This is a genomic window from Arenibacter troitsensis (genome assembly GCF_900177645.1).
Lineage (GTDB): Bacteria > Bacteroidota > Bacteroidia > Flavobacteriales > Flavobacteriaceae > Arenibacter > Arenibacter troitsensis.
In genome coordinates this window covers 57,672-115,342 of sequence record NZ_FXAO01000004.1, presented here as the reverse complement: position 1 = coordinate 115,342, position 57,671 = coordinate 57,672, and the positions used below count along the sequence as shown (strand labels likewise).

Sequence of the window (57,671 nt, the reverse complement as noted above, 5' to 3'; positions counted from 1 at the left end):
CCATCACCATATCAAACAAGCGGGTCCTTAGATATCTTTCCGTATTGACCATATATTTTTCGTCCCGCTTAATTTTATCGATCATGTCCCAAGTACTTTCAATTTTATTGGCATAAGCAAAACTTCCCAACTCCCCATGGCCGTCGCCCACCTGTTCTTCCAAAATGTACAGTTCATCCCCAAATTCGCCATTAAATTCCTCTAATGCTGCTTGTTTTGGGATATAGTATAATTTGGGGTTGGTATGGTAGAGATCCAACGCATCGGAGAGGGTTCCTACCGTAAGAAGACCATAGGGCAAGGCACCGGTATAAAAATCCATTAAGAGCTTTTCAGTGTAGGTATCCTTAAATTCCCCAATGACATATTTATCCTTAAACGCCATGGCCTGTAGGTAGACCTCGGCACTTTTTTTAACGGCCCTCATTACATATTCCTTGCCATTTTTATCGGACAATCTCAGGGATTTGGATTGGTTTCCCCCGCCTTTGCGTACCGGTTTTACACCTCCAAATAACGTATCCAACCTAAGGGTAGGTGCACTTACTTCCATGGCGTAGTACTTCCTATACCTATCGCCCCAAACACTTTTAAAAAATTTACTTTTTTCAATGTCTTCCTTGGAGTAAACAGTGGCCTTTACTTCCTTTGGAAAATCATTGTCGCCTAACTCGAAATTCTGGTTTCTGTCCGCAGGCAGTACCTGGGTAGAAAAAAGAAGGTCGGGATCATTATTTTTTCCAACCCCATAATATCTTACCTCGGAGGAACCATCCTTGTAAACCTTTAACGCTGCAAATCCCATTTTTCCTGTGGAGAATTTGGAACCGCTCAGCAATCTTGTGGCTCCTTCCTTGGCCCCGGAACCACTAACGATCTGGGGGGTGTTGTCCTCTACAATATATTGAAGGGAATGTTCATGACCCGAAGTCAAAATTACCTTCTGCGAATATTGTGCTATGGTTATTAGGCGATTCCTTAATTGCGTGTACCGCTTATTCTGTAGATCGGCGTAGGAGGCTCCGCTTGTTTTTCTAATGAGGTTTACAAAAGAACCTAATATAGGGAATGGAAATTTGCCGCCAGCAGGGTTTAAATGAAGTTTTGCCGAGTACTGTCCGCCATGCGGTCCGTAACTGAACATGGGGTGGTGAAGTGCCAAAATGGTAGTCCTGTCACGATTTTTTTTGATAAGGCTTTCCAGTTCCTCAAAAAATGTTTCCCGGTCCTTTATTTCGCATTTATCGTTCATCTTAGGGTGTTTGTCCCAATTGGTCAGAAACCATTCCGTATCAATGGCGATGACCACTATTTTATTGTTGATGTCTATTTTCTTTATAGGGCACCCATCTTCTGGAAAAAAGACCTCTTTGCTATCTAATTTTTTCTGGATATATTTTTGTTGTCTTTCCAGCCCCTCCAGCCCATCACTGTACCAATCATGGTTTCCTGGAATAAAAATGGGATTGCCCTTAAATTGGGCCAGGGTCTTTAGTTGTGCATCTATGTTGTTTTTAGCTTCCAGGTAAATTTGGGTGGAATCTTTTTTGTTGGGCATTCCAGCAGGATAAATATTATCTCCTAAAAAGAGGGCAGTACTATTTTTATCAGCTTTTTTCAAAACTTTTTGGAACGCCTCAAGTGCTTCACTCTGACCATCCATAGGGGATTTTCCGGCATCCCCGATCAAATAAAAAGTATGCAATAATTCGCTGTTACTAGTTATGTCTGCTACAGCGGAACTTTCCGCATATTTTGTTTTGTAGGTAGCACAGCCTGCCAATAGAAAAAGTATCAATATAAGTAGGTAATGTTTCCTCATGTACATCTGTTTAGAAATCAAAATTTTGTAATTTGTGGGTCATAATTAACTATTATGTCGGAAATCCTCGAAAAAACTGAAAACTTTGTTGTTGATTTATTGTCTAATAAACTAGATTCCAGTTATTTGTATCACAACTTAAGCCATACGCAGCGGGTTGTTAAAAGTACTAAAGAATTATTGAACTTTTATAATTTGGGCGAGAATGAAAATGAGATTGCCCTACTGGCAGCTTGGTTACATGATACCGGATATACGGAAGGTTCTGAGAATCATGAGGAGATCAGTTGTAGAATAACCCGAAACTTTTTAGGGAGACAGGAATACGATGAACAAAAAATTGAACGTGTATGCAGCCTTATTATGGCTACAAAAAGGTTCTACGAACCCCAAAACCTCTTGGAAGAAATTATTAGGGACGCAGATTGTTCCCATTTTGGGAAGAAGACGTATGTGGAAACGGCCGAGTTGCTGAGGGAAGAATTGGATGTTTTGGGATTGGCAACCTATACACAAAAGGAATGGCGCGAGGCAAACCTTAAGATGTTCCAAACGGAACAACGTTTTTATACCGATTATGCCCTTCAAAATTGGCAGGAACAAAAGAATAAGAATATTAGAAGGCTTTTAAAGGGAAAAAAGGCGGAGGAAAATTTAGTTAAAAAGGAAAAACTAAAGGCCAAATACAAAAGTGAAAGTCCAGATCGTGGCATACAGACCTTATTTAGGGTTACCTTAAAAAATCATTTAATGCTCAGTGATATTGCCGATACCAAAGCCAATATCCTGCTCTCGGTAAATGCTATTATAATTTCTTTGGTATTGTCCAACCTTATGACCAAACTGGACAATCCGTCCAACAATTACCTGGTCTATCCCACTTTATTATTTGTTGTCTTTAGTGTGGTGTCCATGGTACTAGCCGTTCTTGCAACAAGACCCAATGTTACCCAGGGCGAGTTTTCCAAGGAGGACGTAAGGCAGCGCAAGGTAAACCTGTTGTTTTTCGGCAATTTTCACAAAATGAAACTGGAGGACTACCAATGGGCTATAAACGAGTTGGTACAGGACAAGGACTATATATATTCCTCATTGACCAAGGATCTTTATTATCTTGGATTGGTATTGAACAGGAAGTATAAAATCTTAAGATGGACCTATACCATTTTTATTATAGGAATGATCGTTTCCGTTATTGCCTTCGTCGTGGCCTTTAAGTATTTTGGACCGGATCGTGGTTTGTAATCAAGGGAAAAAATGTTATTTTTTCAATTCCAGCATTAAGTCCTCGTAGGTATATGTTTTGTCTTTTTCCTTAGGGGATTTGTATAGAATGGAAGCCCTAATGGCCTTTAATCCGGAAACCCCTTGAAGCCCTTCCAATTCAACAATTTCTACTTTGCCGCTGAAATAACCTTTAGATCTTAGGAACTTAATATATCGGAGGTATTCCAGCTCATCCTTTTTATGTGAATAGACAATGGCTATTTTACCGGCTTGGGTCAATCTTTCATTGGTGCCTTTAATGTAGGACTTATCAATTCGTTTTTTAATAATCTCATACCTGGCATTATAGGTACCGTCTACGTCAAATCTTTTTTCATCCATCCTAAAACGAATGGATAAAGAGCCGTTATAGACCAAAATAAGCGATGCCACGTTTAACTGTACCTGCAGCTTGGATTTCAGGTCATAATGCTTATTTTCCATTTCGCAGATTACCTGTAACTGCCACAACCTAAGGTTGTTGAGATAAAGTAGGTCAAAGGCCCTTGTTCCTGTTATGGAATCCCCAATGTACATATTGTGCTCCACACCATCGGTCTTGTAACGCTCAAAATAGTGGGGATACATTTGTTGTGCCTCCTCCTGTTTGCTGTCGAGTACCGATGCCAACTTTTTGTTGATCAACATTACGCTCTGATCGTAATTTTTTCTGTGATCATAGTACGAACCTGTTACCTTATCTATTTTGGCTACATAGGAAAGCAATAGATTTTGAATGTGGGTATCGGATTTTTTGATATGTTCAAATACCGGGTTTATTTCTTCCTGTACAAAGTCGAAAATAGCCTGTTCGCTATTGGTATGCAGTACCTCTTTGATTTCATCAAGGTGGTTATCTACCCGGAATATAAGTTCTTCGTATATGGGTAAGCCGTACTTCTGCCAAACCTCGGTCATTATTTGTCTAATTTCGGACAACTGGATCATGAGATCCCTTTGAATGGCCATATTTCTTTCCTGGGAGGAATTTTGGATATCTACCTGTCCGTACAACGGATATACCTCATCAAAAACAATTTCGCGGAAAGAGGGTTGTAAACCTTCCATATCATCCAAAATAAAGCGCTTTGCCTCTTCCTTGAACTTCCAGTATACGGAAGGGTGCACAGAGGTACATTCGTTTTGAATAACCGCATCTATCAAATTCTCCTCTTCTTGTATAGAGCGCAATACAGCAGAAACAATAAAGGGAACTACATCATCCAATTTTGTTGCATTCACGCTATTGAGATCATTTGCCTTATCGGAGACTAGTTCCAATACCCCCAGTAATTGTCCGTCTTTAGCAATGGGAGCCAAAAGGGCACTTTTTATTTTTTGATCGTGCAAAACCTTATATGGTGCCATACCATTTGAAAGCTTGTAGTACTTGTCCACATCGCTTATTACAAAGTAGTGGTTTTGATCTATCAGCTTACTGTATGAAGCCTTGCAAAGGGCCTCGTTACAAGTCTCCACTTGTTTCTTCTGTAAAATAAAACTATTTACTCCGTTTATGGAAACCCTCTCAAATTGCTCATCTTTGGAATTGTACACGGAGAATCCAATACGCAAATTTGGCAACCCAAATAAAGATTTAAAGGTTTCTTCCACACCCTTAATAAAATTGCCCCCGGTTTTATCGTTAATGATAAGGTTGGATTTTATTTCGGAGATGGAATGTTCTGCGGTAACATCGAACATGTTGGAAATTACAAAACCCTTGCTGATAAAACTTTTGGGCGGTATCTTTTGTTTCCAAAGCTCTACATTATCTATATTTTCCAATAACTTGTTTACGTCTTCCTGGGTAATTTCCAGTGGGGTTCCATTGGGTATGATTTCCATGAAATCGGCATTGTACAAAATACGGTAATGCCTCATTACTCCATTGGCATCTGGAATATCGTAAAAAAAGGGTCTTTTAAAATCTAAATTAAATCCGTAATAAAAGTTGAGTATGACCACACAGGCCATGATATAGTTCACCTCTCCTTCTTGATTCCTGATTTGTGGACGATAATCCGGTCCGGCAGCTTCCAAAATTTTTTCAAAGCGCTTACTGAAGTTAAATATAATGTCCGTGTAGGGTGAGGTAGCCGTTTTTATTTCATTATGGGTAAGGACAGTTGAAAATAAATCCTGCAAAATAATTTGAATTACATCCTTATGTTTTTCCAACAATGTAATATCATTGAAGCCTTCCCTCAATTCCGGAAATGGTGCTTGGGCATTCAAAATATACCTTGCCTTGGTGGCCAAAAACGAATCATCGCTATCCGCCATTTCATCATACTGCTCTAATAACTTATTAAAGCTTATATGGTGTTCCAGTGGTGATATTTTCTCAGATAATCCCTTCATTTTACCCTTAGTCCAAATTTGGACCGTAAAATTACAAAAGAAATTGCTTTCTTTCCCCAAAGTGTCCAAATTGCCATAAACTTGATCTAGGTTTATATAACGAATGTCTGTTGTTTGGGCATATTATATGTCCATATTTTTTTAGAACATACCTAATAAACCTCAAAGTCTTCCATTAAAAAGTATTAACTTTTGACCCAAAACCAATGACCTCATCTGCCAGATTGTCCAGGGCCTATAAAAATGCCAAGATCCTGCCCTTTGACGACAGCTCCAAAATTATACTATTTAGTGACTGCCATAGAGGAGATAGTAGTTTTGCCGACGAATTTGCAAATAATCGCAATATTTATTTTCATGCCCTAAGGCACTACTTTAACGAGGGATTTACCTACTGTGAATTGGGCGACGGTGATGAACTATGGGAGAATCTCAACTTTGACTCCATATTTACGGCGCATAAGAACGTATATAAACTTTTAAAGCAATTTCACCTGGAGAAAAGACTCCATATGATTTGGGGAAATCATGACATGGTTTATAAAGACCCAATGTATGTGAAAAAGAATTTGTCATCCTATTTTGAGCCTATTGACGATTGCAACAAAGAATTGTTCGAGGATATTACTTATCACGAAGCCATAGTTTTAAAACATAACAACAGTGGTCAAGAGTTGTTTTTGACCCATGGGCACCAAGCGGACTGGTGGAACTATACCTTTTGGCGCTGGGGCAGGTTCTTGGTACGTGTTCTATGGAAACCCCTACAGGTATGGGGTATTGCCGATCCTACAAGTCCGGCCAAAAATTATAAGGAGCTTATCAAGATTGAAAGACGCATAAAAAAATGGATTTTGGCCAACAATGAATTGCTGACGATAGTTGGCCATACCCATAGGCCACGCTTTCCTTCTCCGGGCGAAATACCTTTTTTTAACGATGGTAGTTGTGTTCACCCGCGGAGTATTACGGGGATTGAAATACAGAAGGGAACCATTGCCCTCATAAAATGGGAGATAGCTACAAAGGATGATGGCACCTTACAGATTGTTAGAATATTACTGGACGGCCCTCAACAATTAATCAGTTATAAAAAGGCTAAATCTTAGGTCTATAGTTCTTGGTAAAATGGATTTCGAAAGGAGTGGATTGCTTTATTGTAACCTAAATGTTATTGGGATGGTATAGGGAACCTTTACGGCCCTTCCCCTTTGCTTTCCGGGCGTCATTTGAGGTAATGCCGCAATGATCCGGTGGGCTTCCTTTTCCAATAACTTGTCCGGACCCCTTGTTCTAATATTGGTTATGGTACCGGTATTGTCAATAATAAATTGTACATATACCTTGCCTTCAATGCCCAATTCCACGGCCACATCGGGATAGGTAAATTGTTTCATGATGTGCTCTTGGATTTTTTTCTGAAAACAAGCTTTCTGGGCTTCGTTAGAGGTTTCCTTGCAACCTGGAAAAACGGGAACATTTTCGATTATGGCAAAAGGCACTTCAACATCTTCCTCTTCTTCTTCCACCACTGTTATGTCCTCAACCTTTAAAGGAGCCTGTTCCACTACTGTTTCCTGATTTATTTCTGTACTTTGAATCACCGTTTCCTCTATTTCGACCACATCCTCAACAATCTCTATTACTTCGGGAGCCGCTGGGGGAGGGGGTGGTGGGGGAACATTCAATGCTTCGGTAACCGGTACTTTTTCTTCCAAATAATCTGTTACCGTCAACTGCTCTGTGGCTGTATTTGCTTTGGGATACGTTTTTAGTTCCAACGCCCTCCATACTACAAATAGTACTATAACTAGGCCCATTACAAAGAAAAGGCCACTTTTTTTGTTTAAATCTGCCCTAGGATTTTTTTTGGGTTCCATGACACAGTATTTTAAAACTTAATTTATTGCGTATTTACTAGAATTCATATGACATAGATCAGTTTTGACATTTTTCTTACTTAGAATCACAATGTCCAATTATTATAGTAGAAGATTAGGGCTCCCTGTGCTTCAGAAGGCATCACAATAGGTCCAAAATTGGATAAATTATTGATTTTTGATTATTACAATAGGTCTGAAGTGAAATTTAAAAATGGCTCTCGGTAATTCAAACTGGATTTCAATATCAATTTGTAATGACTTTCCAAATCGATCCCATTCAATTTTAACGGAATTTGATGATGTCCAATCAAGGAGATACGGAATTGGAATTGGATACATTTATACTTACACCATAAAATTCATTTGATAACAATAATAGGCAAGTTAGGCTTCCCTAAAGACCTAGGAATAAATAAGATTCCACAGCTGTAATTCTGGGCAGGAGCAATCAAATTCATTCCTTGCCAACCTTTCTAATGCTTACTATTTTCTAAATTGGGGTTGCGTCTGACTAAAAATCTTTAAGAAACCTTGTGGTTTTTTGGTTTTATCCTAAACATCTGGGTTAAAAATTTGGTTTTATGTTAATCAATGTTAAATAAAGTTTAACTATTCTTAAAAATAGGTCATAAGAATTAGATTTGTTAGTGTCTTGTTAATGCTTTTAGTATAGGATCCTATCTCCAGAAATTATGAAAATAAAATACATTGTTTATACTTTATTGCTGATTGGATTGGGAGGTTTGGTAACCTATCGTATTATGCGTAATAATCAAGGTGTCAAACCGGGAAGTTCTGTCGGCAGCGGTACGGTCCCTATGGTTTCGGGAATGGTTCTTGGTCCCCAACAGTTTAATGATAATATTTCCCTGTCCGGTACGCTAGAGGCAAACGAGCAAATAGAGATACGAAGTGAGGTATCTGGCGTGGTGGAAAGTATAAATTTCGACGAGGGGAGCAAGGTAGCCCAGGGCCAGGTGTTGTTCAAGGTGAACGATATTGAGTTACAAGCACAATTGTCCAAAGTAAGGACCGCCCAGAAGTTGGCGTCCGAAAATGAAAGGAGGGCAAAATTACTATTGGAAAAGCAAGCCATCAGTCAAGAGGAATATGATATTGCTAGCGCCGATTTTCAATCGGCCAGTGCAGAATCCGAATTAATAGCCGCTCAATTGTCAAAGGCAACTGTACGTGCTCCATTTTCTGGCATTATAGGACTTCGCTCCATTTCAAAAGGGACCTATGTTAGTCCGGCTACGCCCGTGGCCAAATTGGTGAATACAGATCAACTAAAGATTACTTTTTCAATTCCCGAGAAATATGCCACCCAGATTAAAGTAGGTACATCCTTTACTTTTACCACAGCCGATTCCAAGGAGGAATACAGTGCAAAGATATATGCAATTGAACCAGAGGTGGAGGTTGCCACTAGGACCCTAAAAATGAGGGCTACGGCCGAGAACCCCGGGGGCAAACTATTTCCTGGTGCTTTTGCCAATGTAATATTGCCCTTGGAAACGGTCAACGATGCCTTATTGGTACCCAGTGAATCTTTGATTCCTGTTCAGAATGGTAAGAAAATTTTTATCGTTGAGAACGGCAAGGCCAAGGAGATAGATGTGGAAATTGGTGCTCGTACCGGAAGCTCCGTACGGATTGTTTCAGGATTAAAGGTTGGGGATACTGTACTTACTTATGGAGTAATGGCCTTAAAGGACGGTACTCCTGTAAAGGTGTTACTAAAGGAAACTGAATCTATTACTGCGGAACAATGAGCCTATCTACATTAAGTATTAAACGTCCGGTACTTACTATTGTAATGAATTTGGTCATCATTTTATTCGGGATTATCGGCTTTTCCTATTTGGGAGTTCGTGAATTTCCGTCCATAGATCCCGCCCAAGTTTCGGTACGTACCAATTACTCGGGGGCCAATGCAGATATTATTGAATCCCAGATTACGGAACCCTTGGAGAAGGCCATAAATTCCATCGATGGTATTAGGAACATAACTTCTTCCAGTATACAAGGATCCAGTTCCATTAGTATAGAGTTTAATCTCGATAAAAATTTAGAGGATGCAGCCAACGATGTCCGTGATAAGGTGTCACAGGCGGTAAGAAGTCTGCCCGATGATCTTGATGCCCCTCCGGTAGTCTCAAAATCCGATGCCGATGCGGATAGGATACTTTCCATGACCATACAGAGCGATAGTAAAAATATTCTGGAGCTTTCGGATTATGCCGAAAATGTGATATCCCAAAGAATAGAGACCATCCCCGGAGTAAGTAGCGTTCAAATATGGGGGCAACGGAGGTATGCCATGCGCTTGTGGATAGACCCTTTCAAATTGGCATCCTATGGATTGACCGTGGCAGAAGTGCGTAGTGCGCTGTTGGCACAGAATGTGGAGTTGCCTTCGGGGAAATTAACGGGTGATAATACCGAAATTACGGTTAAGACCATTGGTAACCTTGATTCCGAGGAAGGCTTTAATAATATTATAATCAGGGCCGATGGTGAAAAATTGGTGCGCCTAAGTGATATTGGCAAGGCTTCTTTGGAAGGGGAGAATATGGAGACCAAGATGAGCGATTCCGGTCAGCCTATGGTCGCTATTGCCGTTATACCGCAACCTGGCACTAATTATTTGGAAATTGCGGATAAATTCTATCTGGAGTATGAAAAGCTGAAGAAGGACCTGCCCGAAGGGTTTAAATTAAACATTGTAATAGATGATACCGTTTTTGTTAGAAAGGCCGTTACGGAAGTTGCGGAAACTTTGTTGATATCCATTATCCTGGTAATATTGGTCATATATCTGTTTTTTAGAAATTGGTCAATGGCCATGCGTCCGTTGATAGATATACCGGTATCTTTAATAGCCACATTCTTCATAATGTGGTTGTTCGGGTTTTCTATCAATGTCCTTACCCTTTTGGCCATTGTTCTGGCAACGGGACTTGTTGTGGATGATGGAATTGTAGTCACCGAAAATATCTATAGAAAGGTGGAGGCCGGGATGAGCCCGATCGAGGCCGCGATAAAGGGTTCCAACGAGATTTTCTTTGCGGTGATATCTATATCCATTACCCTTGCGGCGGTTTTTCTCCCTGTTATATTCCTAGAGGGTTTTGTGGGCCGGTTGTTTAGGGAATTTGGCGTCGTCCTGGGTTCGGCGGTATTGGTGTCGGCTTTTGTCTCGCTCACCTTGACCCCAATGCTAAACGCTTATCTAATTAAGCCAGGAAAGCAGAGCCATTCCAAATTTTATAATTTCACGGAGCGCTATTTTGTGAAAATGAATCAATCCTATGCCAGTGCATTAGGCGCTTTTATGAGAAGAAAATGGATGAGTTTCCCAATATTACTGGCATGTATAGGGCTTATTGCCCTTTTTTACGGTCTGCTTCAAAAGGAAACGGCACCCTATGACGATCGTAGTTTTATACGCTTGAGCGTTACGGCCCCGGAAGGTTCTTCCTATGAATATATGGATCGTTTAATGGATGATATTACAAATTTGATCAACGATTCTATCCCGGAAAAAAAGGTAAGTTTGGTACTTACCTCCCCAGGCTTCGGTACCACTTCTTCGGTGAACAGTGGTCGGGCAAATATTGCGCTGGTAGAACCCCATGAAAGGGAGCGGTCCCAAAAGGAAATTGCAGAAGATCTTGGAAGATGGGCAAAATCTTATGTGGGCGGAAAATCCAATGTATCCGAACGTCCAACAATCGCGGTAAATCGCCGTGGAGGAGCGCCAATACAATATATTATACAGGCGCAGAATTTTCAAAAGCTGAAGGAAAAAATTCCTGAATTTATGCAGGAGGCCGAAAATAATGAAACTTTTTCCTTTACCGACGTAAACCTGAAATTTGATAAACCAGAACTCTATGTAACCATAAATAGGGAAAAGGCGGAAAGTTTGGGGGTTTCTGTATTGGACGTGGCGCAAACCTTGCAATTATCCCTCAGTGGGCAACGTTTTGGGTATTTTTTAATGAATGGTAAGCAATATCAGGTTATTGGCCAATTTGATAAAAAGGACAGGGATGCGCCTTTGGATCTTACTTCCATATTTGTAAAGAATAACGATGGTCTCCTCATTCAATTGGACAATCTCGTTTCTACATCCGAACATAGTAGTCCCCCCCAATTGTTTCACAACAATAGGTATACCTCGGCCACGGTTTTCGCAAATCTGGCTCCGGGGAAGAGCCTTAGTGACGGAATAGCCGCTATGGAGGAAATTAAGGAAAAAGTACTTGATGAAAGCTTTACAACGGATTTGGGAGGGGAATCCCGGGATTTTGTGGAGAGCAGTTCCAATACCTTGTTTGCGTTTGGCCTTGCCCTACTTCTTATATTTCTGATATTGGCAGCCCAATTTGAAAGTTTCATAGATCCAATAATTATAATTCTTACAGTACCCATGGCCGTTGCCGGCGCTATGTTTTCCTTATGGCTTTTTGGCCAGACCTGGAATATCTTTAGCCAAATAGGTACCATAATGCTCATTGGACTGGTTACCAAGAATGGTATTTTAATAGTGGAATTTGCCAATCAACTTAGGGAGGAAGGGATGTCTAAATTGGAGGCCGTTTTAAAAGCATCGGAATCCAGATTAAGGCCCATTCTTATGACCAGTCTAACCATAGCCTTGGGAGCTTTGCCCATAGCCTTGTCCTTAGGTGCGGCCTCCACCAGCCGTATAGGTATGGGGGTCGTAATTATTGGGGGGACCATGTTCTCATTGGTACTCACTTTATTCGTTATTCCGGCATTGTATTTCCTATGGTCTAGGGAGAAAAAACAACATCCTGAGTTTAAAGCCCTCGAATCCTATTAAAATGAATAACTATAATTACACTGTCATACTGTTTGTTTTCTTTGGCTTCACCAAGCTCCTAACGGGACAGGAAATACTAACGGTAGAAGAAGCGGTCCAAATTGCCTTGGAGAACAACTATCAGATAAAGATTGCGGCCAATGAGCTACAAATAGATGAGGTTTCCGTAAGTGTGGGCAATGCAGGGATGCTACCTCAAGTAGCGCTCGGCCTAACCGATAATAATAGCATCCAGAATTTAAGTCAGACCCGATCGGATGGGACTAAGGTAGAAAGGGACAATGCCAGGAACAATAGTCTCAATTATGGGATTGCCTTGGATTGGACCTTGTTTGATGGTTTAAAAATGTTTGCTGATTATGAACAGTTAAAAGAAACCCAAAAATTGGGAGAGGCACAATTAAAACAAGTTATCCTTAACAAGGTAGGGGAGGTTATGATTACCTATTTTGATCTTGTGCAGCAGAAACAGCAGCTTACGGCCTTGGACAGTACCATTATTATCTCTGAACAAAGGGTGGACCTGGCCTATAACCGCTTTACCATTGGAAAAGCCTCAAAATTGGAAGTGCTTAACGCCCAGGTGGACCTAAATACGGATAAAACTTTAATGCAGCGGCAAAAGGAGTTGTATGTTAATACCAAGGTTCAATTGAACGAGTACCTGGCACGCGATCTGAAGATAGATTTTGAGGTGGTACCCGAAATTTTTGTGGACCAAGCATTGCAATTGACCGAACTTGAAACCCTGGTGGGCAAAGAGAATCCTAGTCTACAGGCGGAACAGATTAACAAAAAGATCAGTGAACTGGAGTTGAAACAAACCAGGGCATTGCGTTACCCCACAATTTTTGCCAGTACAGGTTATAACTTTGGGCGCACCGAATCCAGTTTGGGTTTTACGACCAATTCAAATTCAAGGGGATGGAACTATGGTTTTGGTGCAAGTCTAAACGTCTTTGACGGGTTTAATCAAAATCGAAATGAGAAAATAGCGAAGATTCAGATTGAAAATTCGGAAGTGGCCATTGCCCAACGTACACAAGAACTAATGTCCTTGCTGAACACTACCTACCAAACTTACCTTACCAATATAAGTCTAATTGAATTGGAAGGAAAAAATGAGGCTATTGCACAGGAGAATATGGAGATTACTGTTGAAAAATATAAAATAGGAATCATCCCTACCATTGAATTTAGGACCGCCCAATTAAATTATATCAATGCAAAGGTGCGTCATAGCAACGCCAAATTTCAAGCAAAGTTGTCGGAGATAATCCTTAAGCAGCTCGCAGGGAACTTAGTTTTATAATCTTCCAAAATTTGGGGGTATGGTCATTTGTGTTAATTTAACCATAAAATACAGGTTGTGGCAATTGCAATAGCTTTTTCTGGATGGTATAAAAATAAAATTATAAAAAATGAAACGCCGAATATTTTTTAAAAATGCTGCTTCAGCATCCCTTGGGCTGGGACTAACCAAGTTTTCAACTAATGAAACCGCTTCAAATTCCTCCGAAAAGGAAATTCAATTTTGTGTTACTATAGAGGAAAATAGGCTTCAGTTTTTTTCAGAGGCGATTAAAGAGCCGGTAAAGATTGTTCATATTGCCGACACACACCTCTTTAGGGATGATGAGCGGGGAGTTCCATTTAGAAAGTATAGTGGGCGTATGGCCAAGGCCTACAATGAAACCAGGCACTTTAAAACGGGGGATTTGACCAACCCGGAACAGGCCTTCGAAGCGGCTTTGGATTTTGCCAAAGAATCCAAGGCGGATTTAATTACCCTTATCGGTGATATATTTAGTTTTCCATCTGAAGCCGCCATCGAATGGGTACAAGTCAAATTGAAAGAAATAAATATCCCATATATTTATATTGCGGGCAATCATGATTGGCATTATGAGGGAATGGAAGGCCCGTTGGAAGATTTGAGGGACAAATGGATTGCAAATAGACTGCTCCCGCTGTATCAGGGCAAGCATCCACTAATGGCGTTTTATGATGTAAAGGGAATCCGATTCGTGGCCATTGACAATTCCACCTATCAAATAAATGAAGATCAATTGGTTTTTTTTAAAAAGCAGGTTGCAAGCAACGTTCCCTTGGTGCTATTGGTGCATATACCCATGTATGCCCCAGGGAAGTCCATTGGTTTTGGATGTGGAAATCCGGATTGGGGGGCTTCTTCTGATCGGAATTTTGAACTGGAAGGACGATTAAAGTGGCCAGAAGCTGGACATACGAAAACTACCTTCGATTTTCATAAGGCGGTGTTTTCCGCTCCTAATCTCTTGGGGATTTTTACAGGTCATATACACCGTTTTTCAGTGGAATCCATAAAGGGAAAACCACAAATAGTCACAGATGATAATGCCAGCGGAGGATACTTGGATGTTAATTTTATGCCATTGGAGCCACAGGATCGGTCGCTGATTTTTTAAAATTCGTATTAAAATAATTATAGATTAAACAGGTAACATATAATAATTTCAAAGAAAAAATGATTAAAACTTATCATAGGCTCAACGTAAAAAAATATTTTGCAAAGTTACTCCTAGTGTTGTTTTTGGGCTTAGTAACCGTAGTGGCAAATGGCCAGAACAAGAAGTACGATATTGTGATTTACGGTGGCACTTCCGCCGGGGTTGCAGCAGCGCTGCAAAGCAGTAGAATGGGCAAGTCCGTTGTCCTCATAGAGCCTACCAATCGCATAGGGGGACTCACCACAGGGGGGCTGGGCCAGACCGATATTGGCAACAAACAGGCCATTGGCGGTATTTCCAGGGAATTCTATGAGAACATCAAAAAATATTACGATGATCCGCAGAATTGGAAATGGGAGAAAAAATCGGATTATAAGGACGGGGGCCAAACCCGTACGGAAGATGGAGAGCCAACCATGTGGACCTTTGAGCCCTCAGCTGCCCTTGCGGTCTATAAGGACATGATGGACAGGGAGAAAATAAAGATGGTCTATGATGAACGGTTGAACAGGAAATCGGGGGTCGAAAAAGTAGATGGTAAAATAGAGTCGATCACCATGGAAAGCGGCAAGACCTTTAAGGGGAAGGTGTTTTTGGACGCCACCTATGAAGGCGACCTCATGGCCTCGGCCGGGGTTTCCTATGCTGTGGGCAGGGAAAGCAATGCGGAATATGGGGAAACCTTGAACGGGGTACAGGCCAATAACATAAATACATCCTTGACAGGCTTGGTTTCTAGAAATGCGTACCATCATAATTTTATTGCAGGGGTAGATCCGTATGTGATAAAAGGAGATCCTACAAGTGGCCTTCTGCCAAATGTCAATGAAAAGCCTGGACTCGAAGGTGAAGGCGATAAAAAGATACAGGCCTATTGTTTTAGGATGTGCCTTACGGACCACCCGGAAAACCGCATACCCTTCCAAAAGCCTTCAAACTATGATGAGATCAACTATGAACTACTCTTTCGCAATTACGAAGCAAGAAAGGGGCCTGTCGGGGAAATGTACCATTATGGCAATTCGTTGGTTCCATGGATCAATTCCAGTATGCCCAATAGAAAAACCGATACGAACAACAAGTTCGGCTTTTCTACCGATTATATCGGCAGGAATTATGACTACCCCGAGGCTTCTTATGCGGAAAGGGAAAAGATCATCGAGGAGCATAGGAACTACCAAATGGGGCTGATGTGGACCCTGGCCAATCATCCAAGGATTCCCGAGGAAGTAAGGGAGGAAGCCTCCAGATGGGGCACTACCAAGGATGAATTTGAAAGAGCCGATGGCTGGCAGCAACAGCTCTATGTCCGTGAAGCAAGGAGGATGGTAAGCGATTATGTCATGACCCAGCACAATTGCGAGGCCTTAAAAGTGGCCGATGATGGCGTTGGTCTGGCCGCCTATGGCATGGATTCCCATAATGTGCAGCGATACGTGGACGCCAATGGATATGTCCAGAACGAGGGCAATGTGGAGGCCCATGGCTTTAAGCCCTATCCCATAAGTTATGGGGCATTGGTGCCCAAAAAGGAAGAATGCACCAATCTTATTGTCCCTGTCTGCGTAAGTTCCACGCACATCGCCTTTGGGTCTATCCGCATGGAGCCTGTGTTTATGGTCCTGGGCCAATCCGCGGCCACAGCGGCCGCGCTGGCCATAGATGCCAATGTTAATGTTCAGGAAGTGCCTTACCTTAATTTAAAGGAGCAACTTCTTAAGGATGGACAAAGGCTAAAATAGATTGTAATTTTCATTGAGGTTAGATTTCAATACCCAACATAATGAAGCTAAAAAGTAGGATCACAAATTTTACCCTTGCTCTGGTAATATTAGGATTTACGGGCTGTAGGTTGTCCAATGAAAAAAGTAAGCCTGTAGCTACGGCCGATATCATTATCTATGGCGGTACTTCCGCGGCCATTTCGGCGGCAGTGGAAGCAAAACGTTCTGGGAAATCCGTAATAGTGGTATCCCCTGACATCCATTTGGGCGGGTTGTCATCAGGAGGCTTGGGCTATACGGATACAGGTGACAAAAGCGTTATTGGGGGACTTGCAAGGGAATTTTACCATAGGGTCTGGCTACATTACAATACCAGTGAGGCATGGAACTGGCAGAAAAAGGAAGAATATGGGAACCAGGGGCAAGGGACCCCTGCCATGGACGGCGAGAATAGGACCATGTGGATCTTTGAGCCCCATGTGGCCGAAAAGGTCTTTGAGGATATGGTGGCCGAGGAACAGATCCGAGTGGACCGCGATGAATGGCTGGATAGGGAAAAGGGAGTGGAAATGAAGGATGGAAAAATAGTTTCGATTACCACCTTGTCGGGAAAGACCTATACCGGTAAAATGTTCTTGGATGCCACCTATGAAGGAGACCTTATGGCCGCGGCAGGGGTAAGTTATCATGTGGGACGTGAAGGCAAGGAGGTTTATGGCGAGGAGTGGAACGGGGTTCAAACGGGGGTTTTGCACCACAAGCACTGGTTCGAGGCGGATATATCCCCTTATGTAGTGCCAGGAGACCCCTCCAGTGGTCTATTGCCAAGGGTGTCGGGAGAAGATCCTGGGGAAAGGCACAGCGGCGACAATAAGATCCAAGCCTATTGCTTTAGGTTGTGTATGAGCAATTATCCAGATAATAGAATTCCCTTTCCTAAACCTGAGGATTATGACCCCATGAACTACGAATTATTGGCAAGGTCCTTGGAAACCGGAAGGAAGGATTGGTTCGAGAAGTTCGATGCCATACCGAACCACAAAACCGACACCAACAACCACGGTCCCTTGAGCAGTGATAATATTGGTATGAACTATGATTACCCGGAGGCAGGCTACGAAAGAAGAAAGGAAATAATAAAGGAGCACGAAAATTACCAAAAAGGATTGCTTTGGTTCGTGGCCAACGATCCTAGGATACCTGAGGATATACAGACCGAAATGCAAAAATGGGGCCTGGCCAAGGATGAATTCAAGGATAACGGCAACTGGCCGCACCAGATCTATGTCAGGGAAGCAAGGCGGATGATAGGGGATTTCGTAATGACCGAAAATGAACTGTTGAAAAAAAGTCCGACCCCTAAACCAATAGGTATGGGTTCCTATACCATGGATTCGCATAACGTACAACGCTATGTTAAGCCCGATGGGTTTGTACAGAACGAAGGGGATATAGGGGTAAGTACCAATGGTCCATATACGATCTCGTACGGTTCATTGGTCTCAAAGAAGGAAGATTGTAAAAACCTTTTGGTGCCGGTTTGTTTATCGTCTAGCCATATCGCCTTTGGTTCTATCCGTATGGAGCCCGTGTTCATGATTTTGGGACAATCGGCCGCAGCGGCCGCAGTGCTGGCAATCGATGAAAATACAGTAGTTCAAGATGTGGACTATAATAAATTAAAGGATGTCTTGTTGGCCAAGGGGCAGATTTTGGAAAAAAAATAATGCCTGTAATTATTAAAGAAACTAAAAGAAGGAAGCAAATGATTTATTCCAACACTTTAAAAAATAGATGTTTAATAATTTTCGTATTAATATTATGGGCAACTCCCTCAATTTCCCAGGCTCCAAATGAGAAGCAGGAGGGTTCAAAGGCCTTGAATTTTATTTTTGAAGGTGGTAATGATAATTATAAGTGTTTTCGTATTCCGGCTGTAGTTACAACTATTAATGGCACTTTGTTGGCCTTTGCCGAGGGAAGAAAAAATGGCTGTAGTGATACTGGAGATATAGATCTGGTAATGAAACGGTCAACGGATGGTGGAAAGACCTGGGGTAAATTGGAAGTACTTTGGCACGATGAAGGTAATACCTGTGGAAATCCTTCCCCTGTAGTTGATGAAGTTACCGGTGATATTTTTTTGTTGTCCACATGGAATCTGGGAACCGATCACGAGTCGGATATTATAGCCCAGAAAAGCGAGGATACAAGAAGGGTATTCCTATTGAAATCTACCAATGATGGTAAAAGTTGGAGTAGGCCAAAGGAAATAACTTCTGATGTAAAATTGCCCAATTGGACGTGGTATGCCACTGGGCCCGGTTCTGGTATCCAAATCCTAGAGGGGGAATACAAAGGTAGGTTGCTTATTGCATGCGACCACATTGAGGCCGAGACCAAAAAATATTACTCCCATATCATTTTTTCCGATGACCATGGGGGTACATGGAAGTTGGGAGGAACTTCCCCTCAAGATCAGGTTAACGAATGTGAAGTGGTGGAACTTTCAGATCATAGTCTAATGTTGAATATGCGCAATTATGATCGGAATATGAGCAGTAGGCAGCTTGCCTATAGCGATGATGGGGGTGAATCTTGGAAAGATATGCATCATCATGAAACCTTGGTAGAACCTATTTGTCAGGCCAGCACCTTGCGCTTTGAGGTAAAGGACGAGGTATATGTCCTTTTCGCCAACCCGGCCCATATTAAAAATAGAATTAATATGGCGCTTAGGCTAAGCAAGGACGACGGAAAATCTTGGCCCGTTGTTAAACAAATTTTCCCAGGTCCTTCAGCTTATTCCGATTTAACCTTGAAGGATGAAAAAAATATTGGTATCTTATACGAAGGTGGCCGGGAGAGTGCCTATGAAGGTATAATTTGGGAGACAGTAAGCATAAAAGAACTACTGGGAATGTAAAAATTAGCTAGGATAAAAATCCAATCCCAAACTAAAAAGTGGTTTTATAATTGCAGCAACCTTGCGTTAAAAGGACGCTATAAAAAGGGTAAAATAAAAAAGCCCTTGAAAATCAAGGGCTTTTGAGGTGGTGCCTCCAGGAATCGAACCAGGGACACATGGATTTTCAGTCCATTGCTCTACCAACTGAGCTAAGGCACCAAACGCTGTAAGCGGGTGCAAATATAAATTCAAATTTAGGATATACAAACAAAAATGAAGAAAAAGGTTTTTGTTTTTTTAAGTTTTTTGATCTTTACAGTATGAATTTGATCGTAGATGTGGGTAATACCCTAATAAAAATGGCGGTTTTCGATAATGGTAAAATTATTTCCTATCGGAAAATTCCCAATGCAGAATTTTCAAAAAGTGTAAAATCTATTTTTTCCGAATACTTTCTTATTCAAAATGCCATTGTTTCCAATGTAGGAGGGATTGGCCATGAGGAAATAGCCATGTTGTGTGTCTTCTGTAAGGTTCATGTCCTGAGCCACACCTCCAAAACCCCATTCAAGAATTCCTATGCCACCCCCCAAACCTTGGGTGTGGATAGAATTGCCCTGGCAACTGCGGCCTTTTATCATAACCCAAAAGGAAATACCTTGGTCATAGATGCGGGAACCTGTGTAACCTACGATGCCATTAACGACTATGGGGAATATTTGGGAGGGGCCATTTCACCGGGTATAGGTATGCGGTACAAAGCTATGCACGAACATACATCCAAGCTGCCGCTATTGAAAAAAAAGGGCATAATGGACTTTATTGGAAACACTACCGAAACGAGCATGCATAGTGGTGTTATCAACGGTATTTGCAATGAAATTGACGGCACTATTGAGCAATATAGAAGTAGATTTGTCGATTTAACAGTTATTTTAACAGGAGGTGATGCTCAATTTTTGTCAAAACGATTAAAAAATACCATATTTGCGCATTCTAAATTTCTCCTGTTGGGGTTATACCATTTGTTAGAATACAACAAGCGCTAGATGATCAAAAATTTTATTATTGCAATTTTATGCGTAACTTCGGTAAGCATATATGCTCAGAATAGTACAGCTTCCCCTTATTCTTATTTTGGTGTTGGGGATTTAAAGGCTACCGGCACCGTGGAGAATCAAATGATGGGTGGGTTGAGTGTATATACGGATAGTATACACATCAACCTTAATAACCCCGCGGCTTACAGTAAATTAGGGTTAACGACCTATACAGCGGGACTATCGCGTACGGAGTACCGCTTTGTAACCAACGATTCCAAGGAAAATACCTCCATTTCAAATTTGGACTACTTGTCTTTAGGTTTTAATTTGGGCAAAGGTTTTGGTCTTGGTTTTGGTCTTATGCCATATTCCTCCGTTGGGTACAATTTTCTATCCGAAAGAACAACCGATCAAGGACTGATAACCGAATCCTTTAGTGGAGAAGGAGGGTTGAACAGGGTTTATATCTCTTTGGGCTATGAGCTTGTTAAAAACTTAAGTTTAGGGGTTACCGGTAACTTTAATTTCGGGAACCAGAATACAAATACTTACCAGACTATTGAAGACGTGCAGTTTGGTTCTTTTAATAAGATGGAATCTAGAATTAAGGGCTTCGATTTTAATTTTGGAGCCAGTTTTACACCAGCCATTACCGACAAACATACTCTTTTTACCAGCATTGTTGTAAATACCCAGGCCAATCTGGTCTCTGAAAATACCAGGACCATTGGATCTTTTTCCACCGTTAGTGGTAGGGATATTGAAGTAACGGAAGTGGATTTGGAAGCACAGGGATTGGCGCGTACAGGGGTGCAGATTCCTACGACCGCTACATTGGGAGTGGGTTATGGTCAAGATAAAAAGTGGTTTTTAGGGGCGGAGTACAGTTTTCAGGAGTTAAGCACTTACGAGAACGAGCTTTCGCCCGCTAGTAATTTGGAGTATCAAAATGCGCAAACCTACAGGCTTGGAGGATATTATATCCCTGATTATACCTCTTTTACCAGTTATTTAAAAAGGGTTACTTACAGGGCAGGGGTAAAGGCCTCCAAATCGGGAATTGTGGTAGATAATAAGGAGATTAATGATTTTGGCATAACTTTTGGAATAGGTTTACCACTGAGCAGTATGAGTCGCAGTCTTTCAAATATTAACCTCGGCTTTGAGCTTGGAAAAAGAGGAACCAAATATGGGGATTTAGTAGAGGAAAGTTATTTCAAAGTTAATGTGGGCCTATCTTTAAACGATAAATGGTTCATACCGAGAAAAATTAATTAAAAATTATTACTTTAACCACCTTAAAATAAACAGACAGATGAAAAAGAAACTCTACATCACAGCGATAGCCGCCATGGGATTTGTGGGTTTAGGGCATTCCCAAGCTCAAAACCCGGAGTGTATGACCAATCTTTCCATTTACACAGAGCATGTGAAAGTTAAGAATTATGAGGCTGCTTATACGCCATGGAAAATGGTATATGAAAATTGTCCTACCTTAAATTGGGCCAATATATTATATGGTGAGCGGATTCTAAAGGATAGGCTTGAGAAAGCTACCGGGGCAGATAAAACGGCCAATATTAATGCCTTAATGGAGCTTTATGATAATAGGATGAAATACTTTCCTGCAAAGACAGATGTTGCGGAGACCATCATAGATAAGGTATTGTTGAAATATGATGAGAAAATGATTACCGATGAGGAAATCTACTCTCAATTAGACAAGGCTTTTACAGAGGATAGGGCTAATTTTAAAAATCCTAAGGCCTTGTATTTATATTTCTCCAGCTTGGTAGATTTAAACAGTGCTGGTAAAAAGGATTTGGAGGAAGTATTTGAGAAATACGACAACATCACGGAAAAAATAGATGAGGAAAATGATAAGCTTACAGAGGTTATCACTAAACTTCTTCCCAAGGAAGATGCAGGAACTTTGACTTCAAAAGAGAAAAAACAATTAAGTTCTTACAATAGTTATTCTGAAAGCTATGGTAAGATAGCAGAAAGTATAGATACCAAATTAGGTGCTTTGGCTAACTGTGAAAACTTAATTCCTTTATATGAAAAGAATTTTGAGTCCAAAAAAAGTGATATAACTTGGATCAAGAGAGCGGTAGGTAGAATGTATAGTAAGGAGTGTACTGAAGATCCAATGTTCAAAAAATTATTTGAGGTGCAATTGGCCTTGGAACCTTCTGCAAGTGCCTACATGTATGGTGGTGCCCTTAAAAATAACGCTGGAGATACCAGTGGTGCCATAGCGGATTTCAACAAGGCTTTGGAGTTGGAGACCGATTCAAAGAAAAAATCCAATATCGCTTATAAAATAGCCACAAGCTACAGAAGAGGTAGTAAGTCTACGGCAAGGAGTTATGCGCAAAAGGCTATCGATGCCAACCCATCCAATGGTAAGGCCTACTTGTTGATTGCCAGTTTGTATGCGGGTAGTGCCAATGAATGTGGTAGTACTCCTTTCGAGAAAAGGGCTATCTATTGGAAAGCCGCTGATTTGGCCCGTCAGGCCGGTCGTGTGGATCCGGCTTTAAGTGGTAGGGCAGGTCAGGCAGCCGCTAGTTACTCGGCAAAGGCTCCGTCCAAAACAGATATATTCAATTCCGGTATGGCCGGTAAAACCGTAAGTTTCTCTTGTTGGGTAGGTGGTAGTGTAAAAGTGCCCAACCTATAAGATGAAAAAAAAAGGTTCATATAATTTTAGGAGCATTGCCATAGTTTTTTCTATGGCAATGCTTTTTTATTCCTGTGCGGATAATTATAAGAGGGTTGGTGACGAGGCTATTAAAAAAATATTCCCAAGTGCCGTTGCGGAGGATTTCACTTTAACGTATACAGAGACCGATGAACTTGAAAAAAATGAGGGAGTGGTTACTGCGCATGTAGTTGCTGTGTTGAGCAGTCCTATCAGCAACGATTTCGACAACATTGTTTTTCCTTACAGGACTTTTCCGGATGGACTCAAATTGGAGTTTTTTGATGAAAAAGGAGAAAAAAGCACGGTTACCGCAGATTATGGAATTATGTATTCCAGTACTAATTTAATAGATTTGCAGGGTAATGTGGTTATCCAATCCAGTGATGGTAAAAAGTTGGAGGCACCACAATTATATTGGGATAGGACCAATGATTGGATTTTTACCCAAGAGAAATTTAAATATACCAATCCGGAGGAAGGAACCATTATGGATGGTGAGGGAATGGACTTTAATAGGGATTTTAGCTTTTTTAACGCCAATAGGACCTACGGTTATATGAGTATTAAAGAAAAGAAGAATGATTAAGATATTAAGATATACGGAATACCTTTATTTGGCCGTGGCCGTAGTGTCCGTTTTTGAGATTTACGAACAGTGGAACATAGATAGGCAAAGGGCCTATTTGTTTGTTTTCTTTGCAATTGTTTCCATTGGGATGTTCATTTTTAAAAAAACCTATAGGAAAAGGTTCGAAGAGCGTCAAAAAAACAATAAGCAATAATCTTGGAGGCATCTATTGTCATTATCATTGTAATTTCATTGCTGTTTTCGGCTTTTTTCTCAGGGATGGAAATAGCCTTTATTTCTGCGAATAAAATTCATATAGAAATTGAAAAAAAGCAGGATGGGTTTTTGCCAAAAGTGCTGACCCGCCTTACCAAAAAACCTTCCAAATTTATTGCCACCATGCTTATTGGCAATAATATTGCCTTGGTGGTGTACGGACTTTTTATGGGAGACCTGCTGATGGGCCTGTTTGCCGGAATCGACGCGGCCCCAGGAAGCTTGTTAAGTTTAATGCTTACCGATTTCAGCTTGGTTACCCAAACGGTCATATCTACCTTGATTATTTTATTGACAGCGGAATTTTTGCCCAAGGTGTTATTTCAGATATACAGCAACACTATGCTGAGGTTATTGGCCATACCGGCCTATGTTTTCTACGTCTTGTTTTCTGTAATATCTGATTTCGTTATTTGGATTTCAGATATAATTTTAAAGGCACTTTTTAAGACTGATGGGGATGAGGTGCAATTGGCCTTTAGCAAGATTGAATTAGGGGACTATATCACCGAACAAATGGAGGCTGTGGAAAAGGAGGATGAGGTAGATTCGGAAATACAAATTTTTCAAAATGCCCTGGAGTTCTCAGGGGTCAAGGCCAGGGAGGTAATGGTACCCAGAACGGAAATTGCAGCGGTGGAACTTCATGAGACGCCTAAAAATTTGGCAAAGCTTTTTACCGAAACGGGTTATTCCAAAATATTGGTATTCAAGGATACCATAGACAACATTATTGGTTATGTACATTCCTATGAGCTTTTTAAGAAACCCAAAACCATAAAGAGTATCCTACTGCCCGTAGAGTTTGTTCCAGAAACAATGCTTATCAATGATATTCTTAATATTCTGACCAAAAAAAGAAAGAGTATCGCTGTTGTTCTGGATGAGTATGGTGGTACATCGGGGGTAATGACGGTGGAGGATATTGTGGAGGTGCTTTTTGGGGATATAGAGGATGAACATGATACTACCGACTTGTATGAGGAGCAGATAAATCAAAATTCCTTTAAGTTTTCCGGGAGGCTGGAAGTGGATTATATTAATGAGCAATATAAATTGGAGCTTCCGGAAAGTGATGAGTACGAAACATTGGGCGGTTTAATCATTAATGAAACCGGAGAGATTCCAGAAAAGGATTCCGAAATCAAGATCGGTAATTTCCTGTTTGTGGTGTTGGAAGTTTCAAGTAATAAAATAGATATGGTGTCCTTGGTAGTGCTTGACGATGTGTAGGCATTTGAGGGATTTTTTGATTTTTTTTTAGTTTTTATTATTTCAAAAGAAAGTAGTAATTTCGCCTCCCGATAGTAACGGGATAAATTTAAACAGTTTACATAATGGCAATTTTAGAGAATATAAGGAAACGAACTACCGTGTTAATTTTAATCATTGGTTTGGCTTTGTTCGCATTCGTAATTTCAGGAGTGTTCAGCAGCAATGATTTGGGTGGTGGAAAGGTTGGTTCTTCCGTAGCAGAGATTAATGGGGATGAAATTTCCATAGATCAATTTAGAAGGGATGTGGAGGCGTATTCTAGAATGGCCGGTCCTACTGCTTCTTCCATGCAATTGGTGAATCAGGTGTGGGATAGGCAGGTTAGGAATACCATACTTGCCCAGCAATTTGAGGAGTTGGGTATTAACATAGAGCAGGATCAGATAATAAACTACATCAAAACTATTCCTTCCTATGTTCAAAATCCTGAATTTCACAATGCCAGCGGAGTGTTTGATGAAAATAAATTTAGGGAGGCCGTAGCAGATTGGAAAGCAAACAATCCAAATCGTTACGCTTTGTGGTTACAGGATGAACAGGCCATTATTCAGAATGCCAAAGAGCAGACTTATTTTAACCTTATAAAGGCTGGTGTTGGTTCAACCCTTAAAGAAGGGGAATTGGATTATAAGTTGGCCAATGATAAAGTGGATATAAAGTATGTGCGCGTGCCTTATACCTCTATTCCGGATTCGTCCATAGCGGTTACCAAGAAAGAGATCGAGGCTTATATCAACGAGCACAAGAAAGATTATAAACAAGATAGGTCCAGGGATTTGGAGTTTGTGTATTTCGAGGAAAAGGCTTCTTTGGAAGATGAGAATGCCGTAAAGGAAGAAATAACCAAACTATTGGAAGATCGCGTTGAGTACAATGCTCAAAAGGACGCAAACGATACCATAAAAGGTTTTAGGGAAACTGCAGATATGATTGCCTTTTTGGATAGAAATTCAGATATAAAATACGATACTATTTATAAGGCAAAGAAAGATTTGCCCGCTAAATTTGCAGATACGCTTATGTCTTTGGAAAAAGGGGATATGTTCGGTATTTATCGGGACGGGGATTTCTTTAAGGTATCCAAAATGATGGATAGAAAGACTAACGGTACCGTAAAATCGAGTCACATCCTAATTTCTTATGAAGGGGCTCAACGTGCCAATCCAGAGGTTACCCGTACCAAAGAGGAGGCTGAGAAAAAAGCTAAGGAACTCTATAAGGAAGTTAAAGATAAATCTGCCGTTTTCACAGAATTGGCCAGGGATAATTCGGACGGATCTTCTGCGCCTCAAGGTGGGGATATAGGTTACTTTCAAAAGGGCCAATTGACTAAGGAATATGACAATTTTATTTTTAATAATTCAGTTGGCGCGATTGAATTGGTAGAAACCAATTTTGGCTTCCATATCATTAGGATCGACGACAAACAGGATATTGTTAGAATAGCCACTTTGGCAAGGGAAATTGAACCCTCCGAAGAAACTATCAATACTTTGTTCACCGAGGCAACCAAATTTGAAATGGAAACTAGCTCGGATAAGGATTTTGCGGTGGCTGCCAAAGAAAGTAACTTCGTGGTTAGGCCGGTAAACAAGATTAAGGAAATGGATGAAAATTTGCCAGGACTTTCGGCCCAACGTGCCATAGTACAATGGGCTTTTAACGAAGATACCAAACTGGGTGAGGTTAAAAGGTTCAATATAAACAATGGATATGCCGTTGTGAGATTGACTGCAAAGTATGCCGAAGGCCTTATGAGCGTAGAGGACGCATCAGCTTTGGTACTTCCAAAATTGAGAAAGGAAAAAAAGGCGGCACAAATCATAGAAGCCAATAAAGGAAAGACAATGGAAAGTTTCGCCAAGGATAATAATGTTATTGCTTCTACGGCTTCTGCTTTGACCATGAAATCCCCAATTATTCCAGGTGCGGGATCAGAGGCTTTTGTGGTAGGAACTGCCTTTGCCATGGATCAAGGGGCTACCTCTGGTTTAATTAAGGGGGATAGTGGTGTATATATGCTAACGGTCACTAAAAAGGAAGAAGCTGCCAAATTGGATAACTACAGTACCTATGCCAATAATTTACAGGCCAGTGCTGCCGGTAGAGTAAACTTCGCGGTTTACAATGCACTAAAGGAAGCTTCTACTCTAGAGGACAAAAGAGCAACGTTTTACTAATAGAACCTAAGTTCTGAGTTCTGCATAAACAATAAAGCCTCCCATTTGGGAGGCTTTATTGTTTGTGGTCTTTTGGATGCTTTCGAATGAAATCAATCAAATTATTTTGCCATTTTTGAATAGGGAATAACAGTGGCAAACCCCTTTTCCCTAAAGTAATCTGGAGTGGTTTTGTTACCGGTGGCCAATATAAAATCTCCTCCCCAGGCCCCTAAACTTTTAACGGTCCCCTTGAAATCCGGGAATAACCGTTCTTTAACTGTTGGGATTCCTAGGATCTCGCTTAGAATTAATTCATGTTTCTTAATGAGCTTTTCAAATTGGGACAGCCGGGAACAGGTCAATATACGTTCGGTGATACTGTTAATCTGGGATATGGCGGAAAAGGTGTTGAATTCTGTTTTGCGATATTGGGCAATGCCTTCCCTACTGTTCTGTTTTTGATTTAGATATACAAAGTACAGGTTGTTTTTAAATGTGGGGTGGAAGGATGCCGGTTGTACAATTGGCCTGTTGTTCTTCAATTGGTAGGTAATTGGGGAATTGTTTTGTGCACAGGCAATATCGTACCCACTGCCCGAGAAGGCATTCCATAGTAGTGCATAGGCATCTATATGGGCCCATTGGGCAATGTTGTTGATCAAAGTAGAGGAAGATCCCAAACCCCATTCCCTCGGAAAATTCAATGCCGTGGTAATTTCGTAGCCTTGGGAGGTGCTTAAAAAGCTAGGGTTCAAATTTCGTGCTTCCAAAAGAATTTTCCGGAGGGTGTCCGAAACAACCAATGCTTCCTCGGAAACCTGGTTATTGGAAACTGGGCTAAATCCCTGCAATTCATAAACACATTCAAACCAGGGCTTTCCTTTTTCATCCAAACTTTTCCAAGTCAGCAGCCCGCCCTGATTCTCTTTAACGGATAATGATTGGCCGTATAGGGTGGGCATTGCTAAGCTTTGGGCGCCATCCAAAACCAGATATTCCCCGGTAATCAATAGTTTTCCGTTACTGTAATATTGTTTTGTCATTTTTTATTTCTCAATTCTTCAAAGGCTACCACTACTGCACTATGGGAGGCTGTATGCTTTTTGAAATATTCTATCAAGCTTAATTTTTCTTCTTCTGTAGCGCCCAACTGGTTCAATATATTTAATAAATGCATTTTCATATGTCCTTGTTGGATCCCCGTGGTTACCAAAGATCGCACGGCACCAAAGTTTTGGGCCAGTCCGGCTACGGCCACAATTTGCATTAGTTCTTTTGCGGTAGGATTCTGTAATATTTCCAGGGCAAGTTTTACCAGCGGATGTAAGGTGGTAAGACCGCCCACCGTTCCAAGGGCCAGGGGAATTTCTATCCAGAATTTAAAGGTGTCGTTTTCTATACTGGCGTGTGTAAGGCTGGTGTAGCGTCCATCTTTTGAGGCGTAGGCATGTGCTCCAGCTTCTATAGCCCTAAAATCGTTTCCTGTGGCCAAAACTACGGCATCAATGCCGTTCATGATTCCCTTGTTATGGGTAACCGCCCTGTAGGGTTCCACTTTTGCAATATTAACGGCACGGACCATTTTTCTGGCAAAATCCTCGGCCGTAATTCCGTGGTGGGCCTTTAAATCGGAAACAGGACAACTAACCTCTGCCTTTACCACACAGTTGGGAATGTAATTGGAAAGAATACTCATGACTATCTCAAGGTCCTTTTCCTTATCCGTAAATGGGGCATATAGTTGGGCTTCTTCCTTTAGACATTGGGCAAACCCTTCCAAACAGGAATTTATGAAATTGGCGCCCATGGCATCCAAGGTTTCAAAAGTGCAATGCAATTGGAAATAGTCATCCAAATCCGAAGATTTATCCCTTAATTCAATATGCTTGATACCACCACCACGTTTTTCCATGTTTTTTACAATGGCGGCAACACTTTGGATCAACTTTGGTTTTAAAAGCTTAAAAAATGTGGTTAGTTTTTCTACGTCCCCGTGGAACATAAAATGTACCTGACCTACTTTTTCCGTTCCCACAACGGTAGTCTTAAAACCACCACGGGTCTGCCAAAATTTTGCCGCTTTACTGGCAGCTGCAACCACAGAACTTTCTTCAATGGCCATTGGAATGGCGTAAAGCTTGTTGTTTATGAGAAAATTGGGGGCGATTCCGAGGGGTAAATAAAAGTTGGTGATGGTGTTTTCGATGAATTCATCATGCAAATTCTGCAATTTTTCATCATCGTTCCAATACTGTTTTAAAACGGCAACGGTTTCTTTGGGATATTGGGTATAATGTTGGGCGATATAGTTAATTTTGTCCTCCTTGGACAGTTTGGAGAATCCTTCTATGGGTGTGGTCATTAGGCTTACGATTTCTTTGTGTAAAGATAGTAATATGGTGCCAATCCGCCATACATCTTAAAATGGGTTTAAAAAGGTTAAAAAATGTTATTTTTTTACTGCCAAGTCTTTTTCTTTGTGGATTTTTTAGTAAACTTGGTGATTTGAATTAATTTTTGAAAATACTGAAATTCTTATAGATGTATTTCTGTATAAATTAATCTAATAAACTTTTGATTTTTGTGAAAAAATTCCCCTTGCTATTGCTCATAGTATTTTTTTTATGCCATTTTTCAGTGCTGTTGGCTCAAAATAGGCAGCTCTCCCTGAAAGAAATTTATGATGGTACTTTTAGCGTTAAGGGTTTGGATAAATTGCAGTCCTTGAAAAATGGGAAACAATACACCATTTTAAGTGTGGATAAGTCAACAGCTACCTCGTCTATCCAAAAATATGAATACAAAACACTGAAAAAGCTGGAAACCATAGTTTCTTCTTCAAATTCAATACCTTATTTTACGTCCTATGAGTTTAGTGGCGATGAGTCCAAATTATTGTTGGCCACGGCACTTGAGCCAATTTACAGGCGATCAACTTTGGGTTTTTATTACGTTTACGACCTCAAAACTAAAGAAATCTCTGCTGTATCAAGTTCAAAAATTCAGGAACCTACCTTTTCTCCCGATGGCAGCAAGGTGGCCTATGTAAGGAGCAATAATATTTATGTCTGGGACATAGCCACCAATAATACCAAACAACTTACATTGGATGGAGTGAAAAATAAGATTATCAATGGGGTAACGGATTGGGTTTACGAGGAAGAGTTTGCCTTCGTTAGGGCTTTCGAGTGGAATTCCGATGGTTCCAAATTGGCATTCATAAGATTCGACGAAACCAAAGTCCCGGAATTTTCAATGGAAGTGTACGGTGCCGATCTGTATCAGGCCCAAACGGTGTTCAAGTATCCGAAGGCGGGTGAGAATAATTCAGAGGTCTCCCTGCATATTGTAGACATGGATACTTACCAAATTACTAGGGTGGATTTGGACGATCCATATTATATTCCTAGACTTAAATGGATGAAGGATCCCAATTCTCTAAGTGTTCAGACCTTGAACCGTTACCAGAATAAGCTAAGACTCTATGCGGTTAACGCAAGAAATAATAGCAGTGGTCTGTTATTGGAAGAAACAGATGATGCTTATGTTAGTGTTTCGGACGATCTTACCTTTATGGCCGATGACAGTTTTATATGGACCAGTGAGAAGGATGGGTTTAGGCATATTTATCTATACGATGCCGGGGGGAAATTAATGAATCAGGTTACAAAAGGACCGTGGGAGGTAACCAAATATTATGGTTATGACCAAAATGAAGATTTAATTTATTATCAGTCTACTGAAAATGGATCAATAAACCGTGATGTCTATAGTGTGGGAAGCAATGGGGGGAATAAAAGGCGCCTGACGACCAAAATAGGGCAGAATGCCGCCGATTTTAGCGCCGATTTCACCTATTTCATCAATACCTACTCCAGTGCTACAAATCCCCCGGAATACACCCTTCGAAATTCTTTGAGCGGAAAAAAAGTAAAGGATATTTTATTCAATCATGAGCTATTGTCCAAGTTGCAGCATTATAGGATTAATCCAAAAGAATTTTCTACTATGCCCATCAATGGCAATGAGCTGAATATGTGGATGATAAAGCCTCCAGATTTTGATACAACAAAAAAATATCCTTTGTTGATGACCCAATATAGCGGGCCGGGTTCGCAAAAAGTATCCAATAGCTGGATGGATACCAACGATTACTGGTTTCAGATGTTGGCCAATGAAGGGTATATAGTGGTATGTGTGGATGGAAGGGGTACTGGATACAAAGGATCCAAATTTAAAAAGGTAACCTACAGGGAATTGGGGAAATATGAGGTGGAAGATCAAATAGCCGTAGCCAAGAAGTTAAGTGGATTGGCCTATATAGATGAAACAAGGACCGGAATTTGGGGCTGGAGTTATGGAGGGTTTATGTCTACCAATTGCTTGTTGAAAGGGAACGATACCTTTGAAATGGCTATAGCGGTAGCACCTGTGACCTCCTGGCGTTTTTATGATTCCATATATACCGAGCGTTTTATGCGTACGCCTCAGGAAAACCCGAGTGGTTATGATGAAAACTCCCCGCTTAATTACGCAGAACTTTTAAAGGGAAACTATTTATTGGTTCATGGTTCGGCAGATGACAACGTGCATCTGCAAAATACAATGCGAATGGTAGAAGCATTGATCCGGGCCGATAAGCAATTTGATTGGGCTATTTATCCAGATAAAAATCATAGTATCAATGGTGGGAACACCCGCTTGCACCTGTACACTAAAATGACCAATTTTATAAAAGAAAATCTATAATACGTAAATCATACTTATGCAAACAACTGTAAAACAAGTGCATCGAAAAGAATTGTTCGGCCATCCGGTCGGACTTTACATCCTATTCTTCACTGAGATGTGGGAACGATTTTCCTACTATGGAATGAGGGCCATTTTGGTCCTGTATTTAATTACCGAAACTACCGATAGAAATCCCGGTTTGGGTTGGACCAATATGGAGGCTTTGGCACTTTATGGTTGGTATACTATGTTGGTCTATGTGGCTTCTATACCTGGGGGGATTATAGCGGATAGGATGCTTGGGCAAAAGAAAGCGGTAATTGTAGGCGCGGTGCTTTTGGTCATAGGTCACAGTATATTGGCTATAGAACAGATGTGGGCTTTTTATACTGGACTTGGTTTTATTATCGCCGGAGTGGGCATGTTAAAGCCAAATATTTCCACCATGGTAGGTGGTCTTTATCCAAAAGGAGACATTAGAAGGGATAAGGGCTTTACCATATTTTATATTGGTATAAATATAGGTGCTTTCCTGTCCAGTTTAATTGTAGGTTACGTAGGAGAGGTCTATGGTTGGCATTATGGATTTGGATTGGCCGGTATCTGTATGTTACTGGGCCTTTTACAGTTTGTTCTTGGTCGGAAATATCTGGTAGGAGTGGGCGACTTTCTCGGAAAATCTACAAATGTGGAAGATCAGGAGGCTTTAAAGAGACCTCTTAATAAAATGGAGAAGGACAGAGTAATTGTCTTGATCCTCTCTTTCCTAATGGTAATCGTATTCTTTGGAGCGTTTGAACAGGCCGGAGGTTTAATGAATATTTATGCTTCTGAAAAAACCAATAGAATGTTGATGGGATGGGAGGTGCCCGCTTCTTGGTTCCAATCCCTGAACGCTTTTTTCATTATTGTGCTTGGTGCTGCGGTGGCCAACTTCTGGGCCAATCGTAAATTGAAAGGAAAGGAAGCTTCCTCACTTTTTAAAATGATCGTTGGACTGATCATTATGGGAATTGGATTTTTGTTTATGACTGCGGCAACAGCCCAGTTTGAAAGCTCTGGGTCATCTGCCATGTATTGGTTGGTTTTGGCATATATGTTCCATACAGTGGGCGAGTTGAGCCTGTCTCCGGTTTCTTTATCATTTGTCACTAAATTGGCTCCTGCCAAATATGCTTCCTTAATGATGGGCCTATATTTTGCAACAACAGGTCTTGGAAATAAACTGGCAGGATTACTCGGAGAATCTGCTTCACATCTTGGTGAGTATACGGTATTTACTGGAATAGCTATTTTCTGTATTCTGTTTGGATTGCTTATTAGGCTCTTCCTGAAAAAATTAAAGGTATTGACACATGGTGCCGAAGATAATGAGAAGAGAATTGCACAATAATGGATTAAATCGGCAATTTGTAAATTAGTACTTTGTATTTTTCGATACAGTAGTAAGTTGTTGTAGATTCCAGAATTAATAATTTGAAATTTTGTTGTATATGAATACCGATATTGAAAATTTATTTAAGGACAAGGTTCTTGGACATCCGGCAGGACTATTCGTATTGTTTTTTACCGAAATGTGGGAGCGTTTCTCTTTTTATGGGATGCGTATTTTATTGGTGTTGTTTTTAACGGCACCCATTATCAGTGATAATCCTGGTTGGGATTGGCCCAGGGAACATGCTCTGGCCTTGATAGGTACCTATGCTTCCCTTTTATATTTAACACCTATTATTGGTGGATGGATAGCGGATAAAATAACGGGTTATAGGGTGGCAGTGGTTTTAGGCTGTTTAATTATGACCCTGGGCCACGCGGCTATGGCCATCGAAACTACCGCCGCTTTCTATTTGGGCCTTGCCCTGTTGGTAATAGGTACAGGCTTTTTCAAGCCCAACATTACTTCCATTATTTCCGAAATGTATCATGGTAAGGAATCTAAAAAGGATGGTGCCTATACTATATTTTACATGGGTGTTAACGCTGGAGCCTTTTTTGGAATGATGCTTTGTGGGTATCTGGCCGAAAATTTCGGTTGGTCTTGGGGCTTTGGATTAGCGGGCATTTTTATGATGCTGGGTATGTTCCAATTTTGGCTAGCCAAGGATTTGTTTGGAAATATTGGTGCTAAACCCCTTAAAAAAGAGGAAATGGCCATATCCGCTAATGAAACGGATAGTTTAACGGGTACGCAAGTGGATAATGAGGTAGCAACCAAATTGAACCCCTTTACCCTTTTTGACAAGGTATTGATCGTTTTATCGTCCCTTGGTGGGTTACTTTATTTATTTAACGACCCTTTTGAAAAAATACAAGGTACCAACCTGATGCCATTTAGCTATGGTAATCTGAGTGGCACCAATATAGTAATTCTTTGTTCCCTGTTGTTGTTTTTGGCTTTAGTGGTTACCAGAATAGCCAGATACCTGCCTGTAGTAAGGGATCGAATTATAGCCGTGTCGATTTTCGGGTTTTTTACGGTCTTCTTTTTTGCTTTTTTTGAACAGTCCCTGGGGTCAATGACCATTTTTGCCAGGGATTATACCAATAGGGAGCTTGTTGGTCAGTCAGCAATGGTATTTAAAGTGGTAGATGCCTTGTTAACAACAGTCCCCCTGGCAATAATAAGTTGGGTGTTGGTGTTGTTGGCAAAAAAGACCTTTACGCGTATTGGTCTGTCAAATATTGTTTTGGCTATCGCCTTTGTTGGACTTTGGATACTGGTGATCTATAGACTGGTGGATAAATTTTCCCAGGAAGGGAATCAAGTGGATGCCACTTGGTTCGGTATTCTCAATTCATTTTTTATTATTACACTAGCGCCATTTTTCTCAAAATGGTGGGAAAGTAAATATAATCCCAGTGCCGCTATGAAATATGGAATAGGCCTTATTTTGTTGGGCTTGGGTTTTGCCGTTTTGTCATTTGGTGCGTCGGGGATACCTTCAGGGGCCGAGACCGCATCCGTGAGTATGATATTTTTAATTTTGGCGTATTTATTACATACCATGGGAGAGCTGTGTATCTCCCCGGTAGGACTTTCCTATTTAAGCAAACTTGTACCGGCACGTATGATCGGTTTTATGTTCGGAATCTGGTATTTGGCCATTGCCATTGGGCAAAAGGCAGCTGGGACCATGGGAGGGATGATCGATAGGATTTCCGAACAATACTCTATGGGTACGTTCTTTTTAATATTCACTCTGGTACCTGTGGGTGTTGGACTTATTTCAATCATTTTGAATCCACTCTTAAAAAAGTTAATGCACGGCATAAGGTAACTAAGGCCAAGTGTACAGAAAAGCACCTTTTTCCCCGGTGTAATGAAAAGGGAGCATTCTTTTATGGCATGTAGCTTTCCATCGATCCACATAACTTTTATAATTGCTGCCATCCGCAATAATAATATTGGGTCTTATGGAATCTAAAAGCCGCTCTAAATTAATTTTTGGGGATTGGGTCAATACCAAGGTGTAAACATCGTGATTTATGGGGAGCGCTGTATGGATACTATCCAATAAGACCATTCTTTCCCCTTTTATTAGATAACTGTTTTTTATAGGTCGATGCTCCAATTCTCTGGTGTTTTGGGCAATGGCATAATCGTTGGTCATTCTTAAAGTGGCTGTGGGGTTGGAACAATATACCGTAAGTTTTTGTCCAGTTTGATGGATTATTCCACTATTACGGGCCACATGTCCTATCACAAGGGATTCTTTTTTTTGTGCAAGATGTCCAATGACCAGGACATAACATTGAAAACAAAGGATAAATATTAGGAATAAAAGGACCCTTTTGTAGGATGCTTTAATAAAGACCGTTACCATTGCTATAATAATACCATAGCTAAGAATTAACTGAACGCCATCAAAAGAAATATTACTAAATAGAAAGTTTTCCTGCTGGGCGACCAGCCCAATAACCCAATTCATCCAACGTATAACATTGTCGTATAGGGCAACGACAACATGCGGTAAACTGTTGGCCAGGGAAAGGACTATAACCAATATTCCAAAGCCTAAAATAAAGGTCAAAAAAGGAAGGATCAATAGACTTGAAATTAAAAACAATCCTGGGAATTGATGAAAATAAAATAGACTTATAGGGAATACCCCCAGTTGAGCGGCGATGCTTACGGAGACTAATTCCCACCCCTTTTTTAGGATCCAATATTGGGGATTCCAGATTTTCTGAAGCAAGGGGTAAATCCAGACAATTGCAAAAACTGCGGCGTAACTTAATTGAAATCCTACCTGAAATAATAATAGCGGATCCAACAGCAATAAAATAAAGAACAGGGACAATGCCAAAATATTAAAATGACTTGTTGGCCTGTTCAGGTACAGGGCATAAGCTACAAAGGTAAACATGGTTGTTGCTCTTAGGATGGAGGCGGAAAGTCCGGCCAATATCGCAAAGGCCCATAAAAATAAGACAATAACGACCAATTTTACGGTTCTTCCTTTGGGAAGGAGTTCCAAAGGTCTCAATAAAAAATGGAGCAGACCCAAAAGAATTCCGATATGTAAACCGGACAATGCCAATATGTGATAGGCTCCTGCATTCTTATAGTCGGTGTCGATTTCCGCTGTTATTTCATTTCGCTGCCCAAGGAGAAGTGCTTGGATAACACCCAATTCTTCTGAACCAAAATCCTCTTTTTTTAAATTTTTAATGATGTGGTCCCTTAATTTGTTGGCTAATCCAAATATGGTGGTGGAGTGCTGGGGCATAATGTAGTAGTCATGTCCTGTAAGTTTTACCTGATGTTCTATTCCAATATTGGAAAGGTATTTTTTGTAATTGAACTGATGGGGGTTTAAAGGATGGGATATAGGAAGCAGGGAAGCGTAGGTTACTATTTCGTCATCGACCATAAGGGGTCCAATAGAAGAATCTATGGCTATGTTCAATAGTATTTTACCGTTGACCGTTAAACTGTCCATGCTGTTAATATGTGCCACATACCTATCCGAATAGCCATTAGGCTTTAATACTTCACGAATTTTTAATGTGTAGACCTTATTTTTACCAATATTCTGTTGGCTATAATGCCGGCCAAGGTTGCGGGACTCGCTTAGAGTTAGGCTTAATATACCAATGGTTATGGCCAAAAGTCCCGTAAAAAGGCCAAATAGGAATGTGGGTAATTTATTGTAACGGACAAATACAACTCCCAATAGGAACAACGAAACTAGAGTAAGGGCGAAAGATGTTATAAGTGACGGACGCAGATAATATCCAATCAAAATTCCGCAGATAAGGCATATGGTAAGCTTTACGGTCGTAAACTGCAGCAGTCGCATCCTACAGGATCCGGGCAGCCTTAATAAAGGCATAATTCCAATAACCCTCCTGTAGCGAGGAAACTATAACACCTCGGGATGAGGTGGAATGAATGAATTTTATTTCATCCCCATCTACCTGGACCACCAGCCCTACATGGTTTATGTTGTTTTTTCTTCTGGAGGTCCCAAAAAAAAGTAGGTCGCCCTTGCTCACTTCCTTTAGATTTATTTTTTGGGCTTCCTCTGCCATTTGATAAGAGGCACGCGGCAATTGAATATCGTGTTTCCCAAAGGCCACATATAGCAACCCGGAGCAGTCCATACCTTTGTTGGTAGTGCCTCCAAATTTATAGCGGGTACCTGAAAAGGTTAGGGCGGTATTTATAATTTGCTCGGTTATTTTGGTCGCTGGTTTGTTTAAGGATTCACCTCCTAAGGGAGTCTCACCTTTAATTTCGGTTGGTTTTTCCGAAGCTTCTACTGTTATTTTTCTTTCTTCGCGAGAGACATTTTTTTTCTTGGCCGCACCGCAGCCAACCAGCGAAATAATTAGGAATAAAGAAAGAATTCTTTGAATCATCCAAGTTAAAGTTAGTCCTCTTGGATATCAAATTTAAATAATTAATTTAAAATCCGTCATTTTTTTAAGAAAACCCTTATAACTATTTACGGTCAGATCCCAAGAAATAGCTTTTATAAACCACAGGGTTATCAGTTTCGGTATGGTTTAAAATGGGGTAATGCGTGGTTCTTTGAACTATCAAAAATTTTCAATGATCCAACTGGGCACTCTGGATTATTAGGGATGCCGCTTTTTCACTGGCACCCTTGCCCCCAAGTTTTTTTTCCAATTCGTAATAGGCTTCAAACTGCTTCTTTCTTTCTGGACCGTTTAAAATTTTATCGAGCTCTTGGGTTAAGTTTTTGGTATTTAAGTCGTCTTGGATAAGTTCTTTTACAACCTCCTTGTCCATTATAAGGTTTACCAAGGAAATAAACTTAAGGGTAATGATCCTTTTTGCAATTTGATAGGAGATCCAATTGGCACGGTAACAAACAACTTGGGGGATCTTAAAAAGGGCCGTTTCCAAGGTGGCCGTTCCGCTGGTCACCAAGGCGGCATAGGAAAGGCTCAATAAATCATAGGTCTTGTTGGAAATTAGGCTTACTTGGGTCGATTTTAGAAAGGGCTGGTAAAACTCCAGGTCCAAACTGGGTGCCCCTGCAATTACAAATTGAAATTTGGGGAACGATTTTGTAACGGACAACATTATGGTAAGCATTTTTTGAACCTCTTGTTTTCTACTGCCCGGTAACAGGGCAACAATGGGTTTTTGTAAATCCAGATTATGCGCTTCCCTAAATTTTTTATCGTCTATCCTGGGAACCTCCCCAATGGCGTCTATAAGGGGGTGGCCAACAAAATTAACCGGATAGTGATGCTTTTTTTCATAAAATTCCTTTTCAAAAGGCAGAATTACGTGCATGGCATCAATATCCCTTTTTATCTTATGGATCCTTCCTTCACGAGAGGCCCATATTTGAGGACTAATGTAATAATTGGTCTTAAATTGGTTCTTTTTTGCCCAAGAGGCTATTCTAAGATTAAAGCCGGAATAGTCAATAAAGACAATTACATCTGGATTAAATTGGCTAATATCTGCCTTGCAAAAGGCAATATTTTTAAATATTTGATTGATATTTGTTATCACTTCCAGAAAGCCCATAAAGGCCATTTCTTTGTAATGCTTTACCAGGTTGCCTCCTGCAGCTTTCATTAAATCGCCGCCCCAACAGCGAATGTCGGCATCCGAATCCTCTTTTTTAAGGGCTTTTATGAGGTTGGAACCATGAAGGTCGCCCGATGCTTCGCCAGCGATGATATAGTATTTCATCCGTTTAGTTTCTGTGGTTCATTAGTCGTCCTTACGTTAGTTGATATGGATGGCGCAAGCCCGATCCTAGAAAACTTTATAATACAATATGAGCATGGCGGTGAAAAGGGTTGCGATCATTACACCCCTGGCCCTATAATCCCTGCGTATTCTTAAAAAACCAAAAAAGGCTACCAAATTTAGAATGGCCCCTAGCGCCAATAAACTGCCAACATGTCCCTGCTGAACCGCAGCCTGGTATGTTTCTATAATGCCGAAGTCGGAAAAGAGTATTATATACAGTAAAGTTCCTATGGTATTGGCAATGAGGCCAACAATTAATCCAATTAATATTTCTTTTTTAATCATTTAAATTCCAATTATTTATGCGTTGAATGGCGTGGTGTGCCGTTAGGTCAAATTGCGTGGGGACTACCGAAACATAGTTTTGTGACAGGGCATATTCATCCGTATCCTCTCCCTTGTCCAAGAGTTCAAATTCTCCGGTTAGCCAGTAATATTCCTTTCCACTGGGATTGGTTCTTTTGTCAAATTTCTCTTTCCAGTTGGCTCTGGCCTGTCTACAGATTTTTATGCCTTTGGGTGCCTTATTGTCGGTTTTGGGAATATTAACATTAAGCACAACCCCATTGGGAATACCATTTTTTAAGGCCTCCCGCACTATTTTTTGGACTGCCTCCTTACTGGTCTCAAAGTTGGCGTTCCAGGAATAATCACAAAGGGAAAAGCCTATAGCGGGTATTCCTTCAATACCGGCCTCTATAGCTGCACTCATAGTACCAGAATATATAACATTGATAGAGGAATTGGAGCCGTGGTTTATACCGCTAACACATAGATCGGGTTTTCTCCCCAAGAGTTCCTGTAGGCCAAGCTTAACACAGTCTGCCGGAGTTCCGCTGCAACTGTATTCTTCATTTGCCCCGTTTTCCAAATCTACCTTAATCTTTTTAATGTACAGGGTGTTATCTATGGTTATGGCATGCCCCATTCCCGATTGTGGACTGTCAGGGGCCACTACGACTACCTCTCCCAATTCCATCATAAATCGAATCAAAGCCCTTAGGCCAGGAGCTGTAATTCCGTCATCGTTAGTGACAAGGATCAAAGGTTTCGCCATGGTATATAATTTATGCTGCAAAAATACGTTTTTAATCTATTACCGCTTTTTCAATAAAACAGGATATATCATTAAATTTTGTGATGAATTTATGGAAATGGCCAGTTACTTCCAACCTTTGTCAGTGTCCCGGGGAATTGAGATATTAACAAAAGATTAATGGCATATTGGTATAATATGGCACGATTTTTTCGTTATCTTAGAGTAAATGGCATATTAGACCACTTTTAAAAGGCAAAACTTGGATTGCAGAGGTGGTTTGATTAATTTTAGATGATTATAAGAGTACAAAATGGAGGGGTAGTTTGTGTTGTATAAATTGCTCCAGATGTGGAAAAATATAAAAAAGAATAGATGAAAAGAAATTTAGCCTACGCCCTGATTGTAATGCTTGTTGCAGTAGCTTCATGCAGCTTTACCAACAAATCATTTGAAACTGACGATAAGGACAAGTTGTTATTGGACCTTATTACCTATGTACTGGAGCGCGGCCATTACCAGCCGAAAGATATTGATGATGATTTTTCCGTTCATGTTTTTGAAGGTTTTTTGGATATTTTGGATCCTACAAAAAGATATTTTTTGGAAAGCGACATCCAGGAATTTGAGAAATTTAAGTTTCAGTTGGATGATCAGATAAAGAATACCGATATAACTTTTTTTGATATGGTCTACCAACGCTTATTGAAGCGAATGGAGGACGCCAAGGAAATTTATAAAGAGGTTTTGGATGAGCCATTTGACTACGGCATCGACGAAACCATTGAGATCAATTATGATGAGCAAGGATATGTGGCCTCCCGTAAAGATTTAAAAGAGCGTTGGAGAAAGCAATTAAAATACGCCACTTTGGGCACTTACGATTCCAAACTGAATTTGAACAGGGAATCTGCCAAAACTAGCACTGATGCGGCCGATGAGGTTGCCTTTGAAGAGGAAAACAGTGCAACCGGACCATTAACTCCGGCACAGGCTGAAAAGGCTGCAAGGGAATCTACCAAGAATACCTTGGATGATTATTTTGATTTTGTGGATGATCTGGAACGTAAGGATTGGTTTGTACAATACTTGAATACCATAGTTGAAGTATTTGACCCACATACCTTTTATTTTGCGCCGGACGACAAGGAAAAATTTGACACCAGTATGTCAGGTAAATTTGAAGGTATTGGAGCCCGACTTCAAAAGAAAAAAGATCAGACCAAGATAGTAGAGATTATATCCGGCGGACCTGTTTGGAGGGATCAGCAATTGGAGGTTGGTGATGAGATTTTAAAAGTAGGACAAAACGGGGAAGCACCTGTCGATATTGTGGGTATGCGTTTGGATGACGCCATAAAGTTTATTAAAGGTCCCAAAGGTACTGTTGTGGATTTGACGGTTAGAAAGGTAGATGGTTCCCTAGTGGTAATTTCCATTACCAGGGATGTAGTGGAATTGGAGGAATCTTATGCCAAATCTGCTGCAGTCATAAAAGGCAATCAGAAATACGGACTTATTAATCTACCTAAATTTTATGTGGATTTTGAAGACTACAATGAAAGAAACGCCGCTACTGATGTGGCAAAAGAAGTAGAAAGATTAAAAGAAGCAGGAGCCGAGGGCCTAATACTTGACCTTCGTGATAATGGTGGTGGATCCCTTAAAACAGTTGTGGAAATGGCTGGATTATTTATTAAGGACGGGCCAATTGTACAAGTAAGGTCTACCGATAAAAAACCAGAAGTTTACAATGATAAGGACGAACGTATACAATGGGATGGACCTTTGGTGATTTTGGTAAATGAATTATCGGCCTCTGCATCCGAGATTTTGGCCGCGGCCATGCAAGATTATAAAAGAGGTGTGGTTATTGGCAGCAAACAAACCTTCGGAAAGGGAACTGTTCAAAATGTAATCCCCTTGGAGAATATTGTAAGAGGAAATGAGCACGGTGATTTGGGGGCAATAAAACTTACTACCCAAAAATTCTATAGAATAAATGGGGGGTCAACCCAATTGGAAGGTGTTAAGAGCGATGTTGTTGTTCCGGACCGTTATAGTTATATAGACCTAGGGGAAAGGGATCAGGAAAACCCATTGACTTGGGATAAGATTTCCCCGGCGGAGTACACTCCTTGGGATGGCTATATCGATTATGAGGCTACTATTGCCAGCAGCACCAAGAGAATGGCGCAGAACAATCAAATAAAATTGATTGAGGAAAATGCACAATGGATCAAAAAAGCCCAGGATGAAACCGTAGTTTCGTTGAAATACGAAGAATATAAGAAAGGTTTGGAGCTGGATAAGGAAAAGGCCAAGTATTTTAAGACCATTTCCGATTACGATTCACACCTTACCTTTGAATCATTGCAATATGAAAAGGAGTTGTTTGCCCAGGATTCCGTTTTAAGGGAAAAGCGCGATCGTTGGCATAAGGATTTGGCCAAGGATGTTTATGTAGAGGAGGCTGTTAACGTTTTACAGGATCTGAAATTGAATAATATAAAGAACTCTAAATTGGCCAGTGTAAAAGGTTAATTTTAAATACGTATTAAAAATTAAAACCTGCTCGATCGGCAGGTTTTTTTTATGAGATTAATTAATGCAATGTAGATTATAATAAGAGGTAATTATTTAAAAAGTCCATCACTTTTTCAGACGGCATTTCACATGGGTTTAATTTCTCCCCCATTTTTGAGATATAGAAGTTAAAACTGATGAAATCATTGTTGCCCAACTCTTCCGCATATACTTTAGTGCTCCTTCCTTCATTAAAATCGGTTCGAATTAGGGAATACTTTTTGCCTTGGAACAGGACAGTGGAGTGGCCCATTGGGATGGCTTTTATTTTTCTTGATAGCATTTTGTCAAGGAGATTATGGTGTTCTATCCTATGAGCTGCAGGATAGCATGGAACATCCTACTTTGTGCCTGGCCCATTCCGGTCGTTTCACAAACCATTTCTCGGCCGAGGTTTGTTCTTGATATGGATTTTTTAATAATTGAAAAAATTCATCCAATAAGGAATAATTCCCCTTGTCCGCATCATCTATGGCCAATTGTGCCATGTAATTTCTTAAAACATACTTAGGGTTTACATTATTCATTCTTTCCGCTCTCTGACTATCGCCAATACTTTCTTTTTGTAATCTATTTTGGTAGTCGGTAAACCACAGCTTCCATTTTTCAAGAGTATCGCCCTTAACTTCTTCTTGTACGTAAAAGGCATCCATTACTGGGGCCAAATAGTCCTCATTGGAAAGGTTATCCTTTGAAATGCGGTTCAGATTTCTAAAAAATATGGTCATATCCGTTTCTGTCAATTGAAGGTTTTCCTCCAATCTGTTCAAAAGTGCTGCGTCATTTTTGTCGGTATTGAAAAGACCAATTTTGGATTTCATCATCGAGAGATATTTTGTGGAATAATTATTACGGTATTCCAGTAAAATGTCTTCAAATGGCTTTGCCTCCTCTATTAATGGGAAGAGGGCGTTTGCCAATTGATACAGGTTCCAAAGCCCAATGTTTATTTGGTTCCCATATCTATACCGTTTATACTGTCGGTCCGTCGTATTGGGCGTCCAGCCTTCCTCGTAACCTTCCAGCCATCCATAGGGCCCGTAATCTATTGTAAGACCTAGAATGGACATATTATCGGTATTCATTACCCCATGTACAAAGCCTACGCGTTGCCAGTGTATAATCATATCAAGGGTGTTGTGGGTTACCTCCCTAAAAAAGTGAAGATAACCTTCCTTGGTCCCCTCTTTTAAATGGGGGAAGAAATGCCTTATAGTATAATCTGTAAGTGTTTTTAAAGTCTTTTTATCCTGTCTTGCAGAAAAAATCTCGAAATTTCCAAAGCGTATAAAGGAGGGTGCCACCCTGCACACCACGGCTCCCTTTTCATATTCAGGGTTGCCATTGTACAGTACATCCCTTAGCACCTGGTCCCCAGTGAGTGCTAAGGATAATGCCCTGGTGGTGGGCACTCCCAGATGGTACATGGCTTCGCTGCACAAGTATTCCCTAATGGAGGAACGCAATACCGCCAGTCCGTCTGCAGTTCTGGAATAGGGAGTTTCCCCGGCTCCTTTAAGCTGTAATGCCCATTGTTTATTATTGAGGTTAACTTCAAATAGATTAATGGCTCTACCATCTCCCAGTTGTCCGGCCCAATTGCCAAATTGGTGCCCTCCATAGCACATGGCGTAAGGATTGGTGCCTGGCAATACCAAGTTTCCGCTAAAAAGACTTTTGAATGCTTCGGACTTGAGATCGTCTTCGGTCAGTCCTAGTTCCTGTGCCAATTCTTTTGAAGCGTGTATCAAACTGGGGTTGGCAGTCGATTTTGGTTTTACATAGGAAAAGCATGCCTGCATAACCTGTCTTCTGGTGTTTTCATGGACAGGGTCGGCAGGGAGTTCAGTATTAAAGGTATCCTTAAAATTAAGGTTCATAGGGTGTTTATTGAATTATCGCGTTCCATTTTTCACTTCTTCTGGCAACAGCCTTTATATAGGAGCATACTGCCACGGCCTTGTATCCTTCTTTGGTCAACTGCTCAAAGGTTCGTTCCACTAGTTCCTTGCCATATCCTTTGCCCCTAAGATTATAGGGTACTTCCGAATAGGTCAAATACATTTTGCCATCCCTTAACTGGTATGCCACCTTAGCAATTTCGCCATTGATGGCCATGGTAAATCTATGGTTATCTTTTTCGTGTTGTACGGTCAAATTATCCATAATGATGTTATTTTGCATATTATATACCCTTTAAATTTTAGTGAAGGTAATTTCCAAAGTATTCGGAAATGGTTTTAATGCCCCTTGTTTAATATAGGTACGGAATAGGCCGTTTATTTATTGGCCTTAGGTAACCTACTATATAAGGTTACTTGTGGCTGCCTACAAACTAGGCTTTTATAACAATTGGTGTTCCTATACTTTTGTTTTTTTAATCTTATCCGCATGCATTTTTCTCAGCTTGCTTAGTTTTGGGGAAATAACGGCGCTGCAATAACCTTGGGATTGATTATTTCTATAATAATTCTGGTGATATTCCTCTGCTTCATAAAAGGTGCCTAGAGGGCTTATTTCCGTAACAATGGCTTCTTCGTAATAGGGTGCCACTTCTTTTAGAACCAACCCGGCAATTTCTTTTTGGGTTTTATTGTGGTAGTATATTACAGATCGATATTGGGTCCCTACATCTGCTCCCTGTCTATTTAAGGTGGTTGGGTCATGGCTGGTCATGAATATGACCAAGATGTCCTCGTAAGATATTATATTGGCGTCATATGTTATTTGTACCACTTCCGCATGGCCGGTAAGTCCAGAACAAACTTCCCTATAAGTGGGCTTGCCCGGAGCATTTCCACCGGTATATCCCGAAATAACCTTTTGCACACCTTTGACTTCCTGAAAAATGGCTTCCACGCACCAAAAGCAGCCACCTCCTACAGTAGCGGTCTCTAATTTTTTATTGTCCATTTGATATCCTTTCTTTAACTATTTTCATAGACTCTGAATTAATACAATAACGCAAACCACTTGGTTCCGGTCCGTCCGGAAATACATGCCCCAAATGGGCATCACAGGTATTGCACATTACTTCTACCCTTATCATACCAAAAGAAGTGTCCTTGTGGTATTTAATGGCATTTTCTTTTATAGGTTGCGTAAAACTTGGCCAGCCAGTACCCGAATTAAATTTTATAGTGGAATCGAATAAGGGGGTATCACAGCATATACAGCTGTATTTCCCCGCCTCATGGGTGCTGCAAAGCGCCCCGCTATGAGGTGCTTCGGTTCCTTTTTTCCTTGTAATCCTAAATTGTTCGGGAGTTAGTAGGTCTCGCCATTCCTCTTCCGTTTTATTCAATCTTTTATCAGGTTGTGGGTTTCCCTTTACACTGTAATTAATAATGTCTTTCCAAGTTAGCATGTATATTTTCCTTTCTTTATTATTGATTAAATATTAATGGGCAGTCTATAATATAGGTCTTTGGTGGTATGGGAAGTGATTTGGCCATCAACTTTAATGTTCAGGAAATTGGTCGTACAAACAGGCCAATACTTACACCCATGGAAATTCTTGAATGGTAGTTTTATCTATATTTACACTATGAATAAATATAGGAAAAATAGGATAATTTATACCACCCTAATGTTGGTTTGTGTGGTCTTATTTTGGCTGTTCGATAATTTTTATACGCCCGCGCCTTATTCCTTGCCTGAAGGTGAGGGAGATAGGACGGAAATTCCACAATGGCTATGGCCTAGTTCCACCACCGGTGAAATAGTACAGCATGCCCATTTTGCCCTGTTATATAACGAAGCTTATGAACAGGCGGAATGGGTGGCCTATGTATTGGAGAAATCGCACTTAACCTATGATGATCGGAAAAGACCACTTTTTCTTGAGGACCCTAAGGTGGGCAGCAGATCGGCAGATTGGAGGAACTACAAAGGTTCTGGATATGATAGGGGCCATTTGTGTCCGGCAGGGGATCGTAGATTCTCGGAAAACGCTTATAATGAAACCTTTTATACGAGTAATATTACTCCACAGGACAGGGATTTTAACGGCGGAGTATGGAATAGGCTGGAGCAGCAGGTGAGGTATTGGGCCAAAAAGGACGGGCCTTTATTTGTTGTAACTGCTGGAGTTTTGGAAAGGGGGTTGCCCAGTATAGGGGAGGAGGAGGTGGCCGTTCCAAAATATTTTTATAAAATCGTGGCTAAAGGACAGGGTGAAAATCTAAAAATCATAGGGTTTCTTTTTCCCAATAAGGAGAGTAACGGGAAACTGGATCAATTTTTAGTCCCTGTGGATACGCTTGAAAAAATGACGGGGATCGATTTCTTTGCTGGTTTGCCGGATGAACAAGAGGACAAGTTGGAAGCAGGAATAAGCAGCAGTGGATGGAGATTTTAAGTCAGTTCATTTAATCTATTGGCATCCAATTTTAGAAAAATGAACAAAAGTGCCGTAAAAAACAACAAACCGGAACCTCCATAGCTAAAAAATGGCAGAGGTATTCCAATAGTGGGGAGTACTCCTATAACCATGCCTATATTTATAAAATAGTGTACGAACAATATGGAGATTACGCCATACCCGTACATACGACTAAAGTCGTTTTTTTGGCGTTCAGATAGGTATACCAGCCTTAATAGTAATGTGGTGAACAATATTACCACAGTGGCAGTGCCCACAAATCCCCATTCTTCGCCAACGGTGCTAAATATGTAATCTGTGTGTTGTTCTGGTACAAAATCCCCTTTGGTCCTTGTTCCCTCCAAAAATCCTTTACCGTATTTTCCGCCCGATTCAATCGCTTTTTCGGATTGATAGGTGTTGTAGCCTATGTCCCTTCGAATCTGTTCCAATTTCTTGGGGTCCTTTTCCAATCGAAGCCATAGACTAAAGCGATCTCTATGCCTTTGTTCAAAAACGGAATTAAAAACAAAATTAACCGAAAGGGAGAATAATACAATGGCTATGTAAATAAGGGCAACGGGTATTATGGGTACTTTGAAGGATGGCTTTTTTAATAATAGGAACAACACCAATAACAGTCCTAAGATTATCCCTACCCAAATAGTACCGAACATTAGCGTAAAAATAAATATAAGAATAACCATAAATCCTATTCCGAGATAGTAGAGCGGAAGGCCTTCCCTAAAAATTACAAAGATCAATGCAAAGAATACGAGGGCGCTACCTGGATCTGGTTGGGGAATGATCAAGAATGCGGGTATCAAAATAATTAAAATTGAAATCATTTGATCCTTCCTCCGCTTTATATCTGTCTGTATATCGCTTAAATATTTTGCTAGGGCAAGTGCGGTGGCCACCTTGGCAAATTCAGAGGGTTGTAGGTTGAAAAAACCAAGATTGTACCAAGAAGTTGCCCCGGCAATAGTTTTGCCAAACACAAATAGACCTAGGAGCAATACGAGGGATATAATGTAAAACAGGCTCGAAAATCGTTCGTAAAAATTGGCTTCCAATGCCAAGATAATAATGATGGAAACAGCACTTGTTCCTATAAAAAACAATTGCTTTCCATGTAATGCGGCAAAATTGAATATAGACGGGTTGTCGTCCGTAAAGGTGCTGGAATAAATATTTATCCAACCAATAAAAACCAAGGAAATGTAAATGAGAACGCTAAACCAATCCAAGCGTTTTAAAACACTTTTACCAGACACGCTCATTTATTTTAAAGGGTTGTCCGCTATAGGGCTTTGCATATTCATGCTCCAATGTTTTTTCCAACATTCTTTTTTCCAAGTCTACACGGGTAATTTCACCTTTTAGATATTTTTCAATCATTAGGGAGGCAATGTGTCCAGCATATCGTGATCCAAAATATCCATTCTCAATGTAGACGGCAATGGCTATTTTGGGATTGTCAATGGGGGCAAAGGCAACAAAAACAGAGTTGTCCGTAAGTTGGGTGCGGACCCCATTGATTCTTGTAAAGTTTTCTACAGTTCCTGTCTTACCGGCAATTTCTATTCCTTCTATCTGCAGCCTGGCGGCCGTACCTTTTTTATACACTTCGGCCATGCCCTGTACAACCGGTTCAAAATGTTTTTTGTCTATGGTGGTGTGTTTTGCTTCTGTGAATTCTGGTATGCTGATTTCTTCACTGCCAATTTTTTTAAGGACATGTGGAGTAAAATAATGTCCTCTATTGGCAATGGCGGCGGTCATGTTAGCCAGCTGAATAGGGGTGACCTCTACCTCGCCCTGCCCAATGGAATTGGATATTATGGTAGAAGAAGACCATCTGTTTTCTCCATATATTCGGTTGTAATATTCCTTGTTGGGTATTCGTCCCGGTCTTCCAGTAGGTAGGTCATATCCCAAAAATGTTCCTAGTCCAAAACTTTTTACGTGCTTTTCCCAGGCATCCATACCTTCCGCAGAAGTGGGGAATTGGTCATAAATTTTTCGAAATGCTCCCGCAAAATAGGCGTTACAGGAGAGGTATATGCCAGAATTCATATTTCGTGTCCCTCCACCGCAATGACAACCTCTTTTTCTTTTTCCTACATAGAATCCGTTGTAGCAATGAAAAGTAGTTTCGGGCGTAATAGCTCCTTCCTGAAGGGCAACGAGGGCGTTTAAGGTCTTAAAAGGTGATCCAGGGGACTGTGAGGCCAAGATGGAACGATCAAAGGTGGGCTTTGAAATGGTATCATAATGCAATTTGCTATAATTCCTGGATCTCTCCCTGCCAACCAATAATGCGGGGTCGTAGGTTGGGCCGGAAATTAATGCCAATATTTCACCGGAAGCGGGCTCAAGGGCAACTATACCTCCATGTTTTCCTGTCATTAATTTTTCACCATATTCCTGAAGAATTTTATCTATGGTAACGGTGATTTGCCTGCCTTGTTCGGGAAGGGTATCCAGAGTACCGCTCTTGTAGGGGCCAATATCCCTATTAAATCGATCTTTTTGGATATATTTTACGCCTTTTCTACCTCTAAGGATGGTCTCGTATTCCTTTTCAATACCAGTGGTTCCCTTTAATTCCCCTGCAGCATAGGATGGATTTCTTTCCAGGTCCCATTCGTTAACTTCGCTGATATAACCCAAAACGTTGGCGCCACTGTGGGTATCATAATATCGCAGTGATCTTTTTTGAATATAGAACCCTTCGTATCTTCTCATTTTTTCCTGTAGTCTTCCATAATCCTCCTTGGATAGCTGAGGTACCAAAACAGAGGGAAGTCTGGGAGAATATACTCTGGCCTTGTTTAGTTGGGATATGAACCTCTCTTTGTCTATTCCCAATAGGTTGCAAAATTCAAGGGTGTCCAATGGTTTCACCTCTCTTGGAATGACCATTACGTCATAAGCCGGTTGGTTTGCCACCAAAAGTTTTCCATTTCTATCGTATATATAACCCCTTTCCGGATAATCATAAACTGCTTTTATGGCCGGATCTTCCAATATTTGATTAGGGGAAAAACTAAATATCTGGAGATAGGACAATCTGCCGATAAAAGTTAATCCAACCAGTAATATTATGGAGGATAAAAGGATTTTTCTCATTCTTTTTTAACACTAAAAAGTGAACTTAATAGTAAGCACAATATTAAGGTGGCTATACTGATAGTTAAAACTTTCTTCAAAATTAACAGTGTATTTTCAAAACTGAAAATTTCTAGGGTAAAGAAAACTAAATGGTGTATTATAATTAATAACGTTAAAAATGTAATTTGTTGTGCCTTAGTGGTGTTGGTTAGTTTAAAATTTTGAAATTCATAGTTTACCCCAAAGCAAAAGCGCATGATGGTTGGTCTTAAATAAGCAATGGTAACGGTGGCTGCTGCATGAATGGCAACGGTGTCCGAAAATAAATCTATTAAGAAGCCCAATAGAAAACTTAATAGTAGAAACAATTGTCTTTTTTCCTTGATAGGATACCAATAGAGAAATAGAATATACACCATTGGATTTATATATCCAAAAAAATTGAGCTTATTAAAAACCAATACCTGTACCAATATTAATAGTACAAATCTAATTATGTTAATAAAGTAGCTATTGCGAATCATTATTGGTCTTGGCTTCTAATTCTATTATTTCCTCCCTTTGAATGTTCTCTATGATGTATATACTCTTCACGGCGGCCATATTGTTGAAGAGTTTAATATCTATACTATACGAGCTTTGGGAATTGTTTAGATCAAAATTCCTGATGACCCCAATGGGAATGTTTTCCGGGAAAATGCTGGAACTGGCGCCTGTAACTATGGTATCCCCTATTTTTACGGGCACCAATCTTTCAATGTCGGCAAGTTGTACGGTGTTATAGTCTTTCGTATCCCATATCAATGAACCGTAATGGTTGGTGTTTTTGATTTTTGCGTTGATTCTGGATTTGGTATTCAGTATGCTCTGTACCGTGGCAAAATTTTTGGATGTATTCTCCACTATTCCAAGGATTCCGTTGGCAGTAATAACACCCATATCGGGCTTTATGCCCTGTGCACTTCCTTTTTTGATGGTAATATAGTTACGTGGCAGACTGTAACTGTTCTTTATTACTTGCGATGCAATCACCTTATAAGTAATATTCGTTGTGTCCAATAACAGGGAATCTTCCTTTTTTTGATTAAAAAGAAGGTTGCGTAATCGCTTGTTCTCCTCTACCAGTTTTTTGTTTTCCTCCCCTAAGCCAAAATAGGTGGTAATATTGCTCGTGGTCTCATAGATATTTCCCGTTAACCAGTTCGAGGAATTGAAATATTTGGAACGGTGATAGGAATGGGATTGTACGGTAAGCGCCAAGGCTATAATCAACAAGAAAAGATATAGCAAGAAATTTTTATATCTTAATACAAAGTTGATAATCTGCCGCATTCACTTAAATTGTTTTGTAAACCTTATTTGGGCTACTGCCCAATAAGGAATTAAGGCCTGTTTGCTATTCTTTACCTTTTAAAAAGGTAGTGCTGATGGTAGGGGAATAATTAAACTATTTAATTAATATACTTTTATATCGCTCCAAGTTTTTTAGAGCAATACCCGTACCCCTAACAACAGCCCTTAATGGATCTTCCGCTATATATACCGGTAGATCTGTTTTTTGGGACAAACGCCTGTCAAGTCCCCTTAACATAGATCCGCCACCGGCCAAATAAATACCTGTATTATAGATGTCCGCTGCCAGTTCGGGAGGTGTCTGTGATAGGGTTTCCATAACGGCATCCTCTACCCTTAGTATGGATTTATCCAAGGCCTTGGCTATTTCGCGATAGGAAATGGATACCTGTTTTGGTTTACCGGTCAGTAGATCCCTTCCTTGAACCGACATTTCGTCCGGAGGAGTCTGAAGGTCCTCTGTGGCCGAACCAATAGTAATTTTTATGTTCTCTGCAGTACTCTCCCCAACATAAAGGTTGTGTTGGGTACGCATGTAATAAATAATGTCGTTTGTGAAAACGTCACCTGCAATCTTTACCGATTTGTCGCAAACAATTCCACCCAGTGCAATGACTGCAATTTCGGTTGTACCACCACCTATATCAACGATCATGTTCCCCTTGGGTTGCATTATATCCAAGCCAATACCAATGGCAGCTGCCATAGGCTCGTGAATAAGGTAGACCTCTTTTCCGTTAACACGCTCAGCAGACTCTTTTACGGCACGCATCTCCACTTCTGTAATTCCAGATGGGATGCATATTACCATTCTCAAGGCTGGTGGAAACCACTTTTTCTTTAATGCCGGTATGTTTTTGATGAACATGTTGATCATCTTTTCAGAGGCATCAAAATCGGCTATTACCCCATCCTTAAGTGGACGTATGGTCTTAATATTTTCATGGGTCTTTCCTTGCATCATATTGGCTTCCTTGCCAACGGCAATGATTTTGCCACTTATTCTGTCCCTGGCTACAATAGATGGACTGTCTACCACCACTTTGTCGTTGTGAATGATGAGGGTGTTGGCAGTACCTAAGTCTATTGCAATCTCCTCGGTTAAGAAATCAAAGAATCCCATTATGTGTTGTTATATTTCGGTTTAAATGTCAGTTTGATCGTTAAAAGTAATAAAATTAATGTTTAAAATGACGTGTACCAGTCATTACCATTGCAATTCCGTTTTCATTACAATAATCGATACTAAGTTGGTCCTTAATGGAACCTCCCGGTTGTATAACGCTGGTTATTCCACTTTTATGCGCAATTTCTACACAATCAGGAAAAGGAAAGAAGGCATCACTGGCCAATACAGCTCCCTTTAGATCAAAATTGAAAGACTGGGCTTTGTGGATGGCTTGGTTTAGGGCATCTACACGAGAAGTTTGGCCTGTTCCACTGGCGCACAACTGTTTGTTTTTAGCAAGAACAATGGTGTTACTTTTGGTGTGTTTACACAATTTTGAAGCAAAGATCAGATCTTCCAGTTCCCTATCCGTAGGTTTTTTATCGGTGGCATTGGTAAGGTCGGAAATTTTATCGGTCTTTTCATCCTTTTCTTGCACTAAAACGCCATTCAAACATGTTCTAACCGTCATTTTTGGAAGGTCAACTTCGTTCTGGACCAGAATTATTCTGTTTTTCTTGCCTTTTAAGATGTCCAGGGCCACAGGAGTGTAGCTAGGGGCAATCACCACTTCGCAAAACAGGTTGTGAATTTCTTCGGCAGTTGGCTTGTCTATTTCTACGTTGCTGATCAATATTCCTCCAAAAGCCGAAACAGGATCTCCTGCCAAGGCATCAACATAGGCTTGGTGAATTGTGGGCCTAGTGGCAAGGCCACAGGCATTGTTATGTTTTAATATGGCGAAGGTGGGGGCGTCGTTCTTAAATTCTTGGATAAGGTTAACTGCGGCATCCACATCCAACAAATTGTTATAGGAAAGTTCCTTTCCGTGAAGTTTGTTGAACATCGCATCGAAATCACCAAAGAAAAAACCTTTTTGATGTGGGTTTTCACCATAACGCAACACCTGTCCGTTGGTTTCGCTTAATTTAAATGCGGCCTCTTCATGGTTCTTGTTGAAATAATTGAAGATGGCCGAATCATAATGAGATGATACATTGAAGGATTTTGTAGCAAAACGTCTGCGGTCCTCCAAGGTAGTGCTACCATTTCCTTTGGTAATCATTTCCAAAACCTCATCATAGTCGTTCATAGAGGAAACGCAAAGCGTATCCTTGTAGTTCTTGGCCGCTGCCCGTATTAAGGATATACCACCGATATCTATTTTTTCTATAATATCCTGTTCGGAAGCTCCGCTGGCAACAGTTTTTTCAAAAGGGTAAAGGTCTACAATGACGATATCCAATTGGGGAATTTCAAATTCTTTCAATTGTTCTTGATCACTTTCATTGTCCTGACGGTTCAAAATACCACCAAATACCTTAGGGTGTAGTGTTTTAACCCTACCGCCCAATATGGATGGGTAGCTGGTAACGTCTTCCACTGGTACTACATCAATACCTAAATCTTTAATGAAGGTTTCGGTGCCACCCGTAGAATAGATGGTAATTCCCAATTCATTAAACTTTTTTACCAAGGGCTCTAGGCCATCTTTATGAAAAACAGATATTAAGGCTGAGGAAGCTTTTTTAGTGGTACTCATTTTGTTGTGATTGTTGTTATGGATTATAAGGACACAAAAGTAATTTTTTTGTGCTTAAAAATCAGCACGTTTATTAACAATCGGCTTAAAGTTTTAAAGAATTTTGGACACCTCTTGGTTTACGTATTCCAAAAAGTGCTCATCCTCTTCTGAAAATGGATCCGGAGTGTTGGAATCGATGTCGATTTGGCCAATATTTACGCCATTTAAAAAAAGTGGAACTACTATTTCTGCCTTCACGGATATGCTACATGCTATGTAGTTGTCCTGGGCCTTTACATCGGGGACAACAAAATTTTGATTGGATACTGCGACTTGCCCGCAAATTCCTTTGCCAAATGGTATTATGGTGTGGTCTGTAGGCGCCCCTGCATATGGCCCCAATTTAAGCTCCTCCTTATCCCCGTTTCGGAAATAGAAGCCCACCCAGTCGTAATAAGGGACATTCTCCTTTAACAATTCGCAAATGGCCTGCATTTTTTCGGTAGAACTTATTTTGTTGCTGCTTGTGATTGCAGAAACCTGTGGTCTTAATGTGCTAAACATATGATTATTTTTTGCAAAAATAAGGCTATTTCAAAATCCTTTATGAGATAAGTACTTAAACTTCCAATTTGTTAGTGGTTTGGACAATTTTTGCCCTAAATTTAAGTTAATATTGTAGGAGGAAAATAGAGAGTGGTAAGTTTTGATTATTTTTGTCTTTATGAAAGTTATGATCCATAAAATATTGGCGCTGTTGATGGCATTTTTTATGCTGGTATCCACAGTTTCCTGGACCGTTGAAAAGCATTTTTGCTTTGGCTCCTTGGTGGATATTGCTTTCTTTCATGAAGCGGATACCTGTGGGATGGATTTGGGATTGGTAGTAGAGGATGTGTCTTTCAAAAATAATCCGAATACCTGTTGCAGTGATGAGACCATTTTGGTACAGGGGCAGGAAGACCTCAGTATTTCCTATGACGATCTTAGTTTTGGCCAACAGCAATTTTTGGTGGCCTTTACTTCCTCTTATATAAAATTATTTCAGCCAAGGGAGCAGCACTATGTTCCCCATGCCGATTACCCACCGCCTATACTGGTAAGGGATATCCATATCTTGGACCAAGTTTTCCTCATTTGATTTTTTTATTGGTAGTAACCATGGTTTTCAATGCTTTTAAGTTGGAAAATCCTATGGTTTTTTTGATTTCAATTATCTGCTAATATTAAAATATATCAAGTGAAGAATTTTTTTGTAAGTATTTTTTTATGGATTCCGTTATTGGCTATCTCCCAGAACAATATAGAGGGCATGGTCATGGAGGACAATCCTGAAAATAAGCAACTAGGTTTGGCCGGGGCCAATGTTTATTGGCTCAATTCCCAGACCGGGACCATTACAAAGGCAGACGGTAGCTTTGTAATTCCATTTAAAAAGGAGTATAACCAATTGGTCATTAGTTATGTGGGGTTTGAGTCGGACACTTTGTTCATTGATTCCCCTAAGAAGGTAAACCATTGGTTAAAACCTTCCAATGCCTTAGATGAGGTGGTGATCCAAAAGAAGCGGGATGCCGTTCAGAAATCTTATTTCAGCCCACAGAACGTGGTAACCATAAACAGTGCCGAACTACTAAAGGCGGCCTGTTGCAATCTATCCGAGAGTTTTGAAACCAATCCGGCCATAGATGTCAATTTTTCCGATGCCCTTACTGGAACAAAGCAAATACAGATGTTGGGACTTACCAGTCCTTATTTATTGATAACCCAAGAGAATATCCCAATGGTACGGGGTGCCTCCCAGGCCTACGGACTTACCTTTACCCCGGGAACTTGGGTAGAGAGTATACAGATCACAAAGGGGGCGGGCAGCGTTGTTAATGGCTATGAGAGTATTTCGGGCCAGATAAATACGGAATTGGTAAAACCCTCAACAGATAAGGCTCTATTTGTAAATGGATATGCAAATTTAAATGGCAGGTTGGAATTAAATACCCATTTGAACGAGAAATTAACGGACAAATGGAGTACGGGGCTCTATCTTCATGCCAACCGAAGGGACACCAAGGAGGATAATAATGGGGACGGATTTTTGGATGCTCCCTTGGGGAACCAAATAAATGTTTTGAATAGGTGGCAGTACCAAAACCCAAGTACCGGTTGGGTGAGTTTTATTAATCTTCGTTTTTTAAATGACGATAAGCAGTTGGGACAAACCAATTTTGTGCCCAGTACCGATAAATTCACAACCAATTCCTGGGGAAGTGAAATAAATACCAGAAGGTTTGATACTTCATTAAAGTTGGGCTATGTTTTTCCGGAGCTGCCTTTTCAGAGTTTGGGATTTCAAACGGCCTATAATATCCATAAGCAGGATTCCTATTTTGGGTTTAATGAATATAATATTGATCACGAAAGTATTTATTCCAATCTGCTGTTCAATTCCATTATAGGGGATACCAAAAGCAAGTTTAAAACGGGCTTGACCTTTGCCTATGATGGTTATGGGGAATTGGTGAATACACAGGATTTTTCGAGGGTGGACAAATCTATAGGGGCCTTTTTTGAATATAGTTATGATAATTTAAAGGAATTGAGTTTCACTGCGGGCATAAGGGTGGACAACCACAATAATTTGGGGACTTTTGTTACGCCCAGATTGCATGCGCGGTATATGCCATGGGAAAGAGGGAGTTTTAGGGCGTCTTTGGGCCGTGGAAAGCGGGCAGCCAATATCTTTGCCGAAAACCAACAATTATTTGCCTCATCAAGGCAGATAAGGGTGCTTGGGGATAATAGCAGTATTTATGGACTGGATCCTGAAGATGCCTGGAATTACGGAGCTAGTTATATACAGGGATTTAGTTTGTTCGGTAGGACAGGTGACGTAACGTTGGATTATTATGTTACCAATTTTAAGAATCAGGTAGTGGTGGATTGGGAGAATCCCATGGAAGTGTCATTTTATAACTTGGAAGGAAAGAGTCTGGCCAAAAGCTTTCAATTTGAAATAAATTATAACGTTTTAAAGAATGTAGAGTTAAGGACGGCTTATAAATATTATGATGTTGAAACCGATTACCTAAGCGGCACCCTACAAAAACCATTACAGGCACAACATCGATTTTTTGCCAACTTGGGCTACACTTCCCTCCCTAAAGAGAATGGGGCCTTATGGCGTATGGATTATACCCTCCATAGCTT

The 57,671-nt window shown here is 40.5% G+C and carries 45 protein-coding genes and 1 tRNA gene (2 of these 46 cut by a window edge); 23 read left to right on the top strand and 23 right to left on the bottom strand.

Features of this window, described 5'->3' with window-relative positions; translation table 11 throughout:
- On the bottom strand, positions 1–1,822 hold the beginning of the coding sequence (locus B9Y87_RS10080; protein ID WP_317045128.1) for a metallophosphoesterase. The gene continues 1,886 nt to the left of window position 1, outside the view; 1,822 of the gene's 3,708 nt are visible here — the first part of the coding sequence; it begins with the start codon at positions 1,820–1,822; its stop codon lies beyond the left edge, outside the window.
- 54 nt (positions 1,823–1,876) lie between these two features.
- Between B9Y87_RS10080 and B9Y87_RS10075 the strand changes: the two genes are divergently transcribed.
- A complete protein-coding gene (locus B9Y87_RS10075; protein ID WP_085498690.1) occupies positions 1,877–3,067 on the top strand; it encodes a Pycsar system effector family protein in 1,191 nt (396 codons plus the stop codon).
- 15 nt (positions 3,068–3,082) lie between these two features.
- On the opposite strand, the gene B9Y87_RS10070 is transcribed toward B9Y87_RS10075, so the two are convergent.
- Entirely contained in the window at positions 3,083–5,452 is a 2,370-nt protein-coding gene (locus tag B9Y87_RS10070; RefSeq protein WP_085499234.1) for a GAF domain-containing protein, read from the bottom strand.
- 206 nt (positions 5,453–5,658) lie between these two features.
- Between B9Y87_RS10070 and B9Y87_RS10065 the strand changes: the two genes are divergently transcribed.
- Positions 5,659–6,561, top strand: coding sequence for a metallophosphoesterase (locus B9Y87_RS10065; protein ID WP_085498687.1), 903 nt, complete (start codon positions 5,659–5,661; stop codon positions 6,559–6,561).
- A 45-nt stretch (positions 6,562–6,606) separates the two neighbouring features.
- Here B9Y87_RS10065 and B9Y87_RS10060 read toward each other — a convergent pair whose 3' ends face one another.
- Entirely contained in the window at positions 6,607–7,332 is a 726-nt protein-coding gene (locus B9Y87_RS10060) for an energy transducer TonB (protein WP_085498686.1), read from the bottom strand.
- 695 nt (positions 7,333–8,027) lie between these two features.
- On the opposite strand from B9Y87_RS10060, the gene B9Y87_RS10055 reads away from it, so the two are divergent.
- The 7 genes from B9Y87_RS10055 (at position 8,028) to B9Y87_RS10025 (ending at position 19,329) form a co-directional block, all read left to right on the top strand.
- Positions 8,028–9,110 (top strand): efflux RND transporter periplasmic adaptor subunit, encoded by a 1,083-nt coding sequence (locus B9Y87_RS10055; protein ID WP_085498684.1) that lies wholly within the window; start codon positions 8,028–8,030, stop codon positions 9,108–9,110.
- Positions 9,107–12,190 (top strand): efflux RND transporter permease subunit, encoded by a 3,084-nt coding sequence (locus B9Y87_RS10050; RefSeq protein ID WP_085498682.1) that lies wholly within the window; start codon positions 9,107–9,109, stop codon positions 12,188–12,190. The genes B9Y87_RS10055 and B9Y87_RS10050 overlap by 4 nt, the downstream gene beginning before the upstream one ends.
- 1 nt (position 12,191) lies before the next feature.
- Positions 12,192–13,502, top strand: a complete 1,311-nt coding sequence (locus tag B9Y87_RS10045) for a TolC family protein (RefSeq protein WP_085498681.1) — start codon at positions 12,192–12,194, stop codon at positions 13,500–13,502.
- 109 nt (positions 13,503–13,611) lie between these two features.
- The gene (locus B9Y87_RS10040; RefSeq protein WP_085498679.1) at positions 13,612–14,637 is read left to right on the top strand and encodes a metallophosphoesterase family protein; all 1,026 of its coding nucleotides are present in this window, start codon (positions 13,612–13,614) and stop codon (positions 14,635–14,637) included.
- Positions 14,638–14,696: 59 nt separating this feature from the next.
- A complete protein-coding gene (locus B9Y87_RS10035) occupies positions 14,697–16,421 on the top strand; it encodes an FAD-dependent oxidoreductase (protein ID WP_085498677.1) in 1,725 nt (574 codons plus the stop codon).
- Between the two features lie 41 nt (positions 16,422–16,462).
- Positions 16,463–18,130 (top strand): FAD-dependent oxidoreductase, encoded by a 1,668-nt coding sequence (locus tag B9Y87_RS10030; protein WP_085498675.1) that lies wholly within the window; start codon positions 16,463–16,465, stop codon positions 18,128–18,130.
- Positions 18,131–18,168: 38 nt separating this feature from the next.
- Complete coding sequence (locus B9Y87_RS10025; protein ID WP_176225620.1) at positions 18,169–19,329, top strand: sialidase family protein; 1,161 nt, start codon at positions 18,169–18,171, stop codon at positions 19,327–19,329.
- 128 nt (positions 19,330–19,457) lie between these two features.
- Here B9Y87_RS10025 and B9Y87_RS10020 read toward each other — a convergent pair.
- A tRNA-Phe gene (locus B9Y87_RS10020) sits at positions 19,458–19,530 on the bottom strand.
- A 101-nt stretch (positions 19,531–19,631) separates the two neighbouring features.
- Between B9Y87_RS10020 and B9Y87_RS10015 the strand changes: the two genes are divergently transcribed.
- From B9Y87_RS10015 to B9Y87_RS09985, 7 genes are all read left to right on the top strand, one after another.
- Positions 19,632–20,360, top strand: a complete 729-nt coding sequence (locus B9Y87_RS10015) for a type III pantothenate kinase (RefSeq protein WP_085498671.1) — start codon at positions 19,632–19,634, stop codon at positions 20,358–20,360.
- The gene (locus B9Y87_RS10010) at positions 20,361–21,632 is read left to right on the top strand and encodes a BamG family beta-barrel-assembly machinery protein (RefSeq protein ID WP_085498669.1); all 1,272 of its coding nucleotides are present in this window, start codon (positions 20,361–20,363) and stop codon (positions 21,630–21,632) included.
- Between the two features lie 37 nt (positions 21,633–21,669).
- Positions 21,670–23,040, top strand: coding sequence for a tetratricopeptide repeat protein (locus tag B9Y87_RS10005; protein WP_085498667.1), 1,371 nt, complete (start codon positions 21,670–21,672; stop codon positions 23,038–23,040).
- 1 nt (position 23,041) lies between these two features.
- Complete coding sequence (gene lptC, locus B9Y87_RS10000) at positions 23,042–23,650, top strand: LPS export ABC transporter periplasmic protein LptC (RefSeq protein WP_085498664.1); 609 nt, start codon at positions 23,042–23,044, stop codon at positions 23,648–23,650.
- The gene (locus B9Y87_RS09995; protein WP_085498662.1) at positions 23,643–23,846 is read left to right on the top strand and encodes a hypothetical protein; all 204 of its coding nucleotides are present in this window, start codon (positions 23,643–23,645) and stop codon (positions 23,844–23,846) included. The genes lptC and B9Y87_RS09995 overlap by 8 nt, the downstream gene beginning before the upstream one ends.
- Positions 23,846–25,141: a hemolysin family protein gene (locus B9Y87_RS09990; protein ID WP_085498659.1), complete on the top strand. Its 1,296-nt coding sequence runs from the start codon at positions 23,846–23,848 to the stop codon at positions 25,139–25,141. The genes B9Y87_RS09995 and B9Y87_RS09990 overlap by 1 nt, the downstream gene beginning before the upstream one ends.
- 104 nt (positions 25,142–25,245) lie before the next feature.
- Positions 25,246–27,363 (top strand): peptidylprolyl isomerase, encoded by a 2,118-nt coding sequence (locus B9Y87_RS09985; protein ID WP_085498656.1) that lies wholly within the window; start codon positions 25,246–25,248, stop codon positions 27,361–27,363.
- A gap of 101 nt (positions 27,364–27,464) precedes the next feature.
- On the opposite strand, the gene B9Y87_RS09980 is transcribed toward B9Y87_RS09985, so the two are convergent.
- Both B9Y87_RS09980 and B9Y87_RS09975 read right to left on the bottom strand, forming a co-directional pair.
- Positions 27,465–28,388: a GYDIA family GHMP kinase gene (locus tag B9Y87_RS09980; protein ID WP_085498654.1), complete on the bottom strand. Its 924-nt coding sequence runs from the start codon at positions 28,386–28,388 to the stop codon at positions 27,465–27,467.
- Entirely contained in the window at positions 28,385–29,707 is a 1,323-nt protein-coding gene (locus tag B9Y87_RS09975) for a hydroxymethylglutaryl-CoA reductase, degradative (protein ID WP_085498651.1), read from the bottom strand. Before B9Y87_RS09975 ends, B9Y87_RS09980 begins: the two co-directional genes overlap by 4 nt.
- A 221-nt stretch (positions 29,708–29,928) precedes the next feature.
- Between B9Y87_RS09975 and B9Y87_RS09970 the strand changes: the two genes are divergently transcribed.
- The 3 genes from B9Y87_RS09970 to B9Y87_RS09960 all read left to right on the top strand — a co-directional run bounded on the left by B9Y87_RS09970 (position 29,929) and on the right by B9Y87_RS09960 (position 35,354).
- Positions 29,929–32,094, top strand: a complete 2,166-nt coding sequence (locus tag B9Y87_RS09970; RefSeq protein ID WP_085498649.1) for a S9 family peptidase — start codon at positions 29,929–29,931, stop codon at positions 32,092–32,094.
- Positions 32,095–32,110: 16 nt separating this feature from the next.
- Positions 32,111–33,469, top strand: a complete 1,359-nt coding sequence (locus tag B9Y87_RS09965; protein ID WP_085498647.1) for a peptide MFS transporter — start codon at positions 32,111–32,113, stop codon at positions 33,467–33,469.
- 100 nt (positions 33,470–33,569) lie between these two features.
- Positions 33,570–35,354 carry a peptide MFS transporter gene (locus B9Y87_RS09960; protein ID WP_085498645.1) on the top strand — a complete coding sequence of 595 codons (1,785 nt, stop codon included), beginning with the start codon at positions 33,570–33,572 and terminating at the stop codon, positions 35,352–35,354.
- Here the strand turns inward: B9Y87_RS09960 and B9Y87_RS09955 are convergent, their stop codons facing one another.
- The 5 genes from B9Y87_RS09955 to surE form a co-directional block, all read right to left on the bottom strand.
- Entirely contained in the window at positions 35,355–37,412 is a 2,058-nt protein-coding gene (locus tag B9Y87_RS09955; RefSeq protein WP_085498644.1) for a ComEC/Rec2 family competence protein, read from the bottom strand. It lies immediately after the preceding gene.
- Positions 37,381–37,941, bottom strand: coding sequence for a C40 family peptidase (locus tag B9Y87_RS09950; RefSeq protein ID WP_085498642.1), 561 nt, complete (start codon positions 37,939–37,941; stop codon positions 37,381–37,383). Before B9Y87_RS09950 ends, B9Y87_RS09955 begins: the two co-directional genes overlap by 32 nt.
- A gap of 190 nt (positions 37,942–38,131) precedes the next feature.
- The gene (gene lpxB / locus B9Y87_RS09945) at positions 38,132–39,256 is read right to left on the bottom strand and encodes a lipid-A-disaccharide synthase (RefSeq protein ID WP_085498640.1); all 1,125 of its coding nucleotides are present in this window, start codon (positions 39,254–39,256) and stop codon (positions 38,132–38,134) included.
- A gap of 66 nt (positions 39,257–39,322) precedes the next feature.
- Entirely contained in the window at positions 39,323–39,604 is a 282-nt protein-coding gene (locus tag B9Y87_RS09940; RefSeq protein ID WP_085498638.1) for a hypothetical protein, read from the bottom strand.
- Entirely contained in the window at positions 39,597–40,376 is a 780-nt protein-coding gene (surE, locus tag B9Y87_RS09935; RefSeq protein ID WP_085498633.1) for a 5'/3'-nucleotidase SurE, read from the bottom strand. Before surE ends, B9Y87_RS09940 begins: the two co-directional genes overlap by 8 nt.
- Positions 40,377–40,730: 354 nt before the next feature.
- Between surE and B9Y87_RS09930 the strand changes: the two genes are divergently transcribed.
- Complete coding sequence (locus B9Y87_RS09930) at positions 40,731–42,899, top strand: carboxy terminal-processing peptidase (protein ID WP_085498624.1); 2,169 nt, start codon at positions 40,731–40,733, stop codon at positions 42,897–42,899.
- A gap of 76 nt (positions 42,900–42,975) precedes the next feature.
- Here B9Y87_RS09930 and B9Y87_RS09925 read toward each other — a convergent pair whose 3' ends face one another.
- From B9Y87_RS09925 to msrB, 5 genes are all read right to left on the bottom strand, one after another.
- A complete protein-coding gene (locus tag B9Y87_RS09925; protein ID WP_085498622.1) occupies positions 42,976–43,224 on the bottom strand; it encodes a peptide methionine sulfoxide reductase in 249 nt (82 codons plus the stop codon).
- Between the two features lie 28 nt (positions 43,225–43,252).
- Complete coding sequence (locus B9Y87_RS09920) at positions 43,253–44,821, bottom strand: protein adenylyltransferase SelO (RefSeq protein WP_085498620.1); 1,569 nt, start codon at positions 44,819–44,821, stop codon at positions 43,253–43,255.
- A gap of 7 nt (positions 44,822–44,828) precedes the next feature.
- Positions 44,829–45,125 (bottom strand): GNAT family N-acetyltransferase, encoded by a 297-nt coding sequence (locus B9Y87_RS09915; protein ID WP_245808689.1) that lies wholly within the window; start codon positions 45,123–45,125, stop codon positions 44,829–44,831.
- 177 nt (positions 45,126–45,302) lie between these two features.
- The gene (msrA, locus tag B9Y87_RS09910; protein ID WP_085498611.1) at positions 45,303–45,854 is read right to left on the bottom strand and encodes a peptide-methionine (S)-S-oxide reductase MsrA; all 552 of its coding nucleotides are present in this window, start codon (positions 45,852–45,854) and stop codon (positions 45,303–45,305) included.
- Positions 45,844–46,308, bottom strand: coding sequence for a peptide-methionine (R)-S-oxide reductase MsrB (msrB, locus tag B9Y87_RS09905; RefSeq protein WP_085498610.1), 465 nt, complete (start codon positions 46,306–46,308; stop codon positions 45,844–45,846). Before msrB ends, msrA begins: the two co-directional genes overlap by 11 nt.
- Positions 46,309–46,488: 180 nt before the next feature.
- Here msrB and B9Y87_RS09900 point away from each other — a divergent pair, with 180 nt between their 5' ends.
- The gene (locus B9Y87_RS09900) at positions 46,489–47,301 is read left to right on the top strand and encodes a DNA/RNA non-specific endonuclease (RefSeq protein ID WP_085498608.1); all 813 of its coding nucleotides are present in this window, start codon (positions 46,489–46,491) and stop codon (positions 47,299–47,301) included.
- Here B9Y87_RS09900 and rodA read toward each other — a convergent pair.
- From rodA to B9Y87_RS09865, 7 genes are all read right to left on the bottom strand, one after another.
- Positions 47,298–48,581: a rod shape-determining protein RodA gene (gene rodA, locus B9Y87_RS09895; RefSeq protein WP_085499232.1), complete on the bottom strand. Its 1,284-nt coding sequence runs from the start codon at positions 48,579–48,581 to the stop codon at positions 47,298–47,300. The two genes, B9Y87_RS09900 and rodA, sit on opposite strands and share 4 nt — an antisense overlap.
- Positions 48,571–50,439: a peptidoglycan D,D-transpeptidase FtsI family protein gene (locus B9Y87_RS09890; protein ID WP_085498607.1), complete on the bottom strand. Its 1,869-nt coding sequence runs from the start codon at positions 50,437–50,439 to the stop codon at positions 48,571–48,573. Before B9Y87_RS09890 ends, rodA begins: the two co-directional genes overlap by 11 nt.
- Entirely contained in the window at positions 50,436–50,945 is a 510-nt protein-coding gene (gene mreD / locus B9Y87_RS09885) for a rod shape-determining protein MreD (protein WP_085498605.1), read from the bottom strand. Before mreD ends, B9Y87_RS09890 begins: the two co-directional genes overlap by 4 nt.
- The gene (mreC, locus tag B9Y87_RS09880) at positions 50,932–51,753 is read right to left on the bottom strand and encodes a rod shape-determining protein MreC (protein WP_085498603.1); all 822 of its coding nucleotides are present in this window, start codon (positions 51,751–51,753) and stop codon (positions 50,932–50,934) included. Before mreC ends, mreD begins: the two co-directional genes overlap by 14 nt.
- Before the next feature lie 115 nt (positions 51,754–51,868).
- Positions 51,869–52,897: a rod shape-determining protein gene (locus B9Y87_RS09875; protein WP_069858480.1), complete on the bottom strand. Its 1,029-nt coding sequence runs from the start codon at positions 52,895–52,897 to the stop codon at positions 51,869–51,871.
- A 55-nt stretch (positions 52,898–52,952) separates the two neighbouring features.
- Positions 52,953–54,485, bottom strand: a complete 1,533-nt coding sequence (gene purH, locus B9Y87_RS09870; protein ID WP_085498601.1) for a bifunctional phosphoribosylaminoimidazolecarboxamide formyltransferase/IMP cyclohydrolase — start codon at positions 54,483–54,485, stop codon at positions 52,953–52,955.
- Between the two features lie 93 nt (positions 54,486–54,578).
- Positions 54,579–55,031 (bottom strand): GAF domain-containing protein, encoded by a 453-nt coding sequence (locus tag B9Y87_RS09865; RefSeq protein ID WP_085498599.1) that lies wholly within the window; start codon positions 55,029–55,031, stop codon positions 54,579–54,581.
- 160 nt (positions 55,032–55,191) lie between these two features.
- Here B9Y87_RS09865 and B9Y87_RS09860 point away from each other — a divergent pair, with 160 nt between their 5' ends.
- Together B9Y87_RS09860 and B9Y87_RS09855 are read left to right on the top strand one after the other, a co-directional pair.
- Positions 55,192–55,608 (top strand): HYC_CC_PP family protein, encoded by a 417-nt coding sequence (locus tag B9Y87_RS09860; protein WP_139827207.1) that lies wholly within the window; start codon positions 55,192–55,194, stop codon positions 55,606–55,608.
- A 99-nt stretch (positions 55,609–55,707) separates the two neighbouring features.
- Positions 55,708–57,671, top strand: partial view of a TonB-dependent receptor gene (locus tag B9Y87_RS09855; protein ID WP_394334961.1) — the 5' portion only. The gene runs 274 nt beyond the window's last position; 1,964 of the gene's 2,238 nt are visible here — the first part of the coding sequence; the start codon lies at positions 55,708–55,710; the stop codon falls past the right edge of the window.

Bases quoted from the DNA above. Each gene is read 5' to 3' on its own strand.
- B9Y87_RS10075 (WP_085498690.1), top strand. From the start codon at position 1,877: ATGTCGGAAATCCTCGAAAAAACTGAAAACTTTGTTGTTGATTTATTG.
- B9Y87_RS10070 (WP_085499234.1), bottom strand. From the start codon at position 5,452: ATGAAGGGATTATCTGAGAAAATATCACCACTGGAACACCATATAAGC.
- B9Y87_RS10065 (WP_085498687.1), top strand. From the start codon at position 5,659: ATGACCTCATCTGCCAGATTGTCCAGGGCCTATAAAAATGCCAAGATC.
- B9Y87_RS10060 (WP_085498686.1), bottom strand. From the start codon at position 7,332: ATGGAACCCAAAAAAAATCCTAGGGCAGATTTAAACAAAAAAAGTGGC.
- B9Y87_RS10055 (WP_085498684.1), top strand. From the start codon at position 8,028: ATGAAAATAAAATACATTGTTTATACTTTATTGCTGATTGGATTGGGA.
- B9Y87_RS10050 (WP_085498682.1), top strand. From the start codon at position 9,107: ATGAGCCTATCTACATTAAGTATTAAACGTCCGGTACTTACTATTGTA.
- B9Y87_RS10045 (WP_085498681.1), top strand. From the start codon at position 12,192: ATGAATAACTATAATTACACTGTCATACTGTTTGTTTTCTTTGGCTTC.
- B9Y87_RS10040 (WP_085498679.1), top strand. From the start codon at position 13,612: ATGAAACGCCGAATATTTTTTAAAAATGCTGCTTCAGCATCCCTTGGG.
- B9Y87_RS10035 (WP_085498677.1), top strand. From the start codon at position 14,697: ATGATTAAAACTTATCATAGGCTCAACGTAAAAAAATATTTTGCAAAG.
- B9Y87_RS10030 (WP_085498675.1), top strand. From the start codon at position 16,463: ATGAAGCTAAAAAGTAGGATCACAAATTTTACCCTTGCTCTGGTAATA.
- B9Y87_RS10025 (WP_176225620.1), top strand. From the start codon at position 18,169: ATGATTTATTCCAACACTTTAAAAAATAGATGTTTAATAATTTTCGTA.
- B9Y87_RS10015 (WP_085498671.1), top strand. From the start codon at position 19,632: ATGAATTTGATCGTAGATGTGGGTAATACCCTAATAAAAATGGCGGTT.
- B9Y87_RS10010 (WP_085498669.1), top strand. From the start codon at position 20,361: ATGATCAAAAATTTTATTATTGCAATTTTATGCGTAACTTCGGTAAGC.
- B9Y87_RS10005 (WP_085498667.1), top strand. From the start codon at position 21,670: ATGAAAAAGAAACTCTACATCACAGCGATAGCCGCCATGGGATTTGTG.
- lptC (WP_085498664.1), top strand. From the start codon at position 23,042: ATGAAAAAAAAAGGTTCATATAATTTTAGGAGCATTGCCATAGTTTTT.
- B9Y87_RS09995 (WP_085498662.1), top strand. From the start codon at position 23,643: ATGATTAAGATATTAAGATATACGGAATACCTTTATTTGGCCGTGGCC.
- B9Y87_RS09985 (WP_085498656.1), top strand. From the start codon at position 25,246: ATGGCAATTTTAGAGAATATAAGGAAACGAACTACCGTGTTAATTTTA.
- B9Y87_RS09980 (WP_085498654.1), bottom strand. From the start codon at position 28,388: ATGACAAAACAATATTACAGTAACGGAAAACTATTGATTACCGGGGAA.
- B9Y87_RS09975 (WP_085498651.1), bottom strand. From the start codon at position 29,707: ATGACCACACCCATAGAAGGATTCTCCAAACTGTCCAAGGAGGACAAA.
- B9Y87_RS09965 (WP_085498647.1), top strand. From the start codon at position 32,111: ATGCAAACAACTGTAAAACAAGTGCATCGAAAAGAATTGTTCGGCCAT.
- B9Y87_RS09960 (WP_085498645.1), top strand. From the start codon at position 33,570: ATGAATACCGATATTGAAAATTTATTTAAGGACAAGGTTCTTGGACAT.
- B9Y87_RS09955 (WP_085498644.1), bottom strand. From the start codon at position 37,412: ATGCCTTTATTAAGGCTGCCCGGATCCTGTAGGATGCGACTGCTGCAG.
- B9Y87_RS09950 (WP_085498642.1), bottom strand. From the start codon at position 37,941: ATGATTCAAAGAATTCTTTCTTTATTCCTAATTATTTCGCTGGTTGGC.
- lpxB (WP_085498640.1), bottom strand. From the start codon at position 39,256: ATGAAATACTATATCATCGCTGGCGAAGCATCGGGCGACCTTCATGGT.
- B9Y87_RS09940 (WP_085498638.1), bottom strand. From the start codon at position 39,604: ATGATTAAAAAAGAAATATTAATTGGATTAATTGTTGGCCTCATTGCC.
- surE (WP_085498633.1), bottom strand. From the start codon at position 40,376: ATGGCGAAACCTTTGATCCTTGTCACTAACGATGACGGAATTACAGCT.
- B9Y87_RS09930 (WP_085498624.1), top strand. From the start codon at position 40,731: ATGAAAAGAAATTTAGCCTACGCCCTGATTGTAATGCTTGTTGCAGTA.
- B9Y87_RS09925 (WP_085498622.1), bottom strand. From the start codon at position 43,224: ATGCTATCAAGAAAAATAAAAGCCATCCCAATGGGCCACTCCACTGTC.
- B9Y87_RS09920 (WP_085498620.1), bottom strand. From the start codon at position 44,821: ATGAACCTTAATTTTAAGGATACCTTTAATACTGAACTCCCTGCCGAC.
- B9Y87_RS09915 (WP_245808689.1), bottom strand. From the start codon at position 45,125: ATGCAAAATAACATCATTATGGATAATTTGACCGTACAACACGAAAAA.
- msrA (WP_085498611.1), bottom strand. From the start codon at position 45,854: ATGGACAATAAAAAATTAGAGACCGCTACTGTAGGAGGTGGCTGCTTT.
- msrB (WP_085498610.1), bottom strand. From the start codon at position 46,308: ATGCTAACTTGGAAAGACATTATTAATTACAGTGTAAAGGGAAACCCA.
- B9Y87_RS09900 (WP_085498608.1), top strand. From the start codon at position 46,489: ATGAATAAATATAGGAAAAATAGGATAATTTATACCACCCTAATGTTG.
- B9Y87_RS09890 (WP_085498607.1), bottom strand. From the start codon at position 50,439: ATGAGAAAAATCCTTTTATCCTCCATAATATTACTGGTTGGATTAACT.
- mreD (WP_085498605.1), bottom strand. From the start codon at position 50,945: ATGATTCGCAATAGCTACTTTATTAACATAATTAGATTTGTACTATTA.
- mreC (WP_085498603.1), bottom strand. From the start codon at position 51,753: ATGCGGCAGATTATCAACTTTGTATTAAGATATAAAAATTTCTTGCTA.
- B9Y87_RS09875 (WP_069858480.1), bottom strand. From the start codon at position 52,897: ATGGGATTCTTTGATTTCTTAACCGAGGAGATTGCAATAGACTTAGGT.
- purH (WP_085498601.1), bottom strand. From the start codon at position 54,485: ATGAGTACCACTAAAAAAGCTTCCTCAGCCTTAATATCTGTTTTTCAT.
- B9Y87_RS09865 (WP_085498599.1), bottom strand. From the start codon at position 55,031: ATGTTTAGCACATTAAGACCACAGGTTTCTGCAATCACAAGCAGCAAC.
- B9Y87_RS09860 (WP_139827207.1), top strand. From the start codon at position 55,192: ATGAAAGTTATGATCCATAAAATATTGGCGCTGTTGATGGCATTTTTT.